The sequence below is a fragment of the Agromyces sp. Root1464 genome (assembly GCF_001427265.1).
GTDB lineage: Bacteria > Actinomycetota > Actinomycetes > Actinomycetales > Microbacteriaceae > Agromyces > Agromyces fucosus.
This window is the reverse complement of record NZ_LMFU01000002.1, coordinates 340233-395934: the sequence shown is the minus strand read 5'-3', so window position 1 is coordinate 395934 and position 55702 is coordinate 340233. Positions and strand designations below refer to the sequence as shown.

Sequence of the window (55702 nt, the reverse complement as noted above, 5' to 3'; positions counted from 1 at the left end):
GCGACCTTTGCCGTCGTCCTTGCCCGGCGTGCACCGCGTGCCGAATACCTGCTGGATCCGCTGATCTCGTTCTACTGGCGGATCGCAGTGCTTGCCTAGTGTTGCCCTCGGCTCATGAGGTGGCCGACGGAACGACCGTCGGCCACCGGAGCGGAATCCGAAGGAGCAAACGCAATGGCGCGTAACCCGAAGCAGACGGCCAGCGAGGCAGACGGCGTGTCCTACCGCCGTGCCCGAACCTGGGAGATCGCGCTCTCCCAGATGAACAACGGCTCGGCGATGATCTTCTACACGCTGGTCGGCCTCATGAGCTACGTGCAGAACGCGGGCTACGGCATCGCGGTGGCGGCGGCGGGCATCATCCTCACGGTCACGCGCGTCTTCGACGGCCTGATCGACCCGGTGCTCGCGCTCATCATCGAGCGGGTGACCTTCCCGTTCGGCAAGCTCCGCTTCTTCATGCTCGGCGGCTGGCTGATCCGATCGCTCGCGATCCTCATGCTGTTCGTCTGGGCCCCAGACACCGGGCTCGGCGCGGTGTTCTTCATCGCGATCTACCTCGTGTACATCGTCGGCTCATCGATGAACGACATCGCCGGCCAGATGACCGGACCGGTGCTCACGAACGACCCCCGACAGCGACCGACCGTGCAGGTCTGGTCCACGGTCTACGCGTACTTCGTCCCCGCGATCTTCTCCATCGTGTCGACGGTCGTGTTCCTCCCGAGGCACGGCAACCGGTTCACCGTGGAGATGCTCAGCGAGACCGCGATCACCTTCGTGGCGTGCTCGCTGGTGTTCCAGATCCTCGCCTGCATCGGCGTGACCCGGATCGACAAGCCCGAGAACTTCGCCCACCTCACCGATGCGCGCGCGAAGGCCGACGTCTCGATGCGCGACATGTGGAACCTGCTGACGAAGAACGGGCCGTTCCAGCGCTACCTCATCAGCGGGGCATCCGACAAGCTCGCCCAGGTCGTGAAATCGCAGGCGGTGATCGCCACGCTCATGTGGGGCATCCTGCTCGGCAACATGCAGCTCGGCTCGGTTCTCGGCCTGATCGCGATCCTCCCGGGCATCGTGTTCGCGATCTTCGGCGCCCGGTACACCGGGAAGTACGGCTCGAAAGCCGCGACCGTGACCTGGACCTGGATCTGCCTCGTGCTGGCCGTCGTCCTGACCGTGTTCTGCCTGTCCGTCGACATGGGGTCGATCCTCGCCAGCCTCCCGCTCACGATCGCCTTCTTCCTCGTCTACCTGCTGCTGAACGGGGCATCGATGGTGGTCACCGTCGCGTCTGGCACGATGCGTGCGGACGTCATCGACTACGAACTGGACCGCACCGGCAAGTACCTGCCGGCAACGGTGACCGCCACGTACAACATCGTCGACCAGATCATCTCGTCGCTCGGAGCGACGCTCGCCCTCGGAGCCGTTGCGCTGATCGGATTCACCACGGTCATGCCCCAGCCGACGGACAGCCCGACCACTCCGATCCTGGTGATGAGCCTGGTGCTGTTCTTCGGCCTTCCGATCCTCGGCTGGGCGTGCACCCTGGTCGCGATGCGCGGCTACAAGCTCACCCGTACCGAGATGATCGACGTGCAGAAGCGCGTTGCAGAGCGCAAGGGATCGCTCGCGTCGACGGAACTCGCGGACGTCGCCGTCTGACCTCGCCGCTCACCGGGGTCGCGGGTGCGAGAACCGCGGCCTCGGGGATCACGCGCCGCAGTCTCGGCCCGCGCGTCATTCGGCGTGAGCGCCGCGATAGGCCGACGGGGTCATGCCGTGCGCGGCACGGAACACCTTGACGAAGTAGTTCGGGTCGTCGTAGCCCACGAAGAGCGCGATCTCGCGAACGCTCTGCGAGGTCGTGGCGAGCAGCCTTGCTGCACGCTCGGCTCGAGCGTGGGCGGTGTAGGCGGCGACGGTGAGCCCCGTCTCGGTCTTGAATCGCCGTGCGAGCGTGGATGCCGACACCCCGAGACGCTCCGCGAGCTCCGTCGTCGAGACATGATGGCTGAGATGCAGGTCGATCTCGTCGGTCACCTGCCGAACCAGCTGGGAGTAGCTGCGCTGCCGGTGGCGGCGCACATGCCGGCAGAAATCGGTGACCATCTGCGCGGTGAAGCCGACGGTGCGTCGCGCATCGACGGAATGGCCGATCCGGTGCAGGCGCTGCGCGTACTCCTGGGAGATCGCGTCGATGGTGGCCGGTGGCAGGCCGCCGCGCTGAGCCGCGACCCGTGCCATGATCCGCAGGATCGTCGTGCCGAGGAATGGGGTGTTCAGGTAACTGATCGTCTGCGGCATGCCCGCGAGTCGTTGCAGGGCGCCGAGCGCCTGGTCTGCGTCGCCGTCGGCGACCGCGTCCATGAAATCGCGCTCCAGCCGATACCGTTCCTCGATCACCGTGAACGACGCGGACTGCGGTGCCTCCCCGTACCCCGGCGCGATCGTCCCACCCTCCGCCTCGACCTGATGGAGGCCGCCCAGCAGATCTTCGCTCCCGGCTGCGTGCAGCAGCGCTGCGGCTGCTCGGTGCGCGTGCTCAGCGTCCACGATGGCGTACCGGGTGCGGTAGAGCTTGTACACGGGCAGGTGTGCACTGGGGATGCCGAGCCGGCTCATCGCCTCCTCCGCCACTCCGGGATGCATCGGTTCGTGCGTGTACGGGCCGATGAGCAGCAACCGGTCATCCCAGCGCACCATGACCATGGCCATCCCGAGCGGTTCGAGGATCTCATGGACGATCTGCGGAGCCATGTCCCGCACGAACCCCCGGAGCGTCGTGGCGGTGAAGGCCGGCTGGATGCGGGGGTCGAGGCAGTGCGCGGCCTCGAAGGCTTCGAGGGTGGCTGCGATATCGGTCGTGACGACCACGGGGCAACTGAGCACTTCGGCGAGCACGCCGCTGACCGCCTCGAGCGGCCTCTCGGCCTCGGTCTCCGACGTCGTCGTCATGTGTTGGACCCTTCGTCGAGCCGTGCAATCTGTGCCGAATCGGTGCTGAACATGCGTAATCGATTCTATCTCTCCCCGCGAGGGTATTCGTACCGTAGTGGTGCCCCCGGCGCGCGCCGGTGCCATCTCGCCGAAGGAGATCCCCATGACGTCGACTGCCGCTTCCGCCTCCCGACGGGTGGAGCCGCTCCTCACCGGATGGGCGTTCGCGCCTGTCGAGCTCCCGTCGACCGCGGGGTGGGAGGACGTCGCCGCGGCGGGGGAGCAGGTCGCCCTGCCCCACACCTGGAACGCGGTCGACGGGCAGGCCGGCGGCGAGTATCGTCGCGGGCGGTCGACGTACGCGCGACTCGTCAGCGCAGGAACGGGCGACGTCGAGACCTGGGTGGAGTTCGCGGGCGTGAACTCGTCCGCCGAGGTCTACCTGGGCGGGCTACTGCTCGCCCGACACGACGGCGGCTACTCGACCTTCCGGGTGAATCTGACCGAGGGGCTCGCCGACGGCGCGGCGACCCTGCTCGTGATCGTGGACAACGCCGCGAACGAGCGGGTGTATCCGCAGCAGGCGGACTTCACGTTCTACGGCGGCATCTACCGCGACGTTCACCTCATCACCGTCGGTCGCGAGCACTTCACGCTCTCCGAGCACGGCGGCCCTGGCCTGACCATCACCCCGAAGCTCGACGGCGACCGGGCTGAGGTGGCGCTCCGTGCCGGTGTGGCGGACCCGGCCACCGGTGTCGCCACGGGTGTGCGCTTCACCGTCGACGGGGAGGCCGACCTCATCGTCCCCGTCGTCGACGGCGAGGCGAACGCCAGCGTCTCCATCGAGCATGTGCGCCGCTGGCACGGTCTTCGGGACCCGCACCTCTACGCCGCTCGTGCCGAGCTGCTCGCGGGCGGCACGGTGCTCGACGCGGTCGAACTGCGTTTCGGTTGCCGGGAGTTCGCGGTGGACCCGCAGCGGGGCTTCCTCCTGAACGGCGAGGAGTACCCGCTGCGCGGCGTCTCGCGCCACCAGGATCGCGAGGGCGTCGGCAATGTGATCACCGAGGAGATGAAACAGGAGGACCTGGGGCTGCTGAAGGAGCTCGGTGCGACCACCGTGCGGCTCGCGCACTACCAGCACGATCAGCGGTTCTACGACCTGTGCGACGAGGCGGGGCTGGTGGTCTGGGCTGAGATCCCGCAGATCACCGTCTTCCTCCCCGGCGCGACCGAGAACGCCCGTGACCAGCTCACCGAGCTGATCGTGCAGAACCGCCACCACGCGAGCATCATCAGCTGGGGCCTCTCGAACGAGATCACCCTCGCCGGATCGGGCGAGGACGTGCTCGCCGCGCATCGGGAGCTGAACAACCTCGCCCACGAACTCGACCCCACCCGGTTGACCGCGATGGCGAACCTGTTCCTGCTCGAGACCGATCACCCGCTGGTCGGGCTCCCCGACGTCATGTCGTACAACCTCTACTTCGGCTGGTACGTGGGTGAGGTCGGCGACAACGACACCTGGCTCGACGACTTCCATGCGGCCTTCCCGGAGATCGCGATCGGCCTCGCCGAGTACGGAGCGGACGCGAACGTGCAGTACCAGTCGGCCGCGCCAGAGAAGGGCGACTACACCGAGGGATACCAGGCGCTGTATCACGAGCACATGCTCGCGATGATCGACGAGCGGCCGTGGCTGTGGGCCACCCACGTCTGGAACCTCGCGGACTTCGGATCCGCCGGCCGTGATGAGGGAGGGCAAGCCGGACGGAACCAGAAGGGGCTGGTGTCCTTCGACCGCACGGTGAGGAAGGACGCTTTCTACCTCTACAAGGCCGCTTGGTCGAGCGAGCCCTTCGTGCACATCGCCGGTCGACGGCGGGCCGAACGAGCTGAGGATGCGACCGAGGTGATCGTGTACTCCAACCAGGGCGAGGTCGCACTGTCGGTGGACGGCGTCGAAGTCGGCACCGTCTCGGGCATCCGGGCGTTCCGCTTCAACGTGCCCTTGTCGGGCGAGCACGAGATCACCGCGAGGTCGGGCGGGCTCTCCGACACCATCGCGCTGCGCAAGGTGGACGAAGTCTCCGCGGCGAGCGTCATGCCCACCACGACCATCGCCAACTGGTTCGACGAGGCCGAACTGCCGAGCCCTGCCGGCTTCTTCTCCGTCCGCGATTCGCTCGCCGACATCAAGCAGTCCGAGGACGGTGCCCGCGTCATCGCCTCGGTACTCGAGGCGGTGTCGACCAGCCGCGGCGAGGTCGGCCAGGGCGTCGAGATCCCGCCGGCGATGCAGGCGATCGTCGACCGGATGAGCGTGGAGAACCTCATCCGCCAGGCAGGCGGCGTGCCCATCGAGGCGGTGGCGGCGTTGAACTCCCGGCTGAACCTCATCGCCAAGTGATCCAGGTGCACCGGGACTCCGCACGCCTGCTGCCGGTCGAGCCGTCGACGCGGGCGATCGCGCTCGACCTGTACGAACGCGTCGCTGATGCACCGATCATCTCCCCGCACGGGCACGTGCCGCCGTCGCTGCTGCTCCGCGACGAGCCGTACATCGACCCGGTGGCGCTGCTCGTCACCGGCGACCACTACGTGACCCGCCTGCTGCACGCCGCGGGCGTCGATCTGGCCGATCTCGTCGTTGATGCGTCGGCCGGGCGTGACGCACGCACGGTCTGGCGCACGCTCGCCGCGCACTGGCACCGCTTCGCGGGCACCGCATCGGGGTACTGGATCGAGGAGGAGCTCGACGGCGTCTTCGGCATCACCACACCGCTCGGCCCTGACTCGGCCGATGCCATCTTCGATCAGATCGCGGCCGCGTTGTCACGCCCCGGGTTCCGCCCGCGGGCGCTGTTCGAGCGGTTCGCGATCGAATTCCTCGCGACGACGGATGACCCGCTGGATGAACTCCAGGCGCATGCCGCCCTTGCGGCTTCGAACCTGAAGGGCCGGGTGGCCCCGACGTTCCGGCCCGATCGATATCTCGATCCCGACGTGATCGGGTTCGCGGGCAATGTCGAGCGGCTCCTCTCCTCGACCGGTCGACCAGGCGATTTCGCCGGCTACATCGGCGCACTCGAGGAGCGGCGCGCGCACTTCATCCGGCACGGCGCAGTCTCGGCCGATCACGGCGTCGAGGAACTGTTCACGCTCGACCTCGACCTGGGGGAGGCGGAGCGACTGTTCCAAGCCGTCATCGCGGGCACCGCGGACGGTGCTGAACGGCGTGCGTTCCGCGGCCACATGCTCGTGCAGATGGCGCGGATGAGCGTCGACGACGGCCTCGTCATGACGATTCATCCAGGCGTCGCTCGGAACCATTCGTCGGCGACCCTCGACCGGTTCGGACCGGACACCGGACATGACATCCCGGTCGCGACGGAGTTCACCCGCGGCATCCGACCGCTGCTGGAGAAGTACGGCCTGGAACGGGACTTCCACCTCGTGCTGTTCGCCGTCGACGAGACCGCGTATTCGCGCGAACTCGCCCCGCTGGCCGGGTTCTACCCCTCGGTCTACCTCGGGGCGCCGTGGTGGTTCCTCGACGCGCCGGACGCGATCGCGCGCCACCGGTCGGCAGTGACCGAGACGGCAGGGTTCTATCGTGGCAGCGGATTCATCGACGACACCCGCGCGCTGCTCTCGATCCCTGCACGCCACGACACCGCCAGGCGCGTCGACGCCGGCTTCCTGGCCCGGCTCGTCGCGGAGGGCCGGGTGCGACTCGACGCCGCGCAGCGCATCATGGACGACCTCGTCGGCGCGATCCCACGTGAGGTGTTCAAATTGTGAGCGGCGCAGCCAACGAGCTCAGCCCGGCCGCAGCCGAACGGACCGCAGTCCGGCTGTCCCGGGCAGCGGCGCACCTGCCGACGCCGCCGGAGCGGATCGTGCACCTCGGCCTCGGCGCGTTCCACCGCGCGCACGAGGCCTGGTACACCGCGCGTGCCTCCGACGCAGATCGGTGGGGCATCGTCGCATTCACCGGGCGCAGCCGCGACCTGGCCGAGCGGCTCGACCCGCAGGACGGCCTGTACACACTCGTGGAGCGCGGCGCCGATGCCGACCGGTTCGAGGTCGTGCCGAGCATCGTCCGGGTGGAGGCGGGCGACGATGTCGCCGCGTTCGTCGCGGCGGTCGCCGACCCGCAGATCGCCATCCTCACGCTCACGATCACCGAGGCGGGATACCGACTCGCCGCCGACGGCACCCCGGACCTGGCCGATCCAGACGTGGCATCCGACCTGGAGCTCCTTCGGGTCGCGCTCGCGGCGGGCCCTTCGGACGGCTCGGATGCGGTCACCGCGAACGCAGCGCCGGTGACCGCGCTCGGCCGAATCCTGCTCGCCCTCGATGCGCGCCGCAGAGCCGGTGCAGGCCCGATCGCGCTCGTCTCGTGCGACAACCTCCCCGACAACGGCGGCCTCCTGCAGCGCGCCGTGGCCGATCTCGCGGGGCGGGCCTCACCCGACCTGGCGGCCTGGCTCGCCCAGTCGGTGTCCGTCGTGTCGACCTCGGTCGATCGGATCACCCCTGCGATCGACGTCGACGCCGAATCCGCCAACGTGCGTGAGGCGACCGGATGGCGCGACGCCGCGCCGGTCGTCACCGAGCCGTTCGCCGACTGGGTGCTCTCCGGGCGGTTCCCGGCGGGCCGCCCCGACTGGGAGTCGGCCGGCGCCCGCTTCGTGGACGACCTCGAGCCGTGGGAGAACCGCAAGCTCTGGATGCTGAACGGTGCGCACACCGTGCTGGCCGCGGTCGGGCAGGTTCGCGGGCATGCGCTCGTCAGCAGCGCGATCGACGATCCGGTCTGCCTTCGGATCGTGGATGCGCTCTGGGACGACGACGCTCGGCAGCTGCCCGGCCTCGATCTCGCCCCCTACCGGGCCTCGCTGCTCGAGCGGTTCCGCAATCCGCGGATCGAGCATCACCTGGCGCAGATCGCGCAGGACTCGACGACGAAGGTCCGACTCCGCATCGTTCCCGTCGCGCTCGGTGAGCGGGATGCCGGCCGCACCGCCGACGGTTGCGCGACTGCTCTCGCAGCATGGATGCTCGGCGTCGGCCACGGCGTCGTCCCGGCCCCGGTCGGCATCGACTCGACGGCGGTGGGACCGCTCGACGCATCCGCTCGCCGTGCCCTGCTCTGCGCGCTCGACGAACGGCTGGCCGCCGACGAGCTGTTCGCGACACGTGTCGCGGCCGCAATCAGCGCGCTCGGCGCATCCGGCACTCTCGCATCCCTTCCCCTGCTGAACCACGAAACCCACGGAACGAGCCCAACATGATCATCGACAAGGCCGAGGTCGTCGTCACCAGTCCCGACCGCAACTTCGTCACCCTCAAGCTGACGACCGACGACGGCCTGACCGGCCTCGGCGATGCCACGCTGAACGGCCGCGAACTCGCCGTAGTCGCCTACCTGACCGAGCACGTCGTGCCGCTGCTCATCGGGGCGGATGCGTCGAGGATCGAGGACACCTGGCAGTTCCTCTACCGGTCGGCGTACTGGCGGCGCGGACCCGTCACCATGGCCGCGATCGCGGCGGTCGACATGGCGCTCTGGGACATCAAGGGCAAGGCCGCCGGAATGCCGGTGTACCAGTTGCTCGGCGGTGCGTCGCGCAACGGACTCATGGCGTACGGGCACGCCTCCGGCAAGGAACTCCCCGAACTGTTCGACTCCATCCGCTCGCACCAGGAGCAGGGCTATCGCGCGATCCGGGTGCAGACCGGCGTGCCGACGCTGAAGGCGATCTACGGCATCGCGGCGCAGGGCGCCGATGTCGGCGACGCGACCGTGCGCTACGACCACGAACCGGCGCGCCGCGGAGCCAAGCCGGTCGAGGAGGACTGGGACACCCGCGCCTACCTGAACCACCTGCCCGGCGTGTTCGAGGCGGTCCGGAACGAGTTCGGTCCGGACATCCCGCTGCTGCACGACGGTCATCACCGCATGACGCCGATCCAGGCCGCCCGACTCGGCAAGGACCTCGAACCGTACGACCTGTTCTGGCTCGAGGACTGCACCCCGGCGGAGAACCAGGAGGCGCTTCGACTCGTGCGCCAGCACACCACGACGCCCCTCGCGATCGGCGAGATCTTCAACACGGTGTGGGACTTCAAGGACATCATCCGCGACCAGCTCATCGACTACGTGCGCGGTGCCGTCACCCACATGGGCGGCATCTCACCGCTCAAGAAGACGCTCGACTATGCGGCGATGTACCAGATCAAGTCGGGCATGCACGGCCCGACCGACATCTCCCCGGTCGGCATGGCGGCGGCGATGCACCTCGGTCTGTCGATCCACAACTTCGGCATCCAGGAGTACATGCGGCACGGCTCGAAGACCGACCAGGTCTTCGAGCAGTCCTTCACGTGGAACGACGGCTACCTGCATCCCGGCGACAAGCCGGGCCTCGGCGTCGAACTCGACGTGGACGAAGCGGGGAAGTACCCGTACGCGCAGGCCTACCTGCCGTACAACCGCCTCCTCGACGGCACCGTCCACGACTGGTGACCATGGCGAGGCTGCACGGCGAACAGGTCGCCATCGTGGTGATGGGAGTGGCCGGTTCGGGGAAGTCGACCCTCGCCGCCGCTCTCGCCGAACGACTCGGTGCGGTCTTCATCGAAGCCGACCACCTGCACTCGCCCGATGCCAGGGCGCGGATGGCATCCGGCGTCCCGCTCACCGACGACGACCGTCGGCCGTGGCTCGCCCGGGTCGCGGCGAGCATCACAGACGCGGATGCTGCGGGCCACGCGGTCGTCGTCGCGTGCTCGGCGCTGCGACGCTCCTACCGCGATGCTCTGCGCCGGGACAGCGGCACGGACCTCGCGTTCGTGCACCTGCACGGCAGCGAGGCACGGCTCGCCGAACGGATCGGGCAACGGGCCGGGCACTTCATGCCGGCCACGATGCTCGCTTCGCAGCTTGCCACGCTCGAGTGTCTCGAGGCTGACGAGGGAGGCCACGTCGTGTCGATCGAGCTCCCGATCGGCGAGGCCGCGGACCTCGCGGTGACCCTCATCAGCCGCTCCTGGACGAACGAGTGAGCGACGAATCGGCGTCGGATCAGTCCGTTCGCGGGGTCAGCTGGAGGACGGGGATCCGGCGATCGGTCTTCTCGAGGTAGTCGCCGAACTGCGATTCCTCGGCCACGATCGCGTTGTATGCCTCGTGCCACTGGTCGGCCGGGATCTCTGTCGCGGTGACCGGCACCGTCACGACCTCGCCGTCGACGAGGGCCTCGATGTCGAACGACGGATTCGCCCGAAGGTTGTGGTACCAGGCGGGGTTCTCCGGCGTGCCGCCCTTCGACGCCACCACGCGCCATCCGTTCGCGTTGCGGAAGCCGACGACGGGATTCAGGTGCGTCGCGCCCGACTTCGCTCCGATCGAATGCAGAATGATCAGCTTCCGACCCCAGTAGTTCTCGGTGCCCTTGCTGCTGCGGAACTTCTCGATGACATCGTCATTCCAACCCATGTCACCGACAACATGCCTGCCGTCCGGAATCTTCCCGCGAACCGAGAACTGGTCCGCTCCGAGGACGCGAGTCGTGGCCGGCGGAACCTGGGAGTGCGGCAGTGACCCGGCTAGCATCAGCAGGCCGGGCGGCCGTGTCCGGTACTGCCACATGCTGCTGAGGGTAGGCTTGCCTCATTCCCAACCCCTGGCTGTCCGGAGGCGTCTGCCGTGCCCACGACTCTCGCCGCACCCCGGCTCTTGCTCCGCGGCGGTGCCGATGACGACACCGCACTGGTCGCCGATGGAGCCGCCCTCAGCTACGGCGAGCTCGAACGTCTCGTCGTAGAACGCCGGCGGATGCTCGGCGACACACGTCGCCTGATCATGCTGCAGGCCTCCAACGACGTCGACTCGGTGGTGACCTACCTGGCCGCGCTCGAGGGCGGGCATCCGATCCTCCTGGTCGCTCCCGGTGACGACGAGGCATCCGTTCGCCATCGTGCGTCGCTGGCGGAGCGGTTCGATCCCGACGTGATCGCTGCCGGGCGGGGGAACGGAGCCGTGCTGCACGAGATCCGCATCGGCACCGCGCACGAGTTCAGCCCCGACCTCGCGCTCCTCGTCAGCACCTCGGGATCGACCGGATCCCCGAAGCTGGTGCGGCTCTCCCACGAGAACCTCGAGAGCAACGCGCGCGCCATCGCCGAGTACCTGCACCTCAGTCCGGCCGACCGGGCCGCCACGACCCTCCCCATGCACTACTGCTACGGCCTCTCGGTCATCAACAGTCACCTCGTGGCGGGTGCGAGCATCGTCCTCACCAGTCGGTCGGTGACCGAGCCGGCGTTCTGGGACGAGGCGCACTCGAGCCGGATCACGTCGTTCGCCGGGGTCCCGTACACGTTCGAACTGCTCGAGACGACGGGGGCCGTCCATGGGATGCCGCCCAGCATCCGGTACCTGACGCAGGCCGGAGGCCGTCTCGCACCCGAGGCCGTGCGTCGCTTCGCGAGGCTCGGCGAGCGCCGTGGCTTCGAGTTCTTCGTCATGTACGGGCAGACCGAGGCGACCGCCCGCATGGCCTACGTGCCCGCCGAGCTGGCGGAGCAGGCGGCGGGGACCATCGGCCGGCCGATCCCCTCGGGACGGCTCCGCATCGATGCGGAGCCGGGGGCCGAGATCGGCGAACTCGTCTACGAGGGGCCGAACGTCATGCTCGGCTACGCCGAGAGCCCGGAGGACTTCGCCCTCGGACGGACGGTGCACGAGCTGCGCACGGGCGACCTGGCGCGGCAACGAGCCGACGGGCTCTTCGAGATCGTCGGTCGGATGAATCGCTTCGTGAAGGTGTACGGCCTGCGGGTCGATCTCGATGCGGTTCAGCGGTTACTGGCCGAAGCGGGCATCGAGACCCGGACGGCGAGTGCCGGGGAGCGACTGCTCGTCTTCGTCCGCGCGGAACGCGAGGTCGCAGCCGCGCGCGATCGTGCCGCTGCCCTGCTCGGCATCCCCGTGCACGCCGTGCGCGTCCACCCGATCGCCGAGTTCCCGTGCACCTCGAGCGGCAAGCCGGACTTCAGGGCGCTCGTGCGATACGCGGCCCAGATCGACGAGCCGCTCGCCTCCCCGCGCCATGACGACGGTGCGGTGACCGCCGAGACCGTTCGCGACGTGTTCGTCGAACTGCTGGGATGCCCCGCGGCCACGATCGACGACAGCTTCGCGGGGCTCGGTGGCGATTCGCTGAGCTACGTCGAGGTCTCGCTGCGACTCGAGGGCCTGCTCGGCCGGCTCCCCGCGGACTGGCCGTCGCGACCTGCGCGCGACCTCGCCGCGGCCGTGGTCCCCGCGACCGGAGCCGTCGCCGTTCCGCACGGGAGCGATCCCGCCGTAGGGGGAACCCGGCACCGGAGCATCCGTCGGCCGAACTTCCCCCGTATCGAGACGCCCGCCGTGCTGCGCGCCCTGGCGATCGTGCTCATCGTCGCCACTCACGCCGACCTGATCAACCTGAAGGGCGGCGCGCACCTCCTGCTCGCCGTGGCCGGGTACAACCTCGCGCGGTTCCAGCTGGCCGACGTGCCGGGCGCGACCAGGGTGCGACGACTGCTGCGGAGCGCCGGGCAGGTCGCGATCCCGGCCGTCCTCTGGATCGCAGCCGTGGCCGTGATCAGCGGCAAGTACACCTGGACGACCGCGCTCCTCGCGAACAATCTCGTTCCCGGCGACGGAACGTGGAACGAGCAGTGGCAGTTCTGGTTCCTCGAAGCGGCGGTCTGGGCGATGGCGGCGCTCGCGCTCCTGTTCGCGATCCGCCCGATCGACCGCTTCGAGCGTCGCCATCCGTGGTCGTTCGCCGTCGCACTGCTGGCCGTCACGCTCGCAGCCCGCCTCGCGGTCACTGGCATCGAGGCGGAGCGCATCGACCGCTATTCGGCGGTGCTCGTGCTGTGGTGCCTCGCGCTCGGCTGGGTCATCGCACGGGCGAACTCGACGTGGAAGCGTGCCGCGGTCTCAGCCGCGGTCGTCGTCGCGACGTTCGGCTTCTTCGGCGAACCGGTCCGCGAAGCGGTCATCGTGGTCGGACTGCTGGTGCTGATCTGGGCTCCGCAGCTTCGGCTGCCCCGTCCGATGGTGCCGGTCGTCCGCCTGCTCGCGGGCGCATCGCTGTTCATCTACCTGACCCACTGGGTGGTCTACCCGGCATGGGAGCAGACGGCACCCTGGCTCGGCACCGTGCTGTCACTGCTGGTCGGCGTCGCCGCCTGGTACGGCTACCGCGTCATCGAGAGATCGATCGCCGCGTTCCGAGGCGGCCGTCAGCGCGTGCCCGCCCGATCGGATGTCGCGGCCGCCGCGTAGAGCACCACGCCGCCGTCCACCCGCACCGAGACCGCGCAGCCTGCGGGGAAGCGGTGCCCGTCGTACAGCGGCACCCGATGCGTGAGGGCGAATCCGTCGTGCAGCGAGAGGTCGAGCTCGACGGTGCTGCCATTCTGCCGCGCCGCCGTCACTCGGGCGTCGCCCTCACCGGTGGGCTCGCCGACGTGCAGCTGCGACGGGCGGAGCATCGCTCGCACGGCCTGGCCGCCGTTGCTCAGGTCATGGCGGACGTCCAGCTCGCCGAACGCGCAGACCGCCTGGCCGGAACCGGTCGTGCGCGCGGGCAGGAACAGTGCGGCACCGAGGAACTCGGCGACCTCGGCGCTGAGCGGTGCGTCGAAGACCTCCGACGGTGGGCCGGCCTGCACCAGGCGGCCGCCGGAGATCACGGCGAGCTGGTGCCCGAACGACAGCGCCTCCTCCTGGTCGTGCGTGACGAGGATGGTGGTCACGCCACTGCGCTCCAACGCCGCGACCATCGCCTCACGCGTGTGCGCGCGCAAGCCGGTGTCGAGCGCCGAGAACGGCTCGTCGAGGAGGATCACCGTCGGCGCCGGCGCGAGCGCCCGGGCGAGGGCGACTCGCTGCTGCTGTCCACCCGAGAGCTGATGCGGGTACCGCTCGAGGAGCTCGGGATCGAGGGAGGTGAGTTCCATCACCTCGTGAACCCGCTTCTCCCGGGAAGGGGATCGACGCAGCCCGAACGCGATGTTGCCTCGCACGGTGAGATGGGGGAACAGCGCGCCGTCTTGGGCCACGTAGCCGATGCCGCGGCGATGTGCGCCGACGTTCGTGGTCGAGTCGGCGAGGCGACGGCCCTCGAGGCCGACCGACCCCGTCGTCGGCTCCTCGAAGCCCGCGATGATCCTGAGGAGCGTGCTCTTGCCGCTCCCGGATGCCCCGACGATCGCCAGCCGTGTTCCGCGTTCGACCTCGAAGCCGACGGCTTCGAGCACGGTCGTCGCGCCGAACGATTTCGATACGTCGGTCAATTGCAGCGTCATCCGCTCCTCCGGGCCTTGACTTGGGCGAACATGAGCACCACGGCCGGGATCGACAGCAGGACGAGCGTGAGCGCGTACGGTGCCGCCGCGGCGTAGTCGATCGCCGAGGCCGCGGCCCAGAACCCGGTCGCGACCGTGCGGGTGCCGGTCGGCGCGAGCAGGAGCGTGGCGGTGAGTTCGTTCGCGGCACCGAGCGCGACCAGCGCAGCACCGGCCGCGAGGGACGGGACGAGCAGGGGCATCGTGACCCGCCCTTTCGCGACGAGCGGCGAGACGCCCAGCGAGCGCGCGACCTCCTCGAGGTTCTCGGGGATCTGCGCGATGCCGGCCCGGACCGACACGAGCGCTCGGGGCAGGAAGATGAGCACGTAGGCGGCGACGACCGTGGCCACGGTCTGGTACATCACCGGGATGACGCGAAGCGTGAACGTCACGAGGGCGAGCGCCACGATGATCGCCGGGAGACTGCTCGCCACGTAGTAGGTGCCCTCGAGCGCGCGAGCCGTGCGCCCGGGGTAACGGGCGGAGATCCACGCGATCGGCAACGCCACGACGATCGCGGCCAGAGCGCCCGCGACCGAGAGGATCACGGTCTGCCAGGTGGCGCCCAGCAGGGGCTGCCAGTCCGAGGCGTCGGTGGCGAACAACCATCGGGCGACGTTGGTCAACGGTACGGCCGCTGCAGCGCCGACGAGCACCACGAGGGCGGCGACGACGAACGGGGTGGCGCGGCCCAACGCGACCCGGGATGCCGGGTGCGGGGTGCCGCTGCCGACCCTGGCGTATCGAAGGCGCCCGCGCGCAGCGGCTTCGATGACCAGCACCACGAAGCACAGACCGGCGAGCACCACGCCGAGCGCCGCTGCGTTCGGGCCGGCGAACGTCGCTTGATAGGCGACGACGATGGCCGTCGTGAACGTCTCGAACCGAAGGAAGGCGAACGCCCCGTATTCGGCGAGGAGGTGCAACGCGACGACGAGGCCGCCGCCGAGCATCGCCAGTCGCAACTGGGGCAGGACGACGCGGATGAAGACCCGCCATCCGTTCATGCCGAGGGAACGAGCGGACTCCTCGAGTGCGGGGTCGAGCCCGCGGAGGGTGGCGAGCGCGGGCAGGTACACGAGCGGGTAGTATGCGAGCGTCGCCACGAGCAGGCCGCCGCCGAGTCCGTGGATCGACGGAATCGCACTCGCCCAGCCGTAGCTGGCGACGAACGCGGGAATCGTCAGCGGCACGACGAGCAGCACCGCGAACACGCGCCGAGCGGGCAGGTCCGTGCGCTCGACGAGCCAGGCGCCCCCGACTCCGAGGATCACCGTGAACGGGACGCCGAGCAGCACCAGCAGCACCGTGTTGGTCAGCAGTTCGCCCACGCGAGGGCGGAACACCAGTTCGGCGAACTGCGCCCACCCCATGTCGAAGGCCGCCAGCATCACGTATCCCAGCGGGATCAGCGCGGCAGCCGCGAACAACACGGCGAACACGACGAGGCCGACGGGGGGACGCTTGCGGTCTCGTGCCCCCGTCGGCTTCGGTGTCGTGGTCAGGCTCAGAGCAGGCCGGCTTCGGTCATCAGTTCGACCACGTCGGGGCCGTTCAGCGTCGAGGGGTCGACGACGGGTGCGTCGAGCGTATCGAGAGCGGGAAGGGGGTCCCGAGCCGGGATGCCGGTGCTGACGGGGTACTCGAAGCTGTACCCCTCGCCGAGGATCGTCTGGCCCTCGGTGCCGGCGAGCCAGGCGAGGAACTGCTGGGCCTCGTCGATGCGAGTGCTCGACTTCAGGACTCCGCCGCCCGACACGCTGACGAACGCGCCCGGGTCCTGGTTTCCGAAGTAGTGCAGCTTCGTGTTGCCGCTGTTCTCCGCGGTGCCGTCCTGGTCGCGATACCAGTAGTAGTGGTAGATCACGCCGACCGGCACCTCGCCGGCGTTCACGGCCTTCATGGTGGCGATGTTGTTGTTGTACACGGTCGCGTTCTCGTGCATCCCGTCGAGCCATGCGCCGGTCGCGTCGTCGCCCTCGATGGCGAGCATGGCCGAGACGATCGCCTGGAAGTCCGCACCGCTCGGCGCTGCGCCCCAGAGGCCCTTCCACTTCGGGTCCTGCAGGTCCATCAACGATGCGGGAAGTTCCGCCTCGGTGATCATCGACGGGTTGTACACGAGCACCGTGGAGCGCGCGGCGATGCCGGTCCACGCGCCCGACGACGGGCGGTACTGCTCGGGAACGAGTTCGAGCGTCGAGGGGTCCACCGGCGCGAACAGGCCGGCGTCCTCGACGAGCGACATCGCGGGGGAGTTCTCCGTGAGGAACACGTCGGCGGGGGAGGCGGCGCCCTCGGTGACGATCTGGTTCGACAGCTCGCTGTCGCCGCCGTTGCGGAGCGACACCTCGATGCCCGTTTCCTCGGTGAACGCGGCGGTCCACTCCTCGGTCAGCTGCTCGTGCTGGGCGTTGTAGATCACGAGGGCGTCGGTCGTGGCGTCGGCGGCAGGCCCCTCGTCGGCGGCGGCGCAGCCAGTGAGCAGCAATGAGGCCATCGCGACGGGTGCGACGGCAGCTCGAATCAGTCGGTTTCGCATGCAGGGGAGTCCTTTTCGAGCGGGGAGGTGAGGCTATCCTAACCGAGCCGGTGCCCGTCGACGGGCCGACGGCCCAGTCGCTGCGCGCCTCGCACACCCGATCGAGCATCGACGGCGCGAGGAGCCGCATACCGAAGCGCGTCCGCGTACGCGCGACACGGAATCCGCCGCGAACGGGTGATCACGGGCGTGGATCGGCGAACTCGCCCAGGGTCCGGGCACGCCGAACCGCGTCCGTGCGGGAACTCGCGCCGAGCTTCGCGAAGATGTGCGTGTTGTGCCGCTTCACCGTTCCGATGGAGATCGAGAGTCGCTGGCCGATCATCTGGTTCGAGAGTCCGTCGCTGATCAGCTTCAGCACCTCGCGCTCGCGATGCGAGAGCACCGAGCGTGGCGGCGTAGGCGGGACTGAGCCGCTGCGAGCGATGCCTCCTGCGGCGCTGCGGACGGCGTCGACCAGTTCCGAGGAGGTCGCCGACTTCGAGATGAATCCGCTCGCCCCCGCGGCGAGGAGGTGCCCGGCGAGCACCCGGTCGCGGTGCATCGTGACGATGACGATGCGGGTTCCCGGCGATTCAGCGCGAACACGGGCGATCGTCGACAGGACCGGCACGCCGGGCATCTCCACATCGAGCAGCAGCACGTCGGGGCGCGTCTCCACGGTCGTCGCGAGTGCGCCGTCTCCGTCGGACGCTTCCCCGACGACGACGATCCCTCCGCCGACCGAGAGCATGGCACGCATGCCGTCGCGGAAGAGGTCGTGGTCGTCGGCGATGACGATGCGGATCCGAGTCTCGGCACTCATGCGGCGCGCGATGCCACGAAGGGGAGCGCGAGCTTCAGGCCCGTGGCGCCGGGGGCGGTGAGGAACTCGACCGAGGCGCCGAGAAGCGAGGCGCGTTCGGCGATGCCCCGGAGGCCGAGCGACGTGGCCTGCGTCGCCCCCGCGTCGTAGCCGTCTCCGTCATCGGTCACGGTGATCGTCACCTCGGTCGGCGACCAGGCGAGTCGGACCGAGACGGCCGTCGCATTCGCCGAGTGCGCTCGGGCGTTGCGCGTCGCCTCCATGACGATCGTGAACAGCTCCTCCTTCGCGAGGATCGTGAGCGGGCGAGGGGTGCCTGTCTCACGGGCATGGACGGGAAGCGATCCATTGCCACCCGTCGCATAGGCGTATTCGTCGATGGCGTCGAGGAGCGGGCGCTCTCCGACGAGCGAACGCAGGTCGAGGGCGAGGTCCTGGGTGTCGGCGAGGGCGACGTGCAGGATCCGCATGGCCGCGGTGACCGATGCATCCGGCCTGGTGGAGTTCGCGATCTCGAGACGCTGGAGCCCGGCCGCGATGCCGTGGGCGATCCGGTCGTGGAGTTCGCGGGAGATGCGCTGCCTGGTGTCGTACTGCGCCTGTTGCAGCCTGTCGCGGAGCACTTCGACGTACGCGATCGCGCCCGGCGGGAATCGACGCCAGATCGCGTGGTGCAGCGCCCCCGCGATGTCGAGTTCATGTCCGCGATGAGCGACGTCCACCCGCGCGACGATCACCGGCAGGGCGATGGCGAACAGCAGTTCCGCGGCCATCAGCGGCTCTGCCGGGTCCATCTCCATCGCTGCGGATCGCCGACCGTGCGAACTGAGCTCGGACAGGTCGTGGTACTCCACGGAGACCTCGGGCTGCTCGGCCGCACCATCGAGCACGGCGAGTGTCTCAGCGACGATGGCCCGCACCTGGAACTCGAGGCCGCCGTCGACCGAGCGTTCGTTCGCGAGCGAACTGCCTCGAGCGAGAAGACGGCTCCGGAGCTCCTCGAGGATCTCGTCGGGAATCGTCAGCAGCTCGTCGGGTCGTGTCGTCGCGATCACTCGGCCTCCTCCTCAGCACCTCGCTCAACGGTAACGGCATGCGATGAGCTCGAACGATGAGACGGCCGACGCCTGCAGAAGATCCCACCAAAGGGGTACCTCGAACGGGTGCACGCTGCCCCTGCAGGGAATGCGACTTTCGGCCTATCGAGCCGGAGGCAGCGCTCTTCTATCGTCGGCAGGGCACAGGACACACGCCGGACGATCGATCCGAGCGGGACGTCCGCCGCATCGACGAGGTGGAGGCAGCGATGAGTGGGCAACAAGGCGTCGGGACCACGACGACGACGGCGGACGCGGGGGAGTTCGGATTCACGCTCTGGGTCGACTACTTCGTGCTGAACCGATCTCGCCATCCGGCAATGGAATCCGAAATCCGATGGGATGCTCCGTGCCGCCTGCCCGAGGCCACCCGACGGGCCTTCATCCGTTCGTTCCAGCGATTCCAGCTCGGGGAAGGGGGCGATGGCGTGCATCTCCTCGCGCGTGCAGAGCGTGCCGGCGATCCCGCCTACACCCGCGCCCTCGCACTGCTGGTCGAGGAGGAGCAGAAGCACTCGCGACTCTTCGCACGCGGACTCGACCACCTGAACGGGTCGACGCTGTCGAGCCACTGGTCGGACGCCGTCTTCACCCGGTTCCGCCGAATGCTCGGGCTGCGCACGGAGATCGCGCTGTTCCTGATCGCGGAGGCGACGGCGATGGAGTACTTCCGCGCGTTGGCGACGTCGGCTCCCGACCCGGTGCTCCGTGGCATCGGGCGGCGCATCAGCACCGACGAGGTCGAGCACCTGCGGTTCCAGGTGGACCGGCTCGGCGCGGGGTTCGCCGGGACCTCCGCGATCGGACGGGTGTTCCTGGGACTCGCATGGGGCGTCGTCGCCGCCGGCGCGTCGACGGTGCTCGCCGTCGACCATCGCGGAGCACTGCTGGCGTGCGGACTGAGACCGGCGACGTACTGGGCACGCGCGATGCGTCAGTTCCGGCGATCCGCGACGGACGCACTCGGAGCGTCGGCGAGTGCGATCCGGGGTCCGAGCGTCAGGCCGTGACGGGCGTCAGATGAATGACGGCCATGAGATGAAGCGGAACAGGTCGACGCCGAACCAGAGCAGCGTCTCATGCACGCTCCCGACGAGCACGTAGAGCCCGAGCACGGTGCCGAACGCGATCTCTCGAACGGACCCCGTGTCGCCGAGCACCGGCAACGCCACGAAGCCGTTCGATCGCCAGATGCTGCTGATGATCGGCGCCCTCCGCAGCAGTCTCGGCGGCCGTGGCCTGATCGGCCAGAGCAGGCCGGGCAGGCCGCCGGTCGTCAGGAGGTCGCCCGCGAGGTGGGCGACGAAGCCGACGACGACGGCGAGCGGGAACCATGCGATGCTGCTCGGCGCGAGCGTCACGAGCAGCACGCCGAACAGCGCCCCGAGCACCCAGGCGATCAGCCACGACTCGACCATGTCCCGGGCCTTCAGTGCGAAGCACATGAGCGCCGCGGCGCCGATCACCGTGCCGAGCGAGAACGTGCCGAGCCGCTCGGTCGTGAGGGTCACGAGCGTCAGCCCCCAGGCGCTGACGCCGACGATCGCCGCCGCGATCAGCGAGTGCGCGCCGTGCCGATGTCCGCCGGAGACCGAGTTGACGGCGCCGGCGGTGAGACGGCCGAGGATCGGGACCGATCGCGCGATGGTGGCACTGTGATGGTCGGCATCGGGCAGCAGGGCCGCACCGGCGCAGACGAAGGATCCCGCGATGACGCCGACCGGGTCGAGGGGGTAGGCGCCGCTCGTGAGGTACGGCATGGCTCCGGTCGCGGCGATCCACGCGGCGGCCCCGCTGGTGGCATGGTTGACGCCCATCATCGTGCTGGGGTGGTCCTCTCGGTGGGCGTGCATCGTCACCCGATGCGGGTAGTCGACGTGCGCGCACCGCTCGTCACCTCACGACCTCGAGCCGTGCCGTCCGACCGTATCGCGGAGCGCTGACACCGGCGGTCGCTCCCGGCTGTGGGAGCGCGGATCAGGCGTTCGTCGCCGAGCCGACGATCAGCGAGCGGAGCTCGTCCGCGAATCGCTCGGCGGGCCCGTCGACGATGAGGCCGGGCGCGACGGTCGTAATCGGGAGGACGGCCACCGGCGACGGCGCCATGCCGACTTCTGTTCGCCACTGGACGATCTGCGCCGCTGACGCCGCGTAGACGATGCGCCCGAGGCCGACCCATGCGTGCGCGGCCGAGCACATCGGGCAGTGCTCGCCCGACGTGTACACGGTGGATCGGGCCCGTTCGGTCGTCGTCAGGTTGGCCGCAGCCCAGCGCGCGATCTCGAACTCGGGATGCCTGGTCTCGTCGCCGAGGGTGGTCTCGCGATTGCGGTCGGCGAAGCGCTCGACGCCGGCGGCGTCGACGAGCACGGAGCCGAACGCTCCGTCACCGTCGGCGGCCGCCTCACGTGCGAGTGCGACGGCGCGATCGAGGAACGCCAGGTCTTCGTCGGTGATGCCCACAGAGCGAGTCTGCCGCGCTTCGTGCCGGCACGGAACCATGACTTCGCATTCGATGTGAATGCGTCGTCGGATGCCGCGCCCCCACGTAGGCTCGGACGGTGGACATCAGAGACATCGCCCTCACGACCATCGACGGCGCACCGACCTCACTCGCCGAGTACGCCGATCAGGTCGTCATGATCGTCAACGTCGCCTCGAAATGCGGCCTCACGCCCCAGTACGAGAAGCTCGAGGCGCTGCAGCGCGAATACGGCGATCGCGGGTTCACGGTGCTCGGCTTCCCGTGCAACCAGTTCGCCGGGCAGGAGCCGGGTGACAGCGATGACATCAAGGAGTTCTGCTCGATGACGTACGGCGTCAGCTTCCCGTTGATGGAGAAGGTGAAGGTCAACGGGCGCCACCGGCATCCGCTGTACGCCGAGCTGACCGCGGTTGCAGACGGCAACGGCAAGGCCGGCCGAGTGAAGTGGAACTTCGAGAAGTTCGTCGTGCAGCCGGGCGGCGACGTGCAGCGGTTCCGCCCGACGACGCAGCCCGACGATCCTGCGGTCATCGCCGCGATCGAGGCGGGACTCGCCGAGGCGAAGGCCGCCTGAACTCGGAGCCGACCGGCTTCCGAGGCGAGCCGCGCGGCACCTTGACCCTTCGGCGCACCCGGCCCACAATTGGGGGGTTGATCCGAATGCCTAGGGGAGCGGAGCACGAATGTCCGACGCGTACACACGTCCGATCGACGACGGGGCGGCGACGACCACGGCCCTGCCGAACTTCGCACCGCCGCCGGCAGGTGAGCCGACCTCATCGTCGGCCCCTGCGGCGAAGGATCCTGCCGAGCGCCGCAAGTGGAGCAGCGACCTGCGGTTCATGCTCGTGGTACTCGCGGCGATCGTCGCGCTCTTCCTCGCGTTCGCGCTTCTCATCGCCTTCAGCCCCACCGGAGCGGCGATCAGCGCGCTCGCGATCATCGCGGCGCCGATCGCCACCATGGTCGCCGCGTACTACGGCATCTCCCTCGCGCTCCGGCAGGTGAAGGATGCGCGCGACACTGCAGCGGCGAGCGAGACCCGCGCCCGCGCCGCCGAGCAGACGGCTCGGGAGTCCGACGCGTGGGCAGCCCAGATGGAGTCCGGCCTGCGCGTCGCGGTCGCGAAGCTCAAGGCCGGAGCCCAGGACACCCGTGACGTCGAGCGCGCCGCCGGCACCCCCGACGACTTCTTCTGATCCCAGCGGAGCACGCAGCTCCACGAGCGAGGCGCTTGCCCTGCACGGATGTCAGAGTTCGGCCATCACGGAGACCGGGCGCTCGATGCATCGCGCCACGAACGTGAGGAACGCTGCGGCCTCGGCGCCGTCGCAGACCCGGTGATCGAACGACAGCGTGAGCTCCGTCACCGTGCGCACGGCCAGGGCGCCGTCGACCACCCACGGGCGCTCGATGAAGCGGCCGACGCCGAGCATCGCCGCCTCGGGGTGGTTGATGATCGCCGCAGAGCCGTCGACGCCGAGCGTGCCGTAGTTGTTGAGGGTGAAGGTGCCCCCGGTCAGCGCCGACGGCGGGAACACGCCGGTGGCCGCTTCCTCGGTACGGGCGGTGATCGCATCGCGCAGCGTGCGCAGCGGCATCCGCTCGGCGCCGTGCACGACGGGTACGAGCAGGCCTCGCGGGGTCTGCGCGGCGAGGCCGAGGTTCACGGCCGAGTGGTAGACGAGCTCCTCGCGTTCCGCGTCGAAGCTGGAGTTGAGGGCGGGGTGCTTCGCGAGCCCCGCGATCACGAATCGCGCGATGAGCGCGGTGATGCCGAACCGCTCGCCGGTCGCCTCCCGCAACTGCCCTCGCGCGGCCAAGAGGCCCGTCGCGTCGACGTCCATCCAGACGGTCGCCTCGGGGATCTCACGGCGGGAACGCGAGAAGTGCGCGGCGGCGGCGCGGCCCATGCGGTCGAGCGGCACGCGCCGGTCGCCCTCGCGGTCGCCCGCGAGGGAAGCGACGGCTTCGGGCGTCGTCGGCAGCGTCGTCGCAGATCCAGCGGATGCCTCGCCGACGTCGGCGGCCGTCGGTGACTCCTGCTCGGCGATGAACGACTCCACGTCGCGTCGCATCACGAGATGGTCGTGACCGGACCCGAGCAACTGGCTCGCGTCGAAGCCGTGTTCACGGGCGAGACGTCGCACGATGGGTGAGACGACGGGGGAGCGGCGGGCGGCATCCAGCCGTGCCGCACCGTTCGAGCGGGGGCCGGTCGATCCCGCCCCGCCGGCACCTGGTGCGGAGGCGCCGCCGCCGGTGCGACGCCCGAAGCGTGCCGGCGCCGAGGCCGCCCGCTTCGTCACGGTCGACTGCCGGGTGCCGTAGCCGATCAGCACGGCGCCCGATTCCTCGGCGAGCGCGGTCTCGCTCGTGACGATGCCGGGTTCGGCGGGCGCGGCGACATCCGGAACCTCAGCGTCACTGCGCAGCGTCAGCAGGACGGTGCCGGCATGCAGCACTTCGCCCACCTCGCCGCCGAGCGACTCGACGACGCCCGCGAACGGCGTCGGCAGCTGCACGACGGACTTCGCCGACTCGAGCTCGACGACGACCTGGTCGATCGTCACCTCGTCGCCCGGCGCGACGAGCCAGGCGACGATCTCGGCCTCGGTGAGCCCTTCACCGAGGTCGGGCAGGATGAATTCGCGGCTCATGCGTCCCACTCCCAGGTGTCGAGGGCGGCGAGCACCCGGTCGGCGGTCGGCAGGTGGTATTCCTCGAGCTTCGGCGAGGGGAACGGGATGTCGAAGCCCGCGATGCGCAGCACCGGCGCGGCGAGGTGGTGGAAGTTGCGCTCGGTGACCCGTGCGGCGACCTCGGCGCCGTAGCCGCCGAACTGCGCGGCTTCGTGGATCACGGCGGCGCGCGAGGTCTTGCGCACCGAGGCGCTCACGGTGGCGTCGTCGAAGGGGGAGAGGCTCCGGAGGTCGACGACCTCGATCGAGAGGCCCTCGGCTGCGGCGGCGTCGGCGGCCTCGAGCGCGGTGCGCACGGTCGGGCCGTAGCCGATGAGCGTGACGTCGGTGCCTTCGCGCACGACCTCGGCGCGGTCCATCGGCGCCGTCGTGACGGGCAGTGCGAGCGGGGCCTTCGACCAGTACCGGCTCTTGGGTTCCATGAAGACGACGGGGTCGTCGCTGTCGATCGCCTCGCGCAGCATCGAGTACGCGTCGGCGGGGTTCGACGGCATGACGACGGTGAGGCCGGGTGTCGACGCCCAGTACGACTCGGACGAGTCAGAGTGGTGCTCGACGCCGCCGATCGCGCCGGCGCACGGGATGCGCACGACCATGGGCAGCGTCACCCGACCCTTCGTGCGGTTCCGCATCTTCGCGACGTGCGAGACCATCTGCTCGAACGCGGGGTAGCTGAACGCGTCGAACTGCATCTCGACGACGGGGCGCATGCCGTACATGGCCATGCCGACGGCGGTGCCGATGATGCCCGACTCCGCGAGCGGCGAGTCCCAGATGCGCTGGTCGCCGAACTCCGCCTGCAGGCCGTCGGTGACGCGGAACACGCCGCCGAGCGGCCCCACGTCTTCTCCGTAGACGATGACGCGGTCGTCGGCGATCATCGCGTCGCGAAGCGCGGCGTTCAGGGCACCCGCCATCGTCAGCTGCGTCGGGGCGGAGGCCTCGGCGGCCGGGGTGCTCGTCGCGGTCGCGGTCATCGTGCGGCTCCCTCGTGGCTCGCGAAGGCTCCGGCTGCGAGCTCGGCTTCGAGTGCGGCGCGCTGCTCGAGCAGAGCGGCGCGCTCCCGCCCGTAGACGTGGTCGAAGAGCTCGAGCGGATCGAGAACGGCCTCGGTCGTCATGACGTCGCGCGTGCGGGCCGCGAGGGCCTCGGCGGCATCCGTGATCTCGGTGCGCATGGCCTCGGTGAGCGCGCCCTCGGAGACCAGGAACTTCTCGAGTCGCTCGATCGGGTCGCGGCGCTTCCAGTGCTCGACATCGCGCGCGGCGCGGTAGCGAGTGGGGTCGTCGGAGTTCGTGTGCGCCTCGATGCGATACGTCACGCCCTCGATGAGGGTGGGGCCGCCGCCGCTGCGGGCGCGCTCGACGGCGGCGCTCGTCACGGCGTACATCGCCGCGATGTCGTTGCCGTCGACGTGATAGCCGGGCATGCCGTACCCGACCGCCTTGTCGGCGAGGGTCGCGGCGCGGGTCTGCCGCTCGAGGGGCACACTGATCGCGAACTGGTTGTTCTGCACGACGAAGACGGTGGGCGTCTGCCAGACCGCCGCGAAGTTGAAGGCCTCGTGGGCGTCGCCCTCGCTCGTGGCGCCGTCGCCGAGGAAGGTCAGCGCGACGATCGGGTCGTGGCGGAGGCGTGCCGCGTGCGAGAGGCCGACGGCGTGCAGCGCCTGCGTCGCGAGCGGGGTGGCCTGTGCGGCGGTGCGGTGAGCGTGCTGGTCGTAGCCGTTGTGCCAGTCGCCCCGGAAGGACTGCAGGATGTCGGCGGGCTCGATGCCGCGGGTGAGCAGGGCGATGCTGTCGCGATAGGTCGGGAAGAGCCAGTCCTGCGCGGTGAGCGCCGCCGTCGCGCCGATCTCGCAGGCCTCCTGGCCGTACGCCGAGGGATAGGTTGCCAGGCGACCCTGCTTCGTGAGCGCGGTGACCTGCACGTCGAAGCGGCGGGCGATGACCATCTTGCGGTAGAGCTCGAGCAGGGTCTCGGTGCTCGCCAGGCCGAAGCCGCCGGTCGCCGCACCTGTCACCGCGTGACCGGCATTGTCGAGGAGGCGCAGTGGCTTCTCACTCGGCAGGGTGCGGACGGATGCATGCTCGACATTGAGGCTCATGCCCTCATCGTCGGACACTCTCGCGGGCCGCGACGGCGGTCTCGAACAACCGTGAACGAACGGCACCGCGGGCCCGAAAGCGAGGCCGTTCGTCCGCGATGGAGGGCGTCAGGTGCGCCAGATGTCCAGGGTCTGCGCGGGCGGGTGACCCTCGATCTCGGCGAGGATCAGGTGCGATCGAGTCGACACGACGCCCGGCATGTCGTGGATGTCGCGGAGGATCGCCTGGCTCAGCTGTTCGTGATCGGGCGCGCTCACCGTGAGGATGATGTCGATGTCGCCCGAGACCGCCTGCACCTTCTCGACGAACGGCAACGTCGCGAGCTTGGCCGCGATCTCCTCCCACGAGACCTCGCCGATGCGCACCACGACGAGCGCTGAGATGTTCAGGCCGATCGCTTTGCGGTCGATGTGAGCGCCGAAGCCCGTGATGACGCCGCGCTGCTGCAATTGCTGCACGCGGTTGTGCGCCGCGGTGCGGGAGATGTGCACGCGCTCCGCGAGGGTCCGCACCGAGAGACGACCGTCGCGGCTCAGCTCGGCGACGATGCTGCGGTCGATACTGTCGAGCGCATCGTTGCGGTGCGGTACTGACTGGGTCATCTTCGTCCTCGTTGCTCGGTTCCAGCGTACCGGCTGCGACGCTTCGCGCGCCGAAGGGATGCCCGCAGCGGGGCGTGCCTGATGACGCGGGGGAGCAACGGCCAGACCACGGCGATGGCGCCCAGCCATCCGTTCCCGACGCGTTCGACGCGAGGTGTCCACTGGAACCCATAGGCGGCCCGGACCGGAGCGGGCAGCAGTGCGGCCGTCATGAGTCGGACGAGCGGCAGCAGCAGGCCGGCGCCGAACGGCAGAGCGGATGTCCCGGTCAGCAGGCTCCTCGCGACCGACCTGGCGTCCTCGCCCACCTCGAGGGCGCCGAGTTGCGCCGTCCACCAGGCGTCGAACTCGGCCCTGGTTTCCGGCCAGCCTTCCCCGGCGGCCTGGAGCCGCATGCCGAGCGGAGCGTAGCCCCGCACGATGACGTCGGCCGTCGCCTCGGGCAAGGGGCCCTCGAGGCGCTCGTGCAGCTCGAGCGCGACCGCGAGCAGCGTCGACGCGACCCAGCGCTGGGCGTCGGCGTCGAACGCGTTGTAAGCCGGCTGCCCGCCCTCGGCGTCACCGCGAACGGGCGCATGGCGGCGGTTCACGGCGCGCACCGCCTCGGCGGCGACCTCCTCGTCGCCGAAGCCGATCGCGTAGACGTAGTCGAGGGTGCCGATCAGTCGATCGAGCGGGCGATCGCGGAACCCGCTGTGCCGGGCCACGCCGCGCGCGACGCGGGGATCGGCGAGCTGGAGCAGGATCGCGGCGCCGCCGCCGAGGAGCAGCACGCCTTCGGCGCCGTGGCGTCGGAAGACCGCGAGTTCGTCGTCGTTCGTGTCGGCATGCATCAGTACCAGTTGTACCGCTAGTACCAGTTGAACCGCTCAGAGTGGGCCCACGCACCGCACGGGGCGCCGTAGCGGTCGGCGATGTACGAGAGGCCCCACTCGATCTGCGTGGCGGCATTGGTGCGCCAGTCGGCGCCCGCGCTGGCCATCTTGCTGCCCGGCAGCGACTGCGGGATCCCGTAGGCGCCGCTCGAGGCGTTGTAGGCGTCGGCGCGCCAGCTCGACTCGCGGGTCCACAGCTTCAGGAGGCACTGGTACTCGCCCGAACCCCAGCCGTAGCGTGCGACGGCGGACGCTGCGTAGGCCTTCGCCCCGGCGACGTCGACGACGACGCCGGGCGGCGGAGCGCCGCCGACGTCGACCGTGTCGCCGCTCGCTGCTTCGGCGGCGAGTCGGCGGGCCTCCTCGGCCTGCCGGAGCTCTTCGCCGGCGCGGTACTGCCGTTCGAGCACCGCGGTGCTGTCGCGCAGGCTCGCGAGTTGCGCGTAGAGCGTGTCGACGACGACTCGCTGCGCGGCGAGTTCGGCCTCGGCGGCCGCATGCGCCGACTCGGCTGCCTCGGCGGCGTCCGCCGCGGCCTCCGCAAGGCGCGCTCGCTCCTGCTCGGCGACGTCGGCCTGTGCCGAGAGCGAGGCGGACTCGGCCTTCGCGGCCTCGGCCCGGTCGGCGACCCCGCCGTAGATGTTCGCGAGCTGTGCCGCACGCGAGAGGCCCTGCAGCAGGTCGGTCGACGTGTCGTCGGCGAGGAGGAGCCGCAGCGTGACATCCGCTCCGCCCGATCGTGCCAGCATCGCGCCGACCCGCCCGAGTCGTTCACCCGATGCCGTGGCCTCGGCGTCCGCTGCGGTCGCCTGGCCGTCGAGGGTCGCGGCCCGCTGCTCGGCCGCTGCATGTGCCGCTGCAGCGGCAGCCGACTCGCCCGCTGCCGCGACGGCGGCGTCGCCGAGCGCGGCGGCGGTCGTCTCGAGCGAGGCGACGAGGCCGCTGATGCGCGTCGCCTCGGCTTCGCGCGCCGTGACGTCCTGCTTGGCGGCGGCGACCTCCTCCCAGCTGGGATAGTCCTCGCCGAAGGCCGCTGCAGGGGGCAGCACCAGCGTCGCGGCCACGAGTGCCGCCGCGATTGCCGCGTACCTCGGTCCAGCTCGCACGAGACCCCCTTCGAGGCGGTGAGTCTACCCACGACGACTCTCGGCGCTCGTTCGGACACGCACCGTAGAGTCGTTCGAATGCGCGCCACCCGAACTGCACGACTGCCGCTCGTCATGACGGCGGTGCTGGTCGCGCTGACGGCGTGCGCCGGGCCTCCCGCCGGCGACGGCCCCTCGAGGCCGACCGACCAGACGCGGACGCCCAGCCCGACGGCAACCCCGATCGACCCGATCGCCGCGTGGGTCGACGAGCGGATGTCGCAGCTCACGACGGAACAGAAGGCCGCGGCGCTCCTCATGGTGCACGCACCCGGGACCGACCCCGCGCCGTTGCGGGCGTACGTCGACGCGGGCGTCTCGGGCCTCATCCTGATGGGCGACAACGTGCCGGCGGGCCCGGCAGAGCTCGGAGCGCTCACCGCCGCCGTGCAGGCCGACCCCGAGGCCCCCGTGCTGATCGGCATCGACGAGGAGGGCGGAGAGGTGCAGCGGCTGCCCTGGGATGGAGAGCCCGGCGCCGAGGGCCTGCGCGCGGAGCCGCCGGCCGCTGCGAACGCGGCCTACGCCGCCCGCGCGGGAACGCTCGCCGCGAGCGGCGTGAACGTGAACTTCGGGATCGTCGCCGATGTCACCGCCGACCCGGATTCCTTCATCTTCGGCCGCGTGCTCGGAACCGACCCGGCCAGCTCGGCCGAACGGGTCGCGGGCTCGGTGGCGGGGGAGCAGGGGCTCGTCGCGAGCACGCTCAAGCACTTCCCCGGGCACGGGGCGGCGCCGGGCGACTCCCACTCGAGCGTGCCGTCTGCGCCGCTGACCATCGACGAATGGCGGGCCGGCCCCGCGTTGCCGTTCGCGAGCGGCATCGACGCGGGCGCCGAACTCGTGATGACGGGTCATCTCAGCTACCCCGCCGTCGACCCGGCTCCGGCCTCGCTCTCACCCGAGTGGCACCGCCTCCTCCGCGACGAACTCGGATTCGACGGCGTCGTCGTGACCGACGACATGCTCATGCTGCAGCACAACGGACTGGCCGAGTTCGCCGATCCGGGCGAGAACGCCGTGCGTGCGGTGGCCGCCGGCGCCGACCTCCTGCTCTACGTGCTCCCCGCCGATCCCGCGTCGATGGGCATCTCGATCGACGGCCTCGTCGGCGCGATCGCCGGCGGGGTGCAGTCGGGGCGCATCACCGCGGAACAACTCGATGACGCCGTCGAACGGGTCCTGACCCTGCGACGCACGCTCGCGAGCTGAACCGGAGAATTTCCTGAGACATTTCCGCCGGACGGGAATATGCCGACTGTCCATGCGTTTGCATAGGCGTGGCCGAACGGCCGCCACGACACCGAACACGGGAGACCGCCCAACATGACGACGACTGCACCGACGATCGAGATCCCCGGCTACCGCGCTGGCACCTGGAACATCGACCCCACTCACAGCGAGGTCGGCTTCAGCATCCGCCACATCATGATCAGCAAGGTCAAGGGCAAGTTCGAGCGCTTCAACGCGACGTTCATCACCGCCGAGAACCCGCTCGACTCGAGCGTCACCGCATCCGCCGAGGTCGCCTCGGTCACCACGAACGAGCCGAACCGCGACGCCCACCTCCGCACCGGCGACTTCTTCGAGGCCGAGACCTACCCGACCATCGACTTCGTCTCGACCGGCGTGCGCGTCGAGAAGGGCGACTTCAAGGTCGACGGCGATCTCACGATCCGCGGCATCACGAAGCCGGTCACCTTCGACTTCGAGTTCGGCGGCTTCGGCGGCGACCCCTACGGCAACTACAAGGGCGGCGCCACGGCGAAGACCGTCATCAACCGCGAGGACTTCGGCCTGCAGTACAACGCAGCGCTCGAGACCGGCGGCGTGCTCCTCGGCGACCAGGTCACGATCACCCTCGAGCTCCAGGCTGCGCTCGAGCAGTAAGCGCCGAGCGAAAGCTCACGAAGGGTCGGATGCCTCGGCACCCGGCCCTTCGTCGTCGGCTCACCCGGTCGTGATCTCACCGAGTTCGGTCGACCAGAATGCGGCCCAGCGCGTGAACGCCGGCCGGAATCCGCTCACCGCGGGCCGGCCACGGAACCGCTTCACTTCGATGGACGTCGTGCCTCGGCGTTCGGGCGCGCGGCGCCACGTGCCGACGACCTCGCCACCCGCGACGAGGATTGGCAGGAACAGGCCGTTCTTGCCGGGCACGACGCGCAGGGCGTCGACGTCGGAGCAGAACGCCGCGCGATCGCCGTAGCCGAGGAAGTACTCGTCGAACGAAGCGAGTACGTGGCGGCCCGTCGGCGCGGCAGGCACCCTCGCTGTCGGTGCCGAGGGGGCGTCCGCGGCGACGAAGCGCTCGGCGTCGAACGGGATCACCGCGTCGGCGGCCGCCGCTTGCGCGATGCGCGCCTGCGTCAGCGTGAGCCCGGTCCACCAGGCGAAGTCGCGCACCGTGACCGGACCATGGCCGCGTGCGTACCCGGCGAACAGGCGCCCGAGGATCTCGTCGGCGTCTTCGGGTTCGTCCGACCGGCGCGGCGACCACTCGTCGAGCAGCACGAATCGCTGTCTCGCGCGGGTCTCCACCGGGCCACAGCAGAGCAGCCCCTCGTTCGCGAGGCGCCAGATGAGGTGGTATCCGCGCTGGCCGGTGGTGTCGATGCCCGCTGCAGTCCAGGCGGCCTGCAGTTCATCTCGCGTCGCGGCGCGCCCGCCTTCGAGCTCGTGCACCGCAACCCGGCGGGCGACGGCGTGCACCTCGTCGTCGATGCCCTCGTCACGGTGGGTCTTCGCCGCCCGCTGCATGAGTCGCGCCGCTGTGAGGCTGAGGATCGGCCGGAGCATCTCGGGTGCGACGAAGTGCAGGGTGCCGCGCATCGGCCATGAGCGCAGCAGCTCTCGCTCGTCGATGGCCGTGTCGATCGTCGCCTCGGTCGTGCCGGCGACCCGGGCCCCGAGCACCCACTTCGCGGCGGCGAGGTCTTGTGCCTGCAGGCAGACCAGGCGTTCGACCGCCGAGGCTGGGGAGTCGAAGCCGTCGTCGAGACCTTGGGCGGCCAGCCGGGCCGCGCGCACCGCCGAGATCGAAGCGCCCGAGGCATCCATCGTCATGCTGCGAGTCTGCCGGATGCCTGTGACATCTCGCCCGATGAAGGCCGACGACGTTCGCCACCCCGCCCAGCGGGATAGACTGGGAGGCTGTGCCGCTCGGCACGCCATCCCACCCCGTCCGTTTCGGAGGAACCCCCGTGCTCGCCGTTCATGATCTCGAGATCCGCATCGGTGCGCGCGTGCTGATGGAGCACGTCGACTTCCGCGTCTCCGACGGTGACAAGATCGGCCTCGTCGGCCGCAACGGCGCCGGCAAGACCACCCTCACGAAGACGCTCGCTGGCGAGACGCTGCCGACCGGCGGTCGCATCGATCGCAGCGGGGAGATCGGGTACCTCCCGCAGGACCCGCGTTCGGGCGACCCCGAGATGCTCGCCCGCACCCGCATCCTCGACGCGCGCGGGCTCGGCCAGATCGCACTCGGCATGCACGAGGCGAGCCTGAACATGGGCAGTGACGACCCCGAGGTCGCTGAACGGGCGATGAAGAAGTACGGCAATCTCACCGACCGCTTCAACGCGCTCGGCGGATACGCCGCCGAGGCCGAGGCCGCCTCGATCGCTTCGAACCTGAACCTGCCCGACCGCATCCTCGACCAGCCGTTGAAGACCCTGTCCGGCGGTCAGCGACGCCGCATCGAGCTCGCCCGCATCCTCTTCTCCGACGCCGAGACGATGATCCTCGATGAGCCGACGAACCACCTCGACGCCGACTCCGTCGTCTGGCTCCGCGAGTTCCTGAAGAACTACCGGGGCGGCGTCATCGTGATCTCCCACGATGTCGTGCTCGTCGGCGAGGTCGTGAACCGGGTGTTCTACCTCGACGCGAACCGCTCGGCGATCGACATCTACAACATGGGCTGGAAGCACTACCAGCGTCAGCGTGCCGCTGACGAGGAGCGCCGCAAGAAGGAGCGGATGAACGCCGAGAAGAAGGCGGGAGTCCTGCAGCTGCAGGCCGCGAAGTTCGGTGCCAAGGCCTCGAAGGCCGCCGCGGCGCACCAGATGGTCGCCCGTGCCGAGAAGCTGCTCGCCGGCCTCGAAGAGGTGCGCGCGGTCGACCGCGTGGCGAAGCTCCGCTTCCCGACGCCCGCGCCCTGCGGCCGCACGCCCATCACGGCCTCCGACCTCTCGAAGAGCTACGGCTCGCTCGAGATCTTCACCGCCGTCGACCTCGCGATCGACCGTGGGTCGAAGGTCGTCATCATCGGCTTGAACGGTGCCGGCAAGACCACGCTCCTCCGTATCCTGGCGGGCGTCGACGCGCCCGACACCGGGGTCGTCGAAGCCGGCCACGGCCTGCGCGTCGGCTACTACGCGCAGGAGCACGAGACGATCGACGTCAAGCGCTCGGTGCTCCAGAACATGGTGAGCGCGTCTCCGAACCTCACCGAGACCGAGGCCCGCAAGGTGCTCGGCTCGTTCCTCTTCACCGGCGATGACGTGCACAAGCCCGCCGGCGTGCTCTCGGGCGGCGAGAAGACGCGACTCGCGCTCGCGATGATCGTCGTCTCGGGGGCCAACGTGCTGCTCCTCGACGAACCGACGAACAACCTCGACCCCGCGAGCCGCGCCGAGATCCTCGACGCCCTCGCGCACTACGAGGGCTCGGTCGTGCTCGTCTCGCACGACCCGGGCGCCGTCGAGGCGCTGAACCCCGAGCGCGTGCTGATCATGCCCGACGGCACGGAAGACCACTGGAGCCGCGAGTACCAGGAGCTCATCGAGCTGGCTTAGCTGTACAGCTAACGCCGGTCGAGCACGCCGTCCTCGAGATCGGCGTCGGCGTCGCGCCGCTTCACCTTCGGCTTGCGGGCGGCGCGAGTCGCGGCATCCGTCGAACCGGAGGTCTCGGCGAGCGCCTTGCGCTCCTGGTTCGCCGCCCACGCGAGGCCGACGAAGCCCATGAGCGCGAAGACGTACCACTGCAGCGCATACGAGAGGTGCGGGCCCTCGTCGCGTTCGGGTCGCGCCGCCGCCAGCGGCGGTTCATCGGCGTCGGCGCCCGTCTGCACGAGCACGCCGTATGCGGCGGTGTAGCCCGGTTCGCCGACGCGCTCAGAAAGCTCCTCGAGGTCGATCGTCGCGAACTCGTTCCCCGTCGAGGTGCGACCCTCGATGCGCCCCTCGCCGGCCTTCAGCCGGGCCTCGACCTCGACGTGCCCGCTCGGCGGCGGCGGCACCTCGCTCGGCCGGCCCTCGGAGTTCTGCGCGATCCAGCCGCGATCGACCATGAAGACCGCGCCGTCGTCGAGGAGGAACGGCGTGATGACCTGGAAGCCCGAGCTGCCCTCGAACGGGCGGTTGCGCACGACCACCTCTTCATCGGTCAGGTACTCGCCGGAAAGGGACACGACCTGCCAGCGCTGGTCGATGTCGAAGTCGTCGGGGTCGGGGAGCGCCTCAACGACGGGCACGGCCGCAGCGTCGTAGTTCGCGTCGATGCGCGCGACCTCGGCGAGCGCTTCGGTGCGACGGTTGAACTGCCAGGCGCCGAGCGCGGCGCAGACGATCGCGAAGACGACGGTGAGCAGCAGGTAGCCGGCCCATCGCCGATGCAACAGGAATCGCCAGTCGTTCACGCGTCGTCTCCGTCTGCGGCGTCGGGCCGCGGCTCGATGAGGTCGGCGAACCCGGCGACCGCGACCGGGAACGAACGCGCCTCGAGGAAGCCGCGCAGGTAGTCGACGTGTTCGTCGCACGCGAGCCAGGTCTTGCCGCGGTCGCCCGTGTGGATGCGCGGGTTGCGCCAGTCGATGCGCCAGGTCGCCGGCTCACGGCATTGCGCGCGCGAGCAGGTGCCGTGGTCGGGCGACGCGCCCAGTCCACCGATCATGCGGCGCCGCGTTCGTCGTGGCGCGTTCCGTCGTCGTGCGGCGCTGGGTGCTCGGAACCGGGGGCACCCGCCGAGGGCGGGGGAGTCGTGGGGGAGGTGCGGCGCATGAGGACGCCGGGGCGGAGCACCGTGCTGCGTCGACCGGAGCCCTGCACGTTCGCGAGCACGACCGCGATGTACGGCAGGAAGATCGCCCCGGCCGCGAACACCGCGAGCCACCAGCCGCGTGCGAAGAGCAGGCCGATGACGCAGAGCACGCGGATCGACATCGCGATCGAGTACTTGATCATGCGCGACCGCCGCTCCGCTTCGGGCGAGAGCGGCAGCGTGGTGATCGACTGCTGCTGCTTCATGGTGTTCGCCGTGGTTCTGCGGCACTCCTCTTGCTTCAAGCCTACGTCCGTCAGCGGGTGACGGATGCCCGGAATACAGGAGCCTCTAAGCTGAAACGGGCCGATCGGCCCGACGCCTGAAGGAGAAATACGCATGACGACGAGCCGCACCGTTCTCGTGACCGGTGGCAACCGGGGAATCGGGTTCGCGATCGCCCGCGAGTTCATCGCCCAGGGCCACCGCGTGGCCGTGACCGCCCGCTCGGGCGAGGGGCCCGAGGGCTCGCTCACCGTCCGCGCCGACGTCACCGACGCGGCATCCGTCGACGCGGCCTTCACCGCGATCGAGGCGGCTCTCGGCCCGGTCGAGGTCGTCGTCGCGAATGCCGGCATCACGCGCGACATGCTGCTGCTCCGCATGAGCGAAGACGACTTCACGAGCGTCATCGACACCAACCTGACGGGCGCCTTCCGGGTCGTGAAGCGCGCCTCGAAGGGCATGCTGAAGGCGCGGTTCGGCCGCATCGTGCTCATCTCCAGCGTCGTCGGGCAGTACGGCTCGGCGGGGCAGGTCAACTACTCGGCATCGAAGGCGGGACTCGTGGGCATGGCCCGGTCGCTCACCCGCGAACTCGGGGCGCGCAACATCACCGCGAACGTCGTCGCGCCCGGGTTCATCGAGACCGACATGACCGATGAGCTGCCCGAGGCGCAGCAGGCCGAATACCAGAAGAGCATCCCCCTCGGTCGTTTCGCCGCCCCTGAAGAGGTCGCGAAGGTCGTGGCCTGGCTCGCCGGCGACGAGGCCGGGTACATCTCCGGTGCCGTCATCCCCGTCGACGGCGGCCTCGGCATGGGGCACTAGGTCCGAATCGACGGGCGTCCAGTGCGCTGAGGCTCGCCGAGCGGTGTACCGGGCTCGCCGCGGTCAGAACGCGCTGCCGAGCCAGAGACCGAGGCCGGCCGCGGCGACCGACGACACGAGCATCAGCACGCCGCTCACGAGCGACGCGGCGACCCGTCGCTGGCGGATGAGCTGCACGGTCTCGTAGCTCGCGGTGCTGAACGTCGTGTAGCCGCCGAGGAAGCCGGTGCCGAGCACGATGGCGAACTCCGGCGCCAGCAGGTTCGCGAGTGTCGCGCCGACGACGAGACCGAGCGCGAACGAGCCGGAGACGTTGATGATCGTCGTCGCCCACGGGAACGCCGTGCGGACTCGCGATCGGATGACGCCGTCGACGACGAAGCGCACGCCGGCACCGAGCCCGCCGGCGACGACGACCAGGAGGAAGAGCGGAAGCGTCATGCCGGCCCGCCGTCTCGAACGGCGCGTCCGTGACCTCTGCCGAGAGCCGTGCCGACGACGATGCCGGCCCAGGTGGCGAGTGCGCCCACCAGCACCGTGCCGAGGGCGTAGACCATCGAGACCGCCACGGCACCGTCGACCGCCAGCAGGACGGTGTCGCTCGCGAGTGCACTGTAGGTGGTGAAGCCGCCGCAGAACCCGGTTCCGAGCAGCAGTCGGAGTTGCACGGCGGATGCATCGTCGTGACCGCGGTGCGCCAGGGCGGCGTACAGGCAGCCGAGCACGAACGCGCCCACGAGGTTGACGATCGCGATGGCGAGCGGAACCTGCGCGACCGGGGGGATCACGAGTGCGAGCCCGGCGCGGGCGGCCGACCCGGCCATGCCGCCCACCACGACGAGTGCGATGGCGCTCCACCGGAGGTGGGGCGGCCGTTCACCCGTCACGAGGCGGTTCCAGAGCCGCGCTGCGAGTCCATGCGCCGCGCGGGGATGACCACGACCGGTCGCCCCTGGCGGTGCGCCAGCTGCGCGCCCACCGACCGGTTGAAGAACTCGCGCAGGCTCCCGCCGAACGCATGGTCATGGGCGCCGACGACGATCATGGCGGCGTCGAGCGTGTCCCCGAGGTGTGCGAGGGCACCGGCGACGTCGCCGGCGAGCGCGAGCGAGCGCCAGGGCACTGCGGTGTCCACGAGTGCGGCGCGCAGCGATTCGGCGAGGGCCTCGTCGAAGACCGCCTCGTGGTCGTCGGCGAAGTCGGGATCGATCGACGCGCTCTCGACGGACCCATCGGCGGACTCCTCGACCGGGTACCGCGCCGGATTGACGTATGCGCACACGAGCGGGGACTCGAACCGGCTCGCGAAGGCCGCGGCCTCCTGCACCACGTGGGCCGGCTGGCCGGGTACCACGCCGACGATCACCGGCCGCGCGGAAGGCGCGCCCTCGACCTCAGCCATGCCGCGATGCTACGCCGCGGCCCTCGGCAGGGTCAACGCGCGACTGCCGCGGACTCATCCACGCAGGCCGAGCACGGTGAGCACCGGCGACAGGTCTGGGCGGTCGATCACGAGGTCCGCCTGGGCCCGCACGATCGGCTTCGCGCAGAAGGCGATGCCGAGCGCAGCACGGTCGAGCATCTGCAGGTCGTTCGCGCCGTCGCCGACCGCGACGGTGCGCGAGATCGGGATGCCACTGGCATCCGCCCATTCGGCGAGTGCGGCCGCTTTCGCGGCGGCGTCGACGATCGGACCGTCGACCCGACCGGTCAGGCGGCCGCCTGCGATCTCGAGACGGTTCGCGCGGCAGAAGTCGAGCCCGAGGCGCTCGGCGAGCGGGTCGAGCAGCTCGTGGAAGCCGCCGGAGACGACGCCGATGCGTCCGCCTGCGGCGTGCACGCCGTCGATGAGCTGCTGGACGCCCGGGGTCGGGGTCATTCGTTCGCGTGCTGCGGCGAGCACCGTGACCTCGAGGCCCGCGAGGGTTGCGACCCGCTCGCGCAGGCTCTCGGCGAAGTCGAGCTCCCCGCGCATGGCGCGCTCGGTGACCGCCGCGACGTGCTCGAGCGTGCCGGCGGCTTCGGCCAGCAGCTCGATCGCCTCTTCGCGGATGAGGGTGGAGTCGGCGTCGAGCACGAGGAGGGGGCCGCTCGCGCGGCCGGTGGTGCGCGCGCTCACGCGGTGGCCCGGACGCGCGAGCCCTTGCCCACCACGGTGATGCCGCTGTCGGTCACGATGAAGCCTCGAGCGACGTCTTCGGCCCGGTCGACGCCGATGCGTGCCCCCGCCTCGACGATGACCTCCTTGTCGAGGATCGCCCGCTGCACGGTCGCGCGCGCATCGATGCGCGCCCGGTCGAAGAGGATCGAGTCGGAGACGTGCGCGCCCGAGCCGACCTTCGCCCACGGCCCGATGACGCTGCGTTCGACGTGTGCGCCCGAGATGACCGAGCCGAGCGAGACGATGGAGTCGATGACCGTGCCGAGGGTGCCGCGGGCGTCGCGGGTGAACTTCGCCGGCGGCGAGTTCAGCTGCTGGCTGAAGATCGGCCACTCCCGGTTGTAGAGGTTGAAGACCGGCAGCACCGAGATGAGGTCCTGGTGCGCCTCGAAGAACGAGTCGATGGTTCCGACGTCGCGCCAGTAGTAGCGGTCGCGGTCGGTCGACCCGGGCACCTCGTTGCGCTGCAGGTCGTAGACGCCCGCTGCACCCTGGGACACGAACGCCGGGATGATGTCCCCGCCCATGTCGTGGCTCGAGTCCGTGCGTTCGCCGTCGCGCAACACGGCGTCGATGAGGGCGTCGGCGTTGAAGACGTAGTTGCCCATCGAGGCGAGCACCTCACCGGGGGAGTCGGGGAGCCCGACCGGATCGGTGGGCTTCTCGAGGAACCGGTGAATGCGGCCCGGGTTGGCGGCGTCGACCTCGATGACGCCGAACTGGTCGGCGAGCCCGATGGGCTGCCGGATCGCGGCCACCGTGGCGGCAGCGCCGGACTCGATGTGCGCGTCGATCATCTGGCTGAAGTCCATGCGGTACACGTGGTCGGCGCCGACCACGACGATGATGTCGGGCTGTTCGTCGTAGATGAGGTTCAGGCTCTGCAGGATGGCATCGGCCGAACCGGAGAACCAGCGCTTGCCGAGGCGCTGCTGCGCGGGCACCGAGGCCACGTAGGAGTTCAGGAGCCCGCTCATGCGCCAGGTCTGCGACACGTGCCGGTCGAGGCTGTGCGACTTGTACTGCGTGAGCACGACGATCTGCCGCAGCCCCGAGTTCAGCAGGTTCGAGAGCGCGAAATCGATCAGGCGGTACTGCCCCCCGAAGGGCACCGCCGGCTTCGCGCGATCTTCTGTCAGGGGCATGAGTCGCTTGCCCTCGCCGCCGGCGAGGACGATGCCGAATACCTTGCGCGTCGCCATGCCACAACCCTAGTCAGCGCGAGCCGTCCGCGGGCCAGTCGAGTCGGAGCGTGACGGATGTCGCTGCGCTACGTTTGCATCATGCGCGTCGACCTGCTCACCCGCGAGTACCCACCCGAGGTCTACGGCGGTGCCGGTGTGCACGCCGCGGAGCTCGTTCGAGCGCTGCGCTCGAGCATCGACGTGCGAGTCCGATGCTTCGGCGCGCCGCGCGACGAGCCCGGCACCTTCGGGTATCCCGTCCCACCCGAGTTCGTGGCGGCCGATCCGGTGCTCAGCACGATGGGCGTCGACCTGCTCATGGCCGGCGACGCGGCCGGGGCCGATCTCGTCCACTCGCACACGTGGTACGCGAACTTCGCCGGGTTCACCGCGAAGCGCCTGCACGGGGTGCCGCACGTCGTGACGGCGCACAGCCTCGAGCCGCTGCGGCCGTGGAAGGCCGAGCAGCTGGGCGGCGGCTACCGCCTCTCGTCGTGGGTCGAGCGCAGTGCGTTCGAAGACGCCGATGCGGTCATCGCCGTGAGCGAGGGCATGCGCCGCGACATCCTCCGCTCCTATCCCTCCATCGACCCGAGCCGTGTCGAGGTGGTCTACAACGGCATCGACCTCGAAGACTGGGCGCCGCACCACGACCCCGACCTCGTGCGCTCGCTCGGAGTCGACCCCGATCGGCCATCCGTGATCTTCGTCGGCCGCATCACTCGGCAGAAGGGCCTGCCCTACCTGCTCCGGGCTGCACGGCTGCTGCCCGACGACGTCCAGCTCGTGCTGTGTGCCGGCGCCCCCGACACCGAGGCGATCATGTCGGAGGTGACCTCGCTCGTCGACGAGCTGCGCACGGAGCGCGACGGTGTGGTGTGGATCGATCGGCACCTGCCGCGCGCGGAGCTCTCAGCACTCCTCACCGCCGCCACCACTTTCGTCTGCCCATCGGTCTACGAGCCGCTCGGCATCGTGAACCTCGAGGCCATGGCGTGCGGTGCGCCGGTCGTCGGCACCGCGACGGGCGGCATCCCCGAGGTCGTCGCCGACGGCGTGACCGGGGTGCTCGTGCCGATCGAGCAACTCGACGACGGCACCGGCACGCCGGTCGACCCCGACCGGTTCGTCGCCGATCTCGCGGCTGCGCTGACCGCCGTCGTGAGCGACCCGGTTCGCGCGGCCGAGATGGGTGCCGCCGGACGACGCCGCGCAGAGACCGACTTCGGCTGGGATGCGATCGCCGAACGCACGCTCGAGCTCTACGGGCGCGTGCTCGCCCGGTGAACCGGGTCGACGCGCGTGGCGTGCCTCGGCGTGCCGAGCGACCTCCGCGCTGCCGATAGCATGGGACGTATGGCGAGCACGGTTCTGCAGTTCCACGATGTGTCGGTGGTCCGCGATGGCAACACGATCCTCGACTCGGTCAACTGGAGCGTCGCCTCCGACGAGCGCTGGGTCATCCTCGGTCCGAACGGCGCGGGCAAGACCACGCTGCTGCAGATCGCTGCCGCGGCGATGCATCCGACCTCTGGCAAGGCCGACGTGCTGCAAGAGGCCCTCGGCAAGGTCGATGTCTTCGAGCTGCGCCCCATGATCGGCTTCGCGTCCACTGCGATGGCCCGCAAGATCCCGCGCAACGAGACCGTGATCGACGTCGTGCTCACCGCGGCGTACTCGGTCACCGGCCGCTGGAACGAGGAGTACGAGGCGATCGACCTCCGCCGCGCGCAGCGGGTCCTCACCGAATGGGGTCTCGACGGCTTCGCCGACCGCCGCTTCGGCAGCCTCTCCGACGGCGAGCAGAAGCGCGTGCAGATCGCCCGCTCGGTCATGACCGACCCCGAACTGCTGCTGCTCGACGAGCCGGCCGCGAGCCTCGACCTCGGCGCGCGCGAAGAGCTCGTCGGGCTGCTCGGCGGCTATGCCGCGTCGTCGGCCTCTCCCGCGATCGTGATGGTCACCCACCACGTCGAAGAGATCCCCGTCGGCTTCACGCACGCCCTGCTGCTGCAGAAGGGCGGCATCGTCACGGCGGGTCCGCTCGCGGAGTCGCTCACCGCCGAGAACCTCTCCAAGACGTTCGACATGAAGATCGAACTGACCGAGACCGACGGTCGATACGCGGCTCGCGCCGTGTGACCGCACCTCGCTGTCGATTCTGCTAAGATCGATAGCTGGCCCGTGGGCCACCTTTCTTCCCTGCGCACGCGCAGGCTGCGTATCCACCGTCCGAATGCTTCACCAGCTGAAATCCAAGGAAGTCTCCATGAAGACCGACATCCACCCCGAGTACAACGCGATCGTCTTCCGCGACCTCGCTTCGGGCGCCACGTTCCTCACCCGCTCGACGGCCAAGAGCGACAAGACGATCGAGCTCGACGGTGAGACCTACCCGGTCATCGACGTCGAGATCTCGTCGGAGTCGCACCCGTTCTACACGGGCAAGCAGCGCATCATGGACTCGGCCGGCCGCGTCGAGAAGTTCAACCAGCGCTTCAAGAACTTCGGCGCGTAAGCACTGTCGTACCACGAAGGCCCCGCCATCGGCGGGGCCTTCGTCGTGCCCGCAGGTCGTGATCGGTTCGGAGGGACGCGAGCTGTTCGTCTCCTCGAGGATCCGCGAACCGGGGGAGTCGAACGCGACTCAGCGCACCGGCCACGCGCCTGACGTCGTGAACTCGGGCTCGCCGTTCTTGCGGCGCCACGCCTGGTAGCTCTCGGCCTGTTCGCGACTCCAGTCGACCTGGCGTGCATGCAACTCCGCGACGGCGGTCGCCGCGAGCTCGGGGAAGGTGCGGGCGATCGCCTGGGCGACGCGGCCTGCGGCCACGGCGTCGGCCCCTGCATCGTGGGCGTCGTCGAGGGTGACGCCGTAGTGCTCGGCGGTCGCGGTGAGCGTGCGCTTGCCGCGTCGGTACTTGTCCACGGCCTTGTCGATGACGAGCGGGTCGATGACGGCGCCGGGGACGGGGAGAGGAGCGACGCCGTAGCGGGTGGCCTCGCGGTCGAGGATCGTGAGGTCGTACGCGGCGTTGTACGCCACGATCGGCAGGCCCCGCGACGCGGCATCCGTCAACGCGCCGACGATCTCGGCGACCGCGACCGGAGCCCGTTGACCCTCGAGGCGGGCGCGTTCGGTGCTGACGCCGTGGATGAGCGACGCCGCGGTGGGGATCTCGACCCCCGGATCGACGAGCCACTCGCGCTGCTCGAGCACCTCGCCGGAGGCGCCGATCACGCCGACGTGGGCCGTCACGATGCGGCACGTGTCGACGTCGATGCCCGTCGTCTCGAGGTCGAAGACGGCGAGCGTGTCGGCCCAGTGGCCACCCAGAAGATCCATGTCGTCAGGCTATGGTCGGCCACCGTCATCGGCGTCGCGCGAGGGCGCGTGTCGGCGGCATCGGCGGGCTTCCCGCTCTCCACGGCGATCAGCGGGCACTCCGGGACGAACCATAGAATGGCAGGGATGATCACCTCTCCCTACGCCGAGCAGCTCGCTCGCATCCCTGTGCGAGCGCATCGCGTCGACGTCGACGGCACCGAGACGGCCTGGTGGGAGTACGGCCGAGCGGATGCCCCGGTGCTCGTGCTCGTGCACGGCTTCCGCGGTGACCACCACGGCCTCGAACCCGTCGTCGCCCAGCTGCCCGGATTCCGCATCATCTCGCCCGACCTGCCGGGCTTCGGCGAATCCGCGACCTTCGCAGACCGCCCGCACGACATCGGGGCCTACGCTGCATGGCTCGGCGCGTTCATCGACGCCGTCGGCATCACGGGGCCGTACATCCTGCTCGGCCACTCGTTCGGCTCGATCGTCTCGTCGGCCGCCGTGGCGGGGGGCCTCGCGCCCGAGCGCCTCGTGCTCGTCAACCCGATCGGCGCGCCCGCCCTCGAAGGTCCGCGCGGCGTCATGACCCGGCTGGCGGTCTTCTACTACCGCACCGCGGCGGCGCTGCCCGAGCGTGCCGGCTTCGCCCTGCTCCGAAATGGCGCCATCGTGCGCGTCATGAGCGTCACGATGGCCAAGACCCGTTCGAAGCCGCTCCGCCGCTTCATCCACGACCAGCACGACCAGTACTTCTCGGCGTTCGGCGACCGTGACGCAGTGCTCGAGGCGTTCCAGGCCTCCGTCAGCAACGACGTCAGCCAGTACGCCGCCGACATCCCGGTGCCGACGCTCCTCGTCGCCGCCGAACGCGACGACGTCACGCCGCTCTCGGCGCAGCACCGCCTCGTCACGCTCTTCCCCGACGCGACCCTCGAGGTGATCCCCGAGGTCGGCCACCTCATCCACTACGAGACGCCCGGCGACGCGGCATCCCGCATCCTGACGTTCCTCGGCGCCGGGGCGCGCGCGTGAGGATCGTCGTCGACTGCCGCTACACCCGCATCGGGCAGCACGACGGCATCAGCCGCTTCACCGCGGGCATCGTGACGGAGCTCGGCAAGCGGCATCCGCTCACCATGCTCGTGAGCGACCACCGCCAGCTCGACATGCTCCCGGCGATGCCGTGGCAGCTCGTGAGCTCGCCCACGAGCGTCCGCGAACCGCTCGTCGCCCTGCAGGTCAAGAAGCTGCGCCCCGACGTCGTCTTCACGCCCATGCAGACGATGGGCTCGTGGGGGCGCGACTACAAACTGCTGCTGACGCTGCACGACCTGATCTACTACGAGAACCGCACGCCGCCGCGCGACCTGCCGGCCCCCGTGCGGCTGCTGTGGCGGCTCTACCACCTCGCCTGGTGGCCGCAGCGCATGCTGCTGAACCGAGCCGACCAGGTCGTGACGGTCTCCGAGACGACCGCCGGCCTCATCCACGAGCACCACCTCACCGATCGTCCCGTCACCGTCGTGCCGAACGCCGCCGACGACCTCGGCGCTCCCGCCCTGCCCCGCACGCGCCCCGAGGGGCATCGTCTCGTGTACATGGGCTCGTACATGCCGTACAAGAACGTCGACACGCTCGTGCGGGCCGTCGCGGCACTGCCCGACCACGAGCTGCACCTGCTCAGCCGCATCAGCGCCGACGAGCGTTCCCGGCTCACTCGCCTGGCACCGCAGGCCAGGCTCGTCTTCCACGACGGCGTGACGGATGCCGCGTACGCCGAGCTGCTCTCGAACGCCACCGCGCTCGTGCACGCGTCGAAGGCCGAGGGCTTCGGCATCCCGCTCGTCGAGGCGATGCGCCTCGGCACGCCCGTGGTCGTCAGCGACATCCCGATCTTCCGCGAGATCGGCGGCGACGCCGCCGTCTACTTCGACCCCGAGAACCCCGAGTCGCTCGTCGCCGCGCTGTGGTCGCTCGAGCGGGCGGGGGAGTGGGAGCGGCGCTCCGAGGCATCCGTCGTCGTCGCCGCCCGCTACAACTGGGCGGCGTCGGCCGAGCGCCTGCTCGCCCTCATGCAGTCGACGGTCGCCGGCAACGGGCGGCGTCGCCGGCGTCGCGCGGGCTGAGACGTTGCGACACGTCGGTGCCGACGGCGCCGACGAGTCGGTGCTTACGCGTCGGTGCCCGTGAGTGCTTCGGGATCGACGAGCGAGAGCTCGCCGGCATCGAAGCGCACGAGATGCACCGAGCCGTTGGCGACTGCGTAGCCGGCGCCCGGGAGCGTCCAGTCGCTCAGATGCAGCATGAGCGAGCGGATCACGTCACCGTGCGTGACGACCACGACGTTGCCGCCGGGGTGAGATGCGGCGATCTCCTCGAGCGCGCCCGTCACCCGCGCGATCGCCGATGAGCGCGGTTCGAGCCCCTCGATCGTCGTGACCTGCGCCTCGACGGCGGCGCGGGCGCTCGCGTGGTCGAGCCCTTCGAGCACCCCGTGCGCGCGCTCGGCCAGTCCCGGGTTGATCGTGGGCGCCGGCAGATCGAGTTCGCGTGCGATGATCTCCGCTGTCTCGGCGGCGCGTGAGAGCTGACTGGCGTAGACCACGTGCCACCCGTCGTCGCCGGCGAGCCAGGTCGCCGTGCGCACCGCCTGCGCCCGGCCCGTGTCGTTCAGCGGGATGTCCGTCATGCCCTGGAGGCGTCGCTGGCGGTTCCATTCGGTCTCGCCGTGCCGGACCAGGGCGATGAGCACCGAGTCGGTGCGGGTCTCGTCGGTCGCGGCATCCGTCATGGCGACAACTCTTGCAGAACGACCGCAGCCGTCACGAATCGAGGGCGTCGGCGATCGCCACGAGCGTCTCGCTCGCGCCGGCGTCGACCTTGACGGCGGCACGGCCGTCGCCCTTCGTGACGCCGCGGTTGACGATAACGATCGGCAGTCGCTTGCGACGAGCCTGCTCGAGGAGCCGCATGCCCGAGTTCACGACGAGTGAGGAGCCCGCGACGAGCAGCACGTCGGCGCCCTGCACGAGGGAGGCCGCGGCCTGGAACCGGTCGCTGGGCACGAATTCGCCGAAGAACACCACGTCGGGTTTCAGGATGCCGCCGCACACGGTGCACGCGGGGATCACCATCGCGTCGACGTCGTCGACCTCGACGTCGCCGTCGGGTGCCGGGCGGATCGCGGTCTCGAGGTCGATCTCGGGGTTCAGTTCCTCGAGACGTGCCGCGATGGCCTGACGGGCGTAGTGCTGGCCGCACGTGAGGCACAGCACGCGGTCCATGCTGCCGTGCAGCTCGATGACGTGCCGGTTGCCCGCACGGCGGTGCAGTCCGTCGACATTCTGCGTGATCACGCCGCCGACGATGCCGCGCGACTCGAGGTCGGCGAGTGCGAGGTGGCCTCGGTTGGGCACGGCGCTGCCGAAGCTGCGCCAGCCGAGGTGGCTGCCCGCCCAGTAGCGCTTGCGGGCCCGTTCGGAGGCGAGGAAGGTCTGCACGGTCATCGGAGTGCGAACAGGGGCGCCTTCGCCGCGATAGTCGGGGATGCCGGAATCCGTGCTGACCCCCGCACCGGTGAGCACCGCGACACGCGCGCCGCGGAGCAGTTCGATCGCTTCGGCGAGGTGTTGTTCGGCTGCGACCGGGGCCTCGATACCAGTGCTCACGCGACTCTCCCTTCAGCGATGACCCGAGTCTAGACGTCTCCGTTTTCCGGAATGTTTCGGGCACTGGCAGGCTGGAGGGTGAAGGAGACCCATGCACATCGAACGAGTCCGCGACGCGGCATCCGATGCGGTGGCCGATTACGCACGGCTCACCGACGTCGCGCTGCGCAGCGCCCACGAGCCCGAACAGGGTCTCTACATCGCCGAGTCTGCGAAGGTGATCCGCCGGGCGATCGCCGCGGGCCATCGACCGCGCTCGGTGCTCATGGAGGAGAAGTGGCTCGCGGGCCTCGAACCGGTGCTCGCTCCATTCGACATCCCGGTGCATCTCGCCGACCCCGACCAGCTCGAGGCGATCACGGGATACCGCGTTCATCGCGGCGCCCTCGCCGCCTTCGAACGGCCCGTGCTGGTCGACCCCGCCGAGCTCCTCGCGAACGCGCGACGGGTCGTCGTGCTGGAAGACATCGTCGACCACACGAACGTCGGAGCCATCTTCCGCAGCGTCGCAGCCCTCGGCGCCGATGCGGTGCTCGTGAGCCCTCGCTGTGCCGACCCGCTCTACCGCCGGAGTGTCCGGGTGAGCATGGGCACGGTCTTCCAGGTGCCGTGGACCCGGCTGCCCGAGTGGCCGGAGGCGGCCGAGCTCCTGCACGCCGGCGGCTTCACGATCGCAGCGCTCGCCCTCGCCGACGACGCGGTCTCGCTGCCCGACCTCGCCGCCGCAGCACCCGAGCGGCTCGCGCTCGTCTTCGGCGCCGAGGGCGACGGGCTCAGCCGCACCGCGCTCGAGTCGGCCGACGCCGTCGTCACGATCCCCATGCGACACGGCGTCGACTCCCTGAACGTCGCGGCCGCGGCAGCCGTGGTGCTCTATGCGGTGGCCCTCCCCGAAGGGGATGCATCGTGACCGACGTCGACGCGAAGGCGTCGAAGGCGCGGGTGTACCGCCGTCGCCGCATCGTCGTGTTCAGCGCCCTCGCGGTCGTCATCGCGCTCGTCACGACGGGTGGCGTCTACACGGCGAACGCGCTCGGCGCCGCCGTGCCCGCGGCCGCACCGCAGATCACCGACCCCGAGCCGGTCGCGGCGGCCGCGCAGCCGCTCGCGCTGCCGGGCTTCGGCAGCTATGCCGTCGGGGCCGTCGGCTTCGACGGCCTGATGGCAGCCGGCAACGAGTCCACGCCGATGGCGATGGCGAGCATCACGAAGGTCATCACCGCGCTGACGGTGCTCGCCGAGCATCCGATCCCCGCCGGCGAGAGCGGTCCCGACATCGCGTACACCGATGCCGACGTCGACATCTACTGGGACATGGTCGCCCAGAACGGCTCGGTCGCCCCCGTCGAGGCGGGCGCCACCCTGAGTCTCAAGGAGAGCCTCGAGGCGCTCCTCATCCCGTCGGGCAACAACTACGGCATCTCCATCGCGAACTGGGCCTTCGGCTCGGAGCAGGCGCTCGTCGAGAAGGCCAACGCGTGGCTCGCAGCCAACGGACTCGCGAACACGCACGTCGTCGACTCGAGCGGTATCTCCGACGACAACGTCGGGACCGCCGCCGACATGGTCCTCCTGGGCGAGATCGCACTCCGCGACCCGACGATCGCGGCCATCGTGGCGTCGAAGAGCGTCGAGATCCCCGAACTCGGCACCCTCGAGAACTCGAACAAGCTGCTCGGCACGCACGGCGTCGACGGCATGAAGACGGGCACGACCGATGATGCGGCGAACCTGCTCTTCACGGCCGACTACGCCGTGGGCTCCTCGACGGTGACCGTCGTCGGGGTGCTGCTCGGCGGCGAGACGCACTCCGTGCTCGACGAGGCCATCGCGGCGCTGCTCGATTCGGTCGCCCCCGGCTTCCACGAGGTAGTACCGCTCGAGGCGAACCAGGTCTTCGCCGAGTACACGACCCCGTGGGGCGAGACGGCGCGGGCGCGGGCGGCCGAGGGCGCCACCCTCGTCGTCTGGAGCGACACGCCCGTCGACGTCGAGGTGCAGGCCGAGCCCGTCACGCTCGCGGAGCGCGGCGACGAGGTCGGCTCGGCGATCGTCCGCGCCGGCTCGCAGGAGATCAGCGTGCCACTCGTGCTCGACGCCGCGATCGTCGACCCCGGCACGTGGTGGCGCCTCTCGAATCCGGGCGCGCTCGGCTGAGCCGGCCCGCCCGACCGGCGTCGCCTACTCGAGGGACTCGTACGGCGCGGCATCCGGTCGCTTGGCGCTGATGAGATCGCCCGACGACTGGTGGCGGATGCGTCGCACGACCCAGGGCACGAGGTACTCCCTCGCCCAGGAGAGGTCTTCGACGCGCGCTTGGCGCCAGGTGCTCGACGGCAGCGGCTCGGGGCGCAGCGGCTCGAGGTCGTGCTCGACGTTGAGGGCGTCGATCACCATGCTCGCGACCGTGTGGTGGCCGAGCGAGTTGAGGTGCAGCCGGTCGGGCGCCCACATGCGCTGGTCCTGGATGGCCGTGAGCGCCCACTGGTCGGCGACGATGCAGTCGTACTTCGCCGCGATGGTGCGCAGGTTCTCGTTGTAGATCGCCACCTTGCCGCGGATGCCGCGGAACACGGGGGAGAAGCCGACGTCGACGCCGGTGAAGATGACGATCGTCGCGTGGTCGCGGGAGAGGCGCTCGATCGCGTACTCGAAGCGGGCAGCGATCTCGTCGGGGTCGGTGCGCGGACGGATGACGTCGTTGCCGCCGGCCGAGATCGTGATGAGGTCGGGGCGCAGGGCGAGCGCCGGTTCGATCTGCTCGTCGATGATCTGTTGGATGAGCTTGCCCCGCACGGCGAGGTTCGCATAGGCGAAGTCCTCGGTGCCCTGCGCGAGCTGCTCGGCGACGCGGTCGGCCCAGCCGCGGTGCCCGCCGGGAGCGTTGGGCTCGGGGTCGCCGATGCCCTCGGTGAAGGAGTCGCCGAGGGCGACGTAGCGCGACCAGGGATGCTGCGGGGAGACCATTCCTCCATTGTGCCAACTCGTTCCCGGTTCGGGGATCTCGTTCCCGGTTCGGGGATGTCGGGCGCCTCCGCTACGCTCGGATCCAGTGAGCACAGCGATCCCTTTCGGCCCCCAACCGGGCACGTCAGCCGCCGAGCACCTCTCACCCTCGTTCCCCGAACGCGCTGCGTGGGGCACGGCCTCGAAGCTCCGGGCCTGGCAGGCCGATGCACTCGAGCAGTACCTCGCCGAGCTGCCGCGCGACTTCCTCGCCGCCGCGACGCCGGGTGCCGGCAAGACGACCTTCGCCCTCCGGCTCGCGGCCGAGCTGCGTGCCCGACGCATCATCGACCGCATCACCGTGGTGGCGCCGACCGACCACCTGAAGCGGCAGTGGGCCGACGCGGCAGCCCGCGCCGGCATCCGGCTCGACCCCGATTTCCGCAATGCCCACGGCCGCAGTTCGCGCCACTATCACGGGGTCGCCGTCACCTATGCGCAGGTCGCCATGCGGCCGGGCCTGCACCGCGACGTGACGCTCTCGGGCAAGACCCTCGTCATCCTCGACGAGGTGCACCACGGCGGCGATGCGCTCTCGTGGGGCGACGCGATCCGCGAGGCGTTCGAGCGCGCCGAGAAGCGACTCTCGCTGACCGGCACGCCGTTCAGATCCGACACCGCGCCCATCCCGTTCGTGCAGTACGTGCCCGACGCCCAGGGTGTGCGGCTCTCGAAGTCCGACTACAACTACGGCTATGGTCGCGCCCTCGCCGACGGCGTCGTGCGCCCGGTGCTCTTCATGGTCTACGCGGGCCACATGCGCTGGCGCACGAAGGCCGGCGACGAGATGGAGGCGAAGCTCGGCGAAGACAACACGAAGGACATCACCTCCTCGGCCTGGCGCACCGCCCTCGAGCCGAGCGGCGAGTGGATCCCCGCGGTGCTCGCAGCTGCCGATCGACGTCTCACCGAGGTGCGGCACGGCATCCCCGACGCGGGCGGTCTCGTCATCGCGACCGACCAGACCGTCGCCCGCGCCTACGCTCAGATCCTCGAGCAGATCTGCGGCGAGAAGGTGACGATCGTGCTCTCCGACGAGAAGGAGGCGAGCTCGCGCATCGAGGAGTTCTCGGCGAACACCAGCCGTTGGATGGTCGCCGTGCGCATGGTGTCCGAGGGCGTCGACGTGCCGCGGCTCGCGGTCGGCGTCTATGCCACGAGCGCCTCGACGCCGCTCTTCTTCGCGCAGGCGATCGGCCGCTTCGTGCGGGCGCGTCGTCGCGGTGAGACCGCCACGGTCTTCCTCCCGAACGTGCCCGGCCTCATGGCGCTTGCCTCGCAGCTCGAGCTCGAGCGCGATCACGCCCTCGACCGACGCGGAGGCGATGACGACGACGACGGCCTCGACGACAGCCTGCTCGAGTCCGCCAACCGCGAGGAGCGCGCCTCCGAGGAGGAGCTGGGGCTCGGCACCTGGGAGGCCCTCGGGTCGGATGCCTCGTTCGACCGCGTGCTCTACGACGGCACCGAGTTCGGCACGCTGGCCGAACCGGGCAGCGACGAGGAGTACGACTTCATCGGCATCCCCGGCATCCTCGAACCCGAGCAGGTCTCCGAGCTGCTCAGGCATCGCCAGGCACGGCAGGCCCGGCGCGCGGGGGAGCGCCGCAAGCACGTGGTCGCCGACGAGAACCCCGAGCCGGTCGCGCTCTTCCGCACGCTGAAAGAGCAGCGGTCGCTGCTCAACAGCCTCGTCGGGCTCTGGGCGCGGCACACCGGCGAGCCGCACTCGCAGGTGCACGGTGAGCTCCGCCGCATCTGCGGCGGGCCGGCCGTCGCGCAGGCCACGGTCACGCAGTTGCAGGCGCGCATCGAGTTCCTGCGGAAGCGACTCGGCAGCCGCTGACGGGGTCGACTGCAGCGAGCGGATGCCTCGGCTCGCGGCATCCGGAGCGGGTCTAGCATGGCCGTATGGACCGTCGTTCGCGCGTACTCGTCGTCGCCATCGTCGTCTCCTTCATCGCCTTCCTCGACGGCGCGGTCATCAACGTCGCGCTTCCCGCGATCGAGGCCGAGCTCGGCGGCGGACTCGCGCTGCAGCAGTGGGCCGTCGACGCCTACCTGCTGACGCTCGGCTCGCTCATCCTGCTCGCGGGCTCGTTGTCGGACTCGTACGGGCGCCTCCGGATCATCCGCATCGGGCTCTACGGCTTCGCCGCGACATCCGTGCTCTGCGCCATGGCGCCCGACGGCCTCGTCTTCGTCATCGGGCGTGGGCTGCAGGGTGCGGCCGGCGCCCTGCTCGTGCCGAGTTCGCTCGCGCTCATCATCGCGACGTTCCCCGCTGCGGCACAGGGAAAGGCGATCGGACGTTGGACGGCGTGGACGACCGTCGCGTTCCTCGTCGGACCGCTGCTCGGCGGTGTGCTCGTGGACCTCGTCTCCTGGCGGCTCGTCTTCTGGATCAACCTGGTGCCGATCGCCTTCTCCCTCGTCTTCATGCACGCGCTCGGTCGCGACGCCGCGAACCCTGCGAAGGAGCGCATCGACTGGCCGGGGGCGGCGCTCGGCGTCGTCGGCCTGGGCGGCACCGTCTTCGCGCTCATCGAGCAGGGGCGATTCGGCTGGTCGTCGCCCGTCGTCTACATCCCGCTCGTCGTCGGGCTCATCGCCCTCGTCGTGTTCGTGTGGTGGGAGAACCGGACTCCGCAGCCGATGCTGCCCCTCAGCCTCTTCCGGGCGCGCAACTTCGCGGCGGGAAATCTCGCCACGCTCTTCATCTACGCGGCGTTCTCGCTCGGGCCGTTCGCGATCACCATCTTCCTGCAGGAGTTCGCGGGATTCTCCGCGACCGCCGCCGGGCTCGCGACGCTGCCGCCCACGATCATGATCGTCTTCCTGGGCTCCTGGTTCGGCGGGTTGTCGACCCGGTTCGGGCCGCGCATCTTCATGACGCTCGGCCCGATCACCGTGGCCGTCGGGTACCTGCTCACGCTCACGGTCACGACCGAGGTGTCGTACTGGACCCAACTGCTGCCGGGCATCATCGTGATGGGGCTCGGCATGGCGATGACGGTGGCGCCGCTGACCGCTGCGATCCTCGGCGCGGTGGACCCGGCCCGGGCGGGTATCGGATCGGCCGTCAACAACGCGGTCGCTCGAATCGCCGGACTCGTCGCGATCGCCTCGATCGGTGTCATCGTCGGGACGCAGCTCGATGTCGCGGGCTTCCATCGGGCGGCGATCGCGACGGCGGCGTTCCTCGTGGTCGGCGGCATCGTGTCGTGGATCGGCATCAGGAACCCCGTGCACGCCGCCTCGACGCCGGCGAATGAGCCGGCGCGCGACTGAGCCGGGACTCACTCAGCGCGCGCCGGGACGGTCCCGGGCTCCTCAGCGCGCGTTCGCGGCTTCCCTGGTTTCGGCGCCGCCGTCGAGCCCACCGAGCTCGGCTGCCCGGTCGAGCGCCGCCATGAGGTCGTCGGTGAGGTCGTCGACGTGTTCGAGGCCGATCGCGAGGCGCACGATGCCCGCGCCGGGCTTGGCCTCGCCGGCCACGGGCCGGTGCGTCAGCGATGCCGGATGCTGCACGAGCGAGTCCACGCCGCCGAGCGAGACCGCGTGGGTGACGAGCTCGCAGGACTCGGTGAATCTCGCAGCGGCGTCGTATCCGCCGACGAGGTCGAGCGCGATGATCGAACCAGGGCCCTCGAGCTGACGACCGATGAGGCCTGCGGGATCCTGGCCGGGGAGCCCCGGGTAGTGCACGCTCGCGACGGCAGGGTGGGCGAGCAGTCGCTCGGCGAGCACCGCCGCCGTCGCCTGCTGCGCGCGGACGCGCAGCGGCAGGGTGCGGAGGCCGCGGTGCAGGAGGTACGCGCCCATCGGGTGCAGCAGCCCGCCGGTCAAGGCGCGAACCTGCCGCAGGCGTTCGACCCAGGCCGCGTCGGCGGCCACGACTCCGCCCATGACATCGCCGTGGCCGCCCAGGTACTTGGTCGCGCTGTGCAGCACGAGGGTGGCGCCGTGCTCGACCGGGCGTTGCAGCACGGGGGTCGCGAAGGTGTTGTCGACGAGCACGGGCACGTCGCCCGCGGCATCCGCGATCGCCCGGATGTCGAGGAGTTCGAGCGTCGGGTTCGCGGGCGTCTCGATGACGACGAGGCCGGTGTCAGGCCGGATGGCGCTCGCGATGCCCGCGGCATCCGTCCAGGTGACCTCGGTGCCGAGGAGACCGCTCGCAAGCACGTGGTCGGTGCCGCCGTACAAGGGGCGCACCGCGACGATGTGGGGGCGACCAGCGGACGCCGTGGCGATGAGCACGGCGGCGAGCGCCGCCATGCCGCTCGCGAACGCGACCGCACCCTCGGTGCCCTCGAGCCCCGAGAGCGACGCCTCGAATCGTGCCACGCCGGGCTGCCAGAGCCGCTGGTACACCGCCGACCGGCCCTCGCCGAGGTCGTGGCCCGTCGCGAGCTCCTCGTAGGAGGCGCCGCCGGTCTCGACGTCGCCGAGCGGGTTCGTGGTGGAGAAGTCGATCACTGGCACATGGGATCCGCTCTCTCGAACGCCCGTCATACCGCCGTGGACGGCGCGGGTCTCGAGATGCGACGACGATGTCTGCATGGGTCGAATCAAGCAGAATCTGTGACGTTCGGCAAACCAACGTGAAGGTTCGATGCGATACGCTCGAAATCTCGAATGTTCTGCAGTTTCGACCCCTGAGGAGACCACCGTGGCGCAGAAGCCGGAACTCGATCGAGTCGACCGGGCTCTCCTACAGGCCCTCTCGACGAATGCACGCGCCTCGGGTGCCGCCCTCGCCGCGGAAGTCGGGGTCGCCGAGTCCACCGTATCGCTCCGGCTCCGACGCCTGCAGACCCTCGGTACCGTTCGCGGCTATCGCGTCGATGTCGACCTCGCCTCGCTCGGCGTCTCATTGCAGGCGCTCATCGCGATCCGTCTCGTCAAGCACGACCGCAGCGAGATCGACGCCTTCCGGCAGGCCGTGCCGCACCTGCCGGGCGTGATCGGCGTCTTCCACATGGCCGGCGCCGAGGACTACCTGATCCACGTCGCCGCGCGCGATGCCGAAGAACTGCGGGAGTTCGTGTTGAACTACCTGACAGGGCACCCCGCCGTCGCACACACCGAGACGAACCTCATCTTCGAGCACGCCGACGGCGACGGCTGGAACAAGCTCGTCGGCTGAACCCGGTTCGGCGATCCGAAATCCTGCCAATCCGCGCGAATGCGGCGATCGCGACGACCCTGCCCGATAGCGTGGCGGAGGCCGTTCGAACGGCCGCATGCGATGGCGCGGGACGAGCTCGGGTCGCAGGCAGCCGAGCGCCCGCGATGACGGGAGCAGGATGAACGACGTACAGCCGACCGGCGCGACCGGCACGGCCGCCGACCGGGCGAGATGGCGGCGGTACCTCGCCGACGAACGCGCAGAGGCCGCCGTCTACCGCGAACTCGCAGCACGCCGCGACGGCGAGGAGCGCGACATCCTCCTGGCCCTCGCAGCAGCAGAGGGGCGTCACGAAGCCCACTGGCTCGCCCTGCTCGGCGGCGATGACCGCGGCATGCCCCGAGCCGATGTGCGCACACGCCTGCTGGGCACCCTCGCACGCCGATTCGGCTCGATCTTCGTGCTCGCGCTCGCGCAGCGCGCCGAAGCCCGATCACCGTATGCCACCGATCCCGATGCCACGGCCGCCATGGCCGCCGACGAACGCATCCACGGCGAAGTCGTGCGCGGGCTCGCCTCGCGCGGCCGGCGACGGCTCGCGGGCACCTTCCGAGCCGCGGTCTTCGGCGCCAACGACGGACTCGTCTCGAACCTGGCCCTCGTGCTCGGCATCGGCGCAACCGGCGTGCCCGCGGCGGTCGTGCTCTTCACGGGCATCGCGGGCCTCCTCGCCGGCGCCCTGTCGATGGGTGCCGGCGAGTACGTCTCGGTGCGGTCGCAGCGCGAGCTGCTCGAGGCATCCGCTCCCGACCCCTCCGCCCGGGAGGCGCTGCCCGACCTCGACATCGACGCCAACGAGCTCGCGCTCGTCTACCGTGCCCGCGGCATGGAGCAGCAGGAGGCCGTCGACCACGCCGCCCTCGTCGTCGCGCGCGTGCACGCGGCCGAGCAGCTGCAGGCGCCGACCGATGCATTGAGCGTCGTCGAGCACGACGACGAGGCCGTCGGCACCGGCCTCTCCGCAGCGATCTCGAGCTTCTGCTTCTTCGCATCGGGCGCCCTGATCCCGGTGCTGCCCTATCTCTTCGGAATGTCCGGTCTTCCGGCGATCCTGACGGCGACGGTGCTTGTGGGCATCGCCCTGCTCGCGACCGGTGCGATCGTGGGCCTCCTCTCGGGCGCCTCACCGCTGAAGCGGGCGCTGCGCCAGCTCGGCATCGGCCTCGGCGCCGCAGCGGTCACGTACCTGCTCGGCCTCGCCTTCGGCACCACGATCGTCTAGCGGGAAGCGCCACGGGCACTCGCGCGCTGTCGACTCGTCAGCCGGCGGGTGCCGTCACGAAGTCGATGAGCTCCTCCACTCGGCCGAGCAGAGCGGGTTCGAGG

Annotated in this window: 55 protein-coding genes (1 of these 55 running past the window's edge); 25 read left to right on the top strand and 30 right to left on the bottom strand. The window is 70.1% G+C overall.

Annotated elements, in window-relative coordinates:
* Positions 1-174: 174 nt before the first annotated feature.
* Positions 175-1671: an MFS transporter gene (locus ASD23_RS07695; protein ID WP_056008999.1), complete on the top strand. Its 1497-nt coding sequence runs from the start codon at positions 175-177 to the stop codon at positions 1669-1671.
* Between the two features lie 75 nt (positions 1672-1746).
* On the opposite strand, the gene ASD23_RS07690 is transcribed toward ASD23_RS07695, so the two are convergent.
* Positions 1747-3111, bottom strand: a complete 1365-nt coding sequence (locus ASD23_RS07690; RefSeq protein ID WP_082571301.1) for a helix-turn-helix transcriptional regulator — start codon at positions 3109-3111, stop codon at positions 1747-1749.
* On the opposite strand from ASD23_RS07690, the gene ASD23_RS07685 reads away from it, so the two are divergent.
* From ASD23_RS07685 to ASD23_RS07665, 5 genes are read left to right on the top strand one after another with little or no spacing between them, the layout of a single operon-like run.
* Entirely contained in the window at positions 3110-5359 is a 2250-nt protein-coding gene (locus ASD23_RS07685) for a glycoside hydrolase family 2 protein (protein ID WP_082571519.1), read from the top strand. The two genes, ASD23_RS07690 and ASD23_RS07685, sit on opposite strands and share 2 nt — an antisense overlap.
* Positions 5356-6753 carry a glucuronate isomerase gene (gene uxaC / locus ASD23_RS07680; RefSeq protein ID WP_056008993.1) on the top strand — a complete coding sequence of 466 codons (1398 nt, stop codon included), beginning with the start codon at positions 5356-5358 and terminating at the stop codon, positions 6751-6753. The genes ASD23_RS07685 and uxaC overlap by 4 nt, the downstream gene beginning before the upstream one ends.
* Entirely contained in the window at positions 6750-8252 is a 1503-nt protein-coding gene (locus ASD23_RS07675) for a mannitol dehydrogenase family protein (RefSeq protein WP_056008990.1), read from the top strand. Before uxaC ends, ASD23_RS07675 begins: the two co-directional genes overlap by 4 nt.
* A complete protein-coding gene (gene manD, locus ASD23_RS07670) occupies positions 8249-9487 on the top strand; it encodes a D-mannonate dehydratase ManD (protein ID WP_056008988.1) in 1239 nt (412 codons plus the stop codon). Before ASD23_RS07675 ends, manD begins: the two co-directional genes overlap by 4 nt.
* A gap of 2 nt (positions 9488-9489) precedes the next feature.
* Positions 9490-10026 carry a gluconokinase gene (locus ASD23_RS07665; protein ID WP_056008986.1) on the top strand — a complete coding sequence of 179 codons (537 nt, stop codon included), beginning with the start codon at positions 9490-9492 and terminating at the stop codon, positions 10024-10026.
* Between the two features lie 19 nt (positions 10027-10045).
* On the opposite strand, the gene ASD23_RS07660 is transcribed toward ASD23_RS07665, so the two are convergent.
* Positions 10046-10459 (bottom strand): nitroreductase/quinone reductase family protein, encoded by a 414-nt coding sequence (locus tag ASD23_RS07660; protein ID WP_056008983.1) that lies wholly within the window; start codon positions 10457-10459, stop codon positions 10046-10048.
* A gap of 210 nt (positions 10460-10669) precedes the next feature.
* On the opposite strand from ASD23_RS07660, the gene ASD23_RS07655 reads away from it, so the two are divergent.
* Complete coding sequence (locus ASD23_RS07655; RefSeq protein WP_056008980.1) at positions 10670-13303, top strand: AMP-binding protein; 2634 nt, start codon at positions 10670-10672, stop codon at positions 13301-13303.
* Here ASD23_RS07655 and ASD23_RS07650 read toward each other — a convergent pair.
* From ASD23_RS07650 to ASD23_RS07630, 5 genes are all read right to left on the bottom strand, one after another.
* The gene (locus ASD23_RS07650; RefSeq protein ID WP_056008977.1) at positions 13261-14328 is read right to left on the bottom strand and encodes an ABC transporter ATP-binding protein; all 1068 of its coding nucleotides are present in this window, start codon (positions 14326-14328) and stop codon (positions 13261-13263) included. The genes ASD23_RS07655 and ASD23_RS07650 overlap by 43 nt on opposite strands.
* On the bottom strand, positions 14325-15812 hold the full coding sequence (locus ASD23_RS07645) for an ABC transporter permease (protein WP_235507681.1): 1488 nt from the start codon (positions 15810-15812) through the stop codon (positions 14325-14327). Before ASD23_RS07645 ends, ASD23_RS07650 begins: the two co-directional genes overlap by 4 nt.
* 65 nt (positions 15813-15877) lie before the next feature.
* Entirely contained in the window at positions 15878-16912 is a 1035-nt protein-coding gene (locus ASD23_RS07640) for an iron ABC transporter substrate-binding protein (RefSeq protein ID WP_056008974.1), read from the bottom strand.
* 181 nt (positions 16913-17093) lie between these two features.
* Positions 17094-17717 carry a response regulator gene (locus ASD23_RS07635; RefSeq protein WP_056008971.1) on the bottom strand — a complete coding sequence of 208 codons (624 nt, stop codon included), beginning with the start codon at positions 17715-17717 and terminating at the stop codon, positions 17094-17096.
* The gene (locus ASD23_RS07630) at positions 17714-18772 is read right to left on the bottom strand and encodes a sensor histidine kinase (RefSeq protein WP_056008967.1); all 1059 of its coding nucleotides are present in this window, start codon (positions 18770-18772) and stop codon (positions 17714-17716) included. Before ASD23_RS07630 ends, ASD23_RS07635 begins: the two co-directional genes overlap by 4 nt.
* 470 nt (positions 18773-19242) lie before the next feature.
* On the opposite strand from ASD23_RS07630, the gene ASD23_RS07625 reads away from it, so the two are divergent.
* Entirely contained in the window at positions 19243-19824 is a 582-nt protein-coding gene (locus ASD23_RS07625) for a ferritin-like domain-containing protein (RefSeq protein WP_157377043.1), read from the top strand.
* A 6-nt stretch (positions 19825-19830) separates the two neighbouring features.
* Here ASD23_RS07625 and ASD23_RS07620 read toward each other — a convergent pair whose 3' ends face one another.
* Both ASD23_RS07620 and ASD23_RS07615 read right to left on the bottom strand, forming a co-directional pair.
* On the bottom strand, positions 19831-20667 hold the full coding sequence (locus ASD23_RS07620) for a metal-dependent hydrolase (protein ID WP_157377042.1): 837 nt from the start codon (positions 20665-20667) through the stop codon (positions 19831-19833).
* Between the two features lie 124 nt (positions 20668-20791).
* The gene (locus ASD23_RS07615) at positions 20792-21277 is read right to left on the bottom strand and encodes a nucleoside deaminase (protein WP_235507680.1); all 486 of its coding nucleotides are present in this window, start codon (positions 21275-21277) and stop codon (positions 20792-20794) included.
* A 98-nt stretch (positions 21278-21375) separates the two neighbouring features.
* On the opposite strand from ASD23_RS07615, the gene ASD23_RS07610 reads away from it, so the two are divergent.
* Positions 21376-21873 carry a glutathione peroxidase gene (locus ASD23_RS07610; RefSeq protein WP_056008957.1) on the top strand — a complete coding sequence of 166 codons (498 nt, stop codon included), beginning with the start codon at positions 21376-21378 and terminating at the stop codon, positions 21871-21873.
* Between the two features lie 109 nt (positions 21874-21982).
* Positions 21983-22498, top strand: coding sequence for a hypothetical protein (locus ASD23_RS07605; RefSeq protein WP_056008953.1), 516 nt, complete (start codon positions 21983-21985; stop codon positions 22496-22498).
* Between the two features lie 51 nt (positions 22499-22549).
* On the opposite strand, the gene ASD23_RS07600 is transcribed toward ASD23_RS07605, so the two are convergent.
* The 6 genes from ASD23_RS07600 to ASD23_RS07575 form a co-directional block, all read right to left on the bottom strand.
* Positions 22550-23959 carry a dihydrolipoamide acetyltransferase family protein gene (locus tag ASD23_RS07600; protein ID WP_056012732.1) on the bottom strand — a complete coding sequence of 470 codons (1410 nt, stop codon included), beginning with the start codon at positions 23957-23959 and terminating at the stop codon, positions 22550-22552.
* On the bottom strand, positions 23956-24978 hold the full coding sequence (locus tag ASD23_RS07595; protein WP_157377041.1) for an alpha-ketoacid dehydrogenase subunit beta: 1023 nt from the start codon (positions 24976-24978) through the stop codon (positions 23956-23958). The genes ASD23_RS07600 and ASD23_RS07595 overlap by 4 nt, the downstream gene beginning before the upstream one ends.
* Complete coding sequence (gene pdhA, locus ASD23_RS07590) at positions 24975-26108, bottom strand: pyruvate dehydrogenase (acetyl-transferring) E1 component subunit alpha (protein ID WP_056012726.1); 1134 nt, start codon at positions 26106-26108, stop codon at positions 24975-24977. The genes ASD23_RS07595 and pdhA overlap by 4 nt, the downstream gene beginning before the upstream one ends.
* Positions 26109-26216: 108 nt before the next feature.
* Positions 26217-26711: an Lrp/AsnC family transcriptional regulator gene (locus ASD23_RS07585; protein ID WP_056008950.1), complete on the bottom strand. Its 495-nt coding sequence runs from the start codon at positions 26709-26711 to the stop codon at positions 26217-26219.
* Entirely contained in the window at positions 26708-27544 is an 837-nt protein-coding gene (locus ASD23_RS07580) for an oxygenase MpaB family protein (protein WP_056008948.1), read from the bottom strand. Before ASD23_RS07580 ends, ASD23_RS07585 begins: the two co-directional genes overlap by 4 nt.
* 17 nt (positions 27545-27561) lie before the next feature.
* Positions 27562-28692, bottom strand: a complete 1131-nt coding sequence (locus tag ASD23_RS07575) for a hypothetical protein (protein WP_157377040.1) — start codon at positions 28690-28692, stop codon at positions 27562-27564.
* Positions 28693-28770: 78 nt separating this feature from the next.
* Here ASD23_RS07575 and ASD23_RS07570 point away from each other — a divergent pair, with 78 nt between their 5' ends.
* Both ASD23_RS07570 and ASD23_RS07565 read left to right on the top strand, forming a co-directional pair.
* The gene (locus tag ASD23_RS07570) at positions 28771-29943 is read left to right on the top strand and encodes a glycoside hydrolase family 3 N-terminal domain-containing protein (protein ID WP_082571299.1); all 1173 of its coding nucleotides are present in this window, start codon (positions 28771-28773) and stop codon (positions 29941-29943) included.
* A gap of 114 nt (positions 29944-30057) precedes the next feature.
* Positions 30058-30621, top strand: coding sequence for a YceI family protein (locus ASD23_RS07565; RefSeq protein WP_056008935.1), 564 nt, complete (start codon positions 30058-30060; stop codon positions 30619-30621).
* Positions 30622-30681: 60 nt separating this feature from the next.
* Here the strand turns inward: ASD23_RS07565 and ASD23_RS07560 are convergent, their stop codons facing one another.
* On the bottom strand, positions 30682-31797 hold the full coding sequence (locus ASD23_RS07560; RefSeq protein ID WP_162248736.1) for a winged helix DNA-binding domain-containing protein: 1116 nt from the start codon (positions 31795-31797) through the stop codon (positions 30682-30684).
* Between the two features lie 137 nt (positions 31798-31934).
* On the opposite strand from ASD23_RS07560, the gene ASD23_RS07555 reads away from it, so the two are divergent.
* A complete protein-coding gene (locus ASD23_RS07555; protein WP_056008929.1) occupies positions 31935-33533 on the top strand; it encodes an ABC-F family ATP-binding cassette domain-containing protein in 1599 nt (532 codons plus the stop codon).
* A gap of 8 nt (positions 33534-33541) precedes the next feature.
* Here ASD23_RS07555 and ASD23_RS07550 read toward each other — a convergent pair whose 3' ends face one another.
* From ASD23_RS07550 to ASD23_RS18560, 3 genes are read right to left on the bottom strand one after another with little or no spacing between them, the layout of a single operon-like run.
* Entirely contained in the window at positions 33542-34378 is an 837-nt protein-coding gene (locus ASD23_RS07550) for an SURF1 family cytochrome oxidase biogenesis protein (protein WP_056008926.1), read from the bottom strand.
* On the bottom strand, positions 34375-34632 hold the full coding sequence (locus ASD23_RS07545; protein WP_056008923.1) for a hypothetical protein: 258 nt from the start codon (positions 34630-34632) through the stop codon (positions 34375-34377). The genes ASD23_RS07550 and ASD23_RS07545 overlap by 4 nt, the downstream gene beginning before the upstream one ends.
* Positions 34629-34985, bottom strand: a complete 357-nt coding sequence (locus ASD23_RS18560) for a DUF3099 domain-containing protein (protein ID WP_082571297.1) — start codon at positions 34983-34985, stop codon at positions 34629-34631. Before ASD23_RS18560 ends, ASD23_RS07545 begins: the two co-directional genes overlap by 4 nt.
* Before the next feature lie 133 nt (positions 34986-35118).
* Between ASD23_RS18560 and ASD23_RS07535 the strand changes: the two genes are divergently transcribed.
* Positions 35119-35829, top strand: a complete 711-nt coding sequence (locus tag ASD23_RS07535) for a beta-ketoacyl-ACP reductase (RefSeq protein ID WP_056008920.1) — start codon at positions 35119-35121, stop codon at positions 35827-35829.
* Positions 35830-35892: 63 nt separating this feature from the next.
* Here ASD23_RS07535 and crcB read toward each other — a convergent pair whose 3' ends face one another.
* From crcB to glgC, 5 genes are read right to left on the bottom strand one after another with little or no spacing between them, the layout of a single operon-like run.
* Entirely contained in the window at positions 35893-36270 is a 378-nt protein-coding gene (crcB, locus tag ASD23_RS07530) for a fluoride efflux transporter CrcB (protein ID WP_056008917.1), read from the bottom strand.
* The gene (locus tag ASD23_RS07525; RefSeq protein ID WP_235507679.1) at positions 36267-36716 is read right to left on the bottom strand and encodes a fluoride efflux transporter FluC; all 450 of its coding nucleotides are present in this window, start codon (positions 36714-36716) and stop codon (positions 36267-36269) included. The genes crcB and ASD23_RS07525 overlap by 4 nt, the downstream gene beginning before the upstream one ends.
* Positions 36713-37231: a universal stress protein gene (locus ASD23_RS07520; protein ID WP_056008913.1), complete on the bottom strand. Its 519-nt coding sequence runs from the start codon at positions 37229-37231 to the stop codon at positions 36713-36715. The genes ASD23_RS07525 and ASD23_RS07520 overlap by 4 nt, the downstream gene beginning before the upstream one ends.
* 54 nt (positions 37232-37285) lie before the next feature.
* Entirely contained in the window at positions 37286-37948 is a 663-nt protein-coding gene (gene serB / locus ASD23_RS07515; protein WP_056008910.1) for a phosphoserine phosphatase SerB, read from the bottom strand.
* Positions 37945-39192, bottom strand: a complete 1248-nt coding sequence (gene glgC, locus ASD23_RS07510; RefSeq protein ID WP_056008907.1) for a glucose-1-phosphate adenylyltransferase — start codon at positions 39190-39192, stop codon at positions 37945-37947. The genes serB and glgC overlap by 4 nt, the downstream gene beginning before the upstream one ends.
* Positions 39193-39273: 81 nt before the next feature.
* Here glgC and glgA point away from each other — a divergent pair, with 81 nt between their 5' ends.
* From glgA to ASD23_RS07495, 3 genes are all read left to right on the top strand, one after another.
* Positions 39274-40461: a glycogen synthase gene (glgA, locus tag ASD23_RS07505; protein WP_056012719.1), complete on the top strand. Its 1188-nt coding sequence runs from the start codon at positions 39274-39276 to the stop codon at positions 40459-40461.
* Between the two features lie 69 nt (positions 40462-40530).
* Positions 40531-41316 carry an ABC transporter ATP-binding protein gene (locus tag ASD23_RS07500; RefSeq protein WP_056008905.1) on the top strand — a complete coding sequence of 262 codons (786 nt, stop codon included), beginning with the start codon at positions 40531-40533 and terminating at the stop codon, positions 41314-41316.
* Between the two features lie 127 nt (positions 41317-41443).
* Positions 41444-41692 carry a type B 50S ribosomal protein L31 gene (locus tag ASD23_RS07495; protein ID WP_056008902.1) on the top strand — a complete coding sequence of 83 codons (249 nt, stop codon included), beginning with the start codon at positions 41444-41446 and terminating at the stop codon, positions 41690-41692.
* Between the two features lie 129 nt (positions 41693-41821).
* Here the strand turns inward: ASD23_RS07495 and ASD23_RS07490 are convergent, their stop codons facing one another.
* The gene (locus ASD23_RS07490) at positions 41822-42520 is read right to left on the bottom strand and encodes an exonuclease domain-containing protein (RefSeq protein WP_056008895.1); all 699 of its coding nucleotides are present in this window, start codon (positions 42518-42520) and stop codon (positions 41822-41824) included.
* 126 nt (positions 42521-42646) lie between these two features.
* Here ASD23_RS07490 and ASD23_RS07485 point away from each other — a divergent pair, with 126 nt between their 5' ends.
* Together ASD23_RS07485 and ASD23_RS07480 are read left to right on the top strand one after the other, a co-directional pair.
* On the top strand, positions 42647-43540 hold the full coding sequence (locus tag ASD23_RS07485; RefSeq protein WP_056008892.1) for an alpha/beta fold hydrolase: 894 nt from the start codon (positions 42647-42649) through the stop codon (positions 43538-43540).
* Positions 43537-44634, top strand: coding sequence for a glycosyltransferase family 4 protein (locus ASD23_RS07480; RefSeq protein ID WP_056008890.1), 1098 nt, complete (start codon positions 43537-43539; stop codon positions 44632-44634). Before ASD23_RS07485 ends, ASD23_RS07480 begins: the two co-directional genes overlap by 4 nt.
* A 44-nt stretch (positions 44635-44678) precedes the next feature.
* Here ASD23_RS07480 and ASD23_RS07475 read toward each other — a convergent pair whose 3' ends face one another.
* The gene (locus ASD23_RS07475; protein ID WP_082571295.1) at positions 44679-45299 is read right to left on the bottom strand and encodes a histidine phosphatase family protein; all 621 of its coding nucleotides are present in this window, start codon (positions 45297-45299) and stop codon (positions 44679-44681) included.
* A 31-nt stretch (positions 45300-45330) separates the two neighbouring features.
* Positions 45331-46176 carry an NAD-dependent protein deacetylase gene (locus tag ASD23_RS07470; protein WP_235507678.1) on the bottom strand — a complete coding sequence of 282 codons (846 nt, stop codon included), beginning with the start codon at positions 46174-46176 and terminating at the stop codon, positions 45331-45333.
* Positions 46177-46267: 91 nt separating this feature from the next.
* On the opposite strand from ASD23_RS07470, the gene ASD23_RS07465 reads away from it, so the two are divergent.
* Both ASD23_RS07465 and ASD23_RS07460 read left to right on the top strand, forming a co-directional pair.
* Positions 46268-47086 carry a TrmH family RNA methyltransferase gene (locus ASD23_RS07465; protein ID WP_056008888.1) on the top strand — a complete coding sequence of 273 codons (819 nt, stop codon included), beginning with the start codon at positions 46268-46270 and terminating at the stop codon, positions 47084-47086.
* Positions 47083-48333, top strand: coding sequence for a D-alanyl-D-alanine carboxypeptidase family protein (locus tag ASD23_RS07460; RefSeq protein ID WP_056008885.1), 1251 nt, complete (start codon positions 47083-47085; stop codon positions 48331-48333). The genes ASD23_RS07465 and ASD23_RS07460 overlap by 4 nt, the downstream gene beginning before the upstream one ends.
* 24 nt (positions 48334-48357) lie before the next feature.
* Here ASD23_RS07460 and ASD23_RS07455 read toward each other — a convergent pair whose 3' ends face one another.
* Positions 48358-49143 carry an SGNH/GDSL hydrolase family protein gene (locus ASD23_RS07455; protein WP_056008883.1) on the bottom strand — a complete coding sequence of 262 codons (786 nt, stop codon included), beginning with the start codon at positions 49141-49143 and terminating at the stop codon, positions 48358-48360.
* Between the two features lie 85 nt (positions 49144-49228).
* Between ASD23_RS07455 and ASD23_RS07450 the strand changes: the two genes are divergently transcribed.
* Both ASD23_RS07450 and ASD23_RS07445 read left to right on the top strand, forming a co-directional pair.
* Positions 49229-51028 carry a DEAD/DEAH box helicase gene (locus tag ASD23_RS07450; protein WP_056008880.1) on the top strand — a complete coding sequence of 600 codons (1800 nt, stop codon included), beginning with the start codon at positions 49229-49231 and terminating at the stop codon, positions 51026-51028.
* A gap of 65 nt (positions 51029-51093) precedes the next feature.
* Positions 51094-52473: an MFS transporter gene (locus tag ASD23_RS07445; RefSeq protein ID WP_056008877.1), complete on the top strand. Its 1380-nt coding sequence runs from the start codon at positions 51094-51096 to the stop codon at positions 52471-52473.
* 42 nt (positions 52474-52515) lie between these two features.
* On the opposite strand, the gene ASD23_RS07440 is transcribed toward ASD23_RS07445, so the two are convergent.
* Positions 52516-53748: a trans-sulfuration enzyme family protein gene (locus ASD23_RS07440; protein WP_056008875.1), complete on the bottom strand. Its 1233-nt coding sequence runs from the start codon at positions 53746-53748 to the stop codon at positions 52516-52518.
* Between the two features lie 109 nt (positions 53749-53857).
* Between ASD23_RS07440 and ASD23_RS07435 the strand changes: the two genes are divergently transcribed.
* Together ASD23_RS07435 and ASD23_RS07430 are read left to right on the top strand one after the other, a co-directional pair.
* Complete coding sequence (locus ASD23_RS07435; protein ID WP_179550138.1) at positions 53858-54334, top strand: Lrp/AsnC family transcriptional regulator; 477 nt, start codon at positions 53858-53860, stop codon at positions 54332-54334.
* Between the two features lie 160 nt (positions 54335-54494).
* Complete coding sequence (locus tag ASD23_RS07430) at positions 54495-55598, top strand: VIT1/CCC1 transporter family protein (RefSeq protein ID WP_056008869.1); 1104 nt, start codon at positions 54495-54497, stop codon at positions 55596-55598.
* A 37-nt stretch (positions 55599-55635) separates the two neighbouring features.
* On the opposite strand, the gene ASD23_RS07425 is transcribed toward ASD23_RS07430, so the two are convergent.
* Positions 55636-55702, bottom strand: the end of a protein-coding gene (locus ASD23_RS07425) for a DUF3097 domain-containing protein (RefSeq protein WP_056008866.1). It continues 812 nt past the right edge of the window; the window shows 67 of its 879 coding nt (coding positions 813-879); its start codon lies beyond the right edge, outside the window; its stop codon occupies positions 55636-55638.

Bases quoted from the DNA above. Each gene is read 5' to 3' on its own strand.
- ASD23_RS07545 (WP_056008923.1), bottom strand. From the start codon at position 34,632: ATGATCGGTGGACTGGGCGCGTCGCCCGACCACGGCACCTGCTCGCGC.
- manD (WP_056008988.1), top strand. From the start codon at position 8,249: ATGATCATCGACAAGGCCGAGGTCGTCGTCACCAGTCCCGACCGCAAC.
- pdhA (WP_056012726.1), bottom strand. From the start codon at position 26,108: ATGAGCCTCAATGTCGAGCATGCATCCGTCCGCACCCTGCCGAGTGAG.
- ASD23_RS07595 (WP_157377041.1), bottom strand. From the start codon at position 24,978: ATGACCGCGACCGCGACGAGCACCCCGGCCGCCGAGGCCTCCGCCCCG.
- ASD23_RS07660 (WP_056008983.1), bottom strand. From the start codon at position 10,459: ATGGGTTGGAATGACGATGTCATCGAGAAGTTCCGCAGCAGCAAGGGC.
- crcB (WP_056008917.1), bottom strand. From the start codon at position 36,270: ATGACGCTTCCGCTCTTCCTCCTGGTCGTCGTCGCCGGCGGGCTCGGT.
- ASD23_RS07535 (WP_056008920.1), top strand. From the start codon at position 35,119: ATGACGACGAGCCGCACCGTTCTCGTGACCGGTGGCAACCGGGGAATC.
- ASD23_RS07560 (WP_162248736.1), bottom strand. From the start codon at position 31,797: ATGACGATGGATGCCTCGGGCGCTTCGATCTCGGCGGTGCGCGCGGCC.
- ASD23_RS07635 (WP_056008971.1), bottom strand. From the start codon at position 17,717: ATGAGTGCCGAGACTCGGATCCGCATCGTCATCGCCGACGACCACGAC.
- ASD23_RS07495 (WP_056008902.1), top strand. From the start codon at position 41,444: ATGAAGACCGACATCCACCCCGAGTACAACGCGATCGTCTTCCGCGAC.
- ASD23_RS07565 (WP_056008935.1), top strand. From the start codon at position 30,058: ATGACGACGACTGCACCGACGATCGAGATCCCCGGCTACCGCGCTGGC.
- ASD23_RS07580 (WP_056008948.1), bottom strand. From the start codon at position 27,544: ATGCATGCCGACACGAACGACGACGAACTCGCGGTCTTCCGACGCCAC.
- ASD23_RS07695 (WP_056008999.1), top strand. From the start codon at position 175: ATGGCGCGTAACCCGAAGCAGACGGCCAGCGAGGCAGACGGCGTGTCC.
- ASD23_RS07445 (WP_056008877.1), top strand. From the start codon at position 51,094: ATGGACCGTCGTTCGCGCGTACTCGTCGTCGCCATCGTCGTCTCCTTC.
- ASD23_RS07650 (WP_056008977.1), bottom strand. From the start codon at position 14,328: ATGACGCTGCAATTGACCGACGTATCGAAATCGTTCGGCGCGACGACC.
- ASD23_RS07500 (WP_056008905.1), top strand. From the start codon at position 40,531: ATGGCGAGCACGGTTCTGCAGTTCCACGATGTGTCGGTGGTCCGCGAT.
- ASD23_RS07685 (WP_082571519.1), top strand. From the start codon at position 3,110: ATGACGTCGACTGCCGCTTCCGCCTCCCGACGGGTGGAGCCGCTCCTC.
- ASD23_RS07485 (WP_056008892.1), top strand. From the start codon at position 42,647: ATGATCACCTCTCCCTACGCCGAGCAGCTCGCTCGCATCCCTGTGCGA.
- ASD23_RS07430 (WP_056008869.1), top strand. From the start codon at position 54,495: ATGAACGACGTACAGCCGACCGGCGCGACCGGCACGGCCGCCGACCGG.
- glgA (WP_056012719.1), top strand. From the start codon at position 39,274: ATGCGCGTCGACCTGCTCACCCGCGAGTACCCACCCGAGGTCTACGGC.
- ASD23_RS07690 (WP_082571301.1), bottom strand. From the start codon at position 3,111: ATGGGGATCTCCTTCGGCGAGATGGCACCGGCGCGCGCCGGGGGCACC.
- ASD23_RS07620 (WP_157377042.1), bottom strand. From the start codon at position 20,667: ATGCACGCCCACCGAGAGGACCACCCCAGCACGATGATGGGCGTCAAC.
- ASD23_RS07605 (WP_056008953.1), top strand. From the start codon at position 21,983: ATGTCCGACGCGTACACACGTCCGATCGACGACGGGGCGGCGACGACC.
- ASD23_RS07475 (WP_082571295.1), bottom strand. From the start codon at position 45,299: ATGACGGATGCCGCGACCGACGAGACCCGCACCGACTCGGTGCTCATC.
- ASD23_RS07640 (WP_056008974.1), bottom strand. From the start codon at position 16,912: ATGCGAAACCGACTGATTCGAGCTGCCGTCGCACCCGTCGCGATGGCC.
- ASD23_RS07455 (WP_056008883.1), bottom strand. From the start codon at position 49,143: ATGGTCTCCCCGCAGCATCCCTGGTCGCGCTACGTCGCCCTCGGCGAC.
- ASD23_RS07570 (WP_082571299.1), top strand. From the start codon at position 28,771: ATGCGCGCCACCCGAACTGCACGACTGCCGCTCGTCATGACGGCGGTG.
- ASD23_RS07600 (WP_056012732.1), bottom strand. From the start codon at position 23,959: ATGAGCCGCGAATTCATCCTGCCCGACCTCGGTGAAGGGCTCACCGAG.
- ASD23_RS07585 (WP_056008950.1), bottom strand. From the start codon at position 26,711: ATGACCCAGTCAGTACCGCACCGCAACGATGCGCTCGACAGTATCGAC.
- ASD23_RS07520 (WP_056008913.1), bottom strand. From the start codon at position 37,231: ATGGCTGAGGTCGAGGGCGCGCCTTCCGCGCGGCCGGTGATCGTCGGC.
- ASD23_RS18560 (WP_082571297.1), bottom strand. From the start codon at position 34,985: ATGAAGCAGCAGCAGTCGATCACCACGCTGCCGCTCTCGCCCGAAGCG.
- glgC (WP_056008907.1), bottom strand. From the start codon at position 39,192: ATGGCGACGCGCAAGGTATTCGGCATCGTCCTCGCCGGCGGCGAGGGC.
- ASD23_RS07665 (WP_056008986.1), top strand. From the start codon at position 9,490: ATGGCGAGGCTGCACGGCGAACAGGTCGCCATCGTGGTGATGGGAGTG.
- ASD23_RS07465 (WP_056008888.1), top strand. From the start codon at position 46,268: ATGCACATCGAACGAGTCCGCGACGCGGCATCCGATGCGGTGGCCGAT.
- ASD23_RS07490 (WP_056008895.1), bottom strand. From the start codon at position 42,520: ATGGATCTTCTGGGTGGCCACTGGGCCGACACGCTCGCCGTCTTCGAC.
- ASD23_RS07440 (WP_056008875.1), bottom strand. From the start codon at position 53,748: ATGCAGACATCGTCGTCGCATCTCGAGACCCGCGCCGTCCACGGCGGT.